The sequence below is a fragment of the uncultured Maribacter sp. genome (assembly GCF_963977385.1).
Taxonomy (GTDB): Bacteria; Bacteroidota; Bacteroidia; order Flavobacteriales; family Flavobacteriaceae; genus Maribacter.
This window is the reverse complement of the sequence record NZ_CAXBOU010000013.1, coordinates 1-57,671: the sequence shown is the minus strand read 5'-3', so window position 1 is coordinate 57,671 and position 57,671 is coordinate 1. Positions and strand designations below refer to the sequence as shown.

Below are 57,671 nucleotides of genomic sequence, written 5' to 3'. Positions count from 1 at the left end.
CAAAGAATATCCCAATTGGAAATTCGAAAAAGATTCTTATGATATGGTACAAATAGGAAATGACAAAGCTAAAAAGCGATATAGAGTGGTGTTAGAGAATCATGGTAAAAAGATTCATGTTCATACAAGTGCAAAAGGTAAAATTTTAAATCATCACAAGAGAGCTTAACGTTAGAATAATACCATTGGTTTATTAGGCGGATGGTATTTTTTAATTGGTTGGTTTTTGATGTAACAGGCAGTGATAGATATGGGTGACATCTATGACTGTCTGTTTTTATTTTAATAAGATTGAAAGACAAAATCGATGAGGTGTGTATAATGTAATTTGACAGATGGATTTATTTTTAATTATTAGTATTCTCATGATAATGGTGCCCATTTTTGCATACCTCAATTCTCGGTTTATAAAATTACAGACTATACCATAGTTGGTGAAAGTCTTTTTAATGATGGAGTAGTAGTGGTTGTTTTTCTAACTTTATTACATTTTGCAAAAGTTTCATAAGATTATATTGTTCCTGTTAATTACCTAGTGGTGACTTTTTCTATTATCGTACAAGGTTTAGCGCTAGAGTTAGTAATTGCTCGTTTAACAATGTAAGAATTACCATAACTTATACAATGTTTGGTGTATATAATAAACAGAAGTCAAATTCTTTGTCAATGCTTTTTTAAACTTCTTAACTTTGACTATGTCCAATAATTTCTATATTTTTTTTCCACTTTTGCTTTTTGTCCTACTTATTGTTTGGCGGATTTGGTTCTATAAGAAAACCATTAATCTGAAGGACTTTAATCCAGAATGGCGAAATATTCTTAATAAAGAAGTATCGTTTTATGCAGATTTATCTCCGACTGATAAGTTACGTTTTGAACAAGAAATTCTATACTTTTTTGACGATGTAACTATTACAGGAGTAGAAATTGAAATTGATGATACCGATCACTTGTTAGTAGGAGCAAGTGCAGTAATACCCCTGTTTGGATTTCCTGAATTACGCTACCGAAATATTAATGAGGTATTGTTATACGAAGGAAGTTTTAATGATGAAAACCAGACTGAAGGGGATGGACGTAATATTTTAGGAAAAGTAGGTTCTGGTAACATGAACCGCTTAATGATTTTGTCTCTTCCAGCCCTACATGCAGGATTTGAAAATGAAAATTCAACCAGCAACGTTGGTATTCATGAATTCGTTCACTTGATAGATAAGGCCGATGGTGCTGTTGATGGTATTCCTGAAAGTCTTATGCAAAAACAATATGTTGCCCCTTGGTTAAAATTGATGCACAAGGAAATTGATGATATTAGAGAAAGTAAATCTGACATTAATCCTTACGGCGCAACTAACGAAGGAGAATTTCTGAGTGTAGCCAGCGAATACTTCTTCAGTAACCCAGAGACATTTCATAAAAAACACCCAGAACTTTATAATTTAATGGTGAAGATGTATCGGCATCACTCCTGATAAAAATTATATTTCTGTACTTTTCTTACTGTTTATTAATACTTAAAAACAGGCAACAGAGGTGATTATTACGTTATATTACCAGCTTTTCTAAAGTTAAATTCAGAGACTATATTGGTTGATGAAGCAATTAATAAACAGCGTACCATTATTCATTAACTACGATGACTGAATAATTTTTTCCTTCCCATTTGTCTATTTCTTTCCAATAAAATGTAAACTCTATTTTAGTAGCATCTTCTTCTTTTGGCTTAATGTCAGTGATAAATACTCCAAAATTCAAATTCTTAGACGCTGTTTTAAACGTTGTTTTCCAATCGTCATCTGTCCAAAGAACGGTGCATTCGGCTAAGGTTTCAATTCGTAATGATTTTCCTTTCGGTAATGTTCTTGAACCATTATCAAAGCGCCATATCGTATTATCTGACTTTTTTTTATTCTTTAGATATCGTTCGTGGGTTTCAATGGGCATATCAAAAACCTTTTTATGTTCTATTGAAATACATAGTTTAATGTATTCTGCATGTGCCCATGTCAGTGGCATTGCGGATCCTGTATGTTCACCATTGCGTAATCCTTTTTCTGGAATATCATCTTCATCCCATATTTGTTCAGGTATTAAACCATGGTTTGCAAAAACCTCCATCGCTTTTAAGCGTTTATTAGCTGACTCTATATTACCTGCCGCTATTTCATAATGACCCCTTTCTCCTGTTAACAATGGCCATGCACGACCTTTGCCGGTGCCATCATAAGGATCGCCATTTTCTTGTTCCCCATAACCATCATTATTGTAGCGGTACCAGCAATCGCCATTTGAGGTTGCAACCTTTAATTCAGCATCTATGATTTTTAGTGTGTTCAGTATTTTAGGATCGTCAGCAGCTCTTAGGCCAAATCTGACCAATGCCAATGCGTCTACACTAATTAGTTCATTTATGTTTGTTTTTCCATGGTCAGAATGATGATTTTTTAAATTTATAGTTCTATTGCCTAATTCAGATGCGGGAATATCTGAAAATGGATTTATACGAATATAATATCCATCTACATCATGTTTTTGGGCTAGGGGAGTTCCGGTAACATATGTACGGTATTCTATAGTATCGTTCCAACTATCAGCAGTATCGCGGCAATATATTGCAAAATCTTTATCACCGTTTATTTCTGCGAGTTCGGCTCCGGCCAAGAGAGCCGCAATTTCTGTTGCCATGGTAAAAGGCGAAAATCCACTTTCTTCTTCCCAACGGTCTTGATCTGTAAAGGGCCCGTTTACCAATAGAAACGTGATAGCTTTTTTTGCTAAGGGCCAATACCTTATCATTCTATTATTACTCATGGTATTACGTAAATAACCTTTTAGAATTTCTAAAATTGGTAAAGCAATTTGATCCATTTGCAGACCGTACCAGTTTGGTTCCCCTTGAAGCCACATATTCTGTGGCCAGCTACCATCTGCATTTTGGGTTGACATGAGATAATTTACAATTCGAGATACATCTGCTTTGGTTTCCAGCGCATTGAATCCGCCCGCAGTTTGTACCAAGTCCCTAGGCCATACAACGTGGTACCCGCTTTTGTCAGCGTCACCTTTTGTACCACCCCAAGGAATGGATAAGCTTGCTATAATACCCCCAGGAAAGTTTTTAGCCTCGTGCATGCGTAATATAGCAGCACTCATCTTAAAATTTTCGGCATGTATATTTGGTAAGGTGTTTTGCCACGTTTGCCATTCTTGAATATATTTTCTTTTTGCGGTATCAAAACCATTTAGAATACTTGCTCTTGCATGATTAGCAGCCTCTAAATGGGTTATGCCAAAACTTATTGCCAGAACAAAATCTTTTTCTGAAAGATCAATTTCTCCGGTAAGGGCTATATTCCCTTTTTCAGCACGATCATATTCCCATTCTAATTTTCCGTGTTGGCGTATGTCCCGCCAACCGTCAGATTTACCTACATACCCTACCGAACGTTTCAACCATTTTGAAGAACACGCCATTGCTAATGCAGTGCTTCCGTTCTTAGCGAAAAGCATTTCTACACCTTTGTATTCGCCTAACCACCCTGTGTTGTTACCGCCTTCATTATTTAAATGCGGGGCAAGTAATGCAAAAAGGCGTAACGGGAGGTTAGGGTCTTTTTGGTCAAAAACTATATGTTGTAGAATAGTGTTCCTAAAAGGGTCGACAATAACCTCTTTTGTAATCTGAAATTTTCCAAATTTATCTGTATTTACTATACGATACGCCGGAATGCCATCTTTAAGTGTTTCTATAAAGTGTTCCGTATCTCTTTTCTCTTCCGAAAAGAATTCATGCCCATCGGTAACTACAAAACCCATATCGCGAATACTGGCAATATCTTCTCGCGGATAGTATGCTTCATTAAGAATACCATGACTTAGAGTAAAAGTAACATCGGATGCGGAATTAAGTGCCTTACCAATTCCCGATTTGGTGCTAGAAGTCCATCTGGCATCTATGCCTGGTGCGCCAGGCGCCTCTAATTTTTGAGACATATTTTTAATTATAATTTCCTAAATCGAGTTTAATCCTTTTTTGATGCTTTTTTATAGCATGTATTTTGATATTATCGACAATCGTTAAAAAGGGGAAAGTTACTTCTTGTGTAGGGGTTGGGATATGACTTGCGTCAGTTGTACCCGTACTTATTTTAATTACTCAGAATTTAGAATATTATGGTGTTTTAAAATCGATTTTTTGTTGTTTCGATAGTGTTTAATTATTGAGTAAATACGATCTATTATCTGATAATTAATCTAGCTTGATCTACAATCTAGTGGACTTTAATTAAATTTTGAGTAATCTGACAACTGGCTACTTTCCAACTTTAATATTATAGACTTCAAGAAATAAAGAGGTCATCTTTCCTAAGAAATAAAGACGATTGATTTTTCAATTCATTGGGGCAAAATAATTTTTCAAAGCTGTTAACCTTTCAGCTTAAAAGAACATTAATCTTTAAAAGATCAAAAATGAAAGAAAAAGCAATCCTCGTTTGTCTATTATTTATTGCCACATTTTCTTTTGCTCAGTCAATAGGGCGTAGTGTAATTAGTAGCGTAGGTGGTATAATGAACAGTAGCGATATTACCGTAAGTTTTACTATCGGCGAGCCTGTTGTTGGTTTGGTAGCAAATAATAATTCTGTTGATCAAGGTTTTTGGGCCGGTAACGGTATTCTGATAATTCCTTTAAATATTGAAGAGGAAGATGATATTATAGTGTACCCCAATCCTGTAATAGAACACGTGGTAGTTGCCGCTCCTAAGAGTAATATATATGGAATAGAACTTTTTGCGGTTAATGGACAAAGGGTGTCTTTACAAATAATTGAAGCTGAAAAAACAGAATACGAGATAGATATGACGTATTTCTCCAATGGGGTCTATGTTTTAAAACTCTACTTAGAAGGGGGCTTAGAAACTCAAGAATATAAATTGATAAAAAAATAGAACTATGAAAAAAAACTACCTATCTATGCTTTTTATAGTAGCTTTTATGTACTGTGGTACATGTATGCTACAGGCACAGCAGAAGAATTATATCAACTACCAAGGTGTGGCGCGTAATTCAGAAAACGATTTAATGGATGAAGAGACCATAGAAATTGGTATTGCCTTAAAATTCGGAAGTTCAGAAGGAGTCGCGCTATACCAAGAAAGTCATTCTATTACTACGGATGCTAACGGAGTTTTTAATATACATATTGGTAATGGAAGCGTTAGTAGTGGTGATTATTCAAGGTTACCTTGGGGAGAGGCTACTTTTGTGGCAGTTTCGTTTAATGACATTGAGGTAGGAACCACCGAACTCATGGCGGTACCTTATGCAATGGCTTCGGGTAATCAACAATGGCTAGCAAATGGTAATGATATTGAAAATAAGAATACAGGTGAGGTCAAGATAAATAGTGACTTTCGGGTGGTAGGCGGATTTAATTTAAACTCAGGAAATCAGGTTGATGAAATATCAGATGATGGTGACCTGTTAGAAAATAGTACTCGTATTTTACCCACGCAAAGAGCGGTTAAGGCCTATGTTGATAACCGACTGATTAGTGGAGGAGATGCACAAATTGCCTCAGAAGTACCGTATGATAATACGGATTCTGGACTTACCTCAGGGAATGTTCAAGACGCTTTAGATGAGCTTGTAGGTTCTGGCGGAGGTGGTGCTGATGCGGACGCAGACCCAACTAATGAAATTCAAGATATAAGTCTTTCGGGAACGGATTTGAGTATTACAGATGGATCAACGATAGATTTATCTGCTATTATTCCACCTGGTGGCACAGATGACCAAAATGCATCCGAGGTTCCATTTGATAATTCAGGAACAAGTCTTGCAGCAGTTGATACCCAATCAGCTATTGAAGAATTAGCTTCTGGTGGATTGGTAGATACAGATGAACAAAATTTATCCCTTTCAGGAACTATGCTTCAAATAACGGATGGTACCGGGGTTGATTTATCCGCTATTATTCCGCCTGGTGGCACAGATGACCAGAATGCATCCGAGGTTCCTTTTGATAATACAGGAACAAGTCTTGCAGCAGTTGATACTCAGACGGCCATAGAGGAATTAGCTTCTGGCGGTTTGGTAGATACAGATGATCAAGGCCTGGTTTTGATTGGTGACATACTCTCTATAGAAGATGGCAGTGGTTCGGTAGATTTGGGAGATTATGTTGATATAACAATGCGTCACGGCCTTTTAGTTGGCGATGATGGTGTTGTAGATGGCTTAGTAGGCACTGTTGACGGGCAAGTGGCTAAATGGGATGCCGGCTTAGGTAATTGGGTAGCAGGTACAGATGAGGTTGGTGTAGGTGGTGGTACTTTATGGAGTGAGGCCATTGACGGTATTAATTACGATGCGGGCAATGTTACTATTGGTGCACTGTTGCCAGGGCATATTCCTAACGCGTCACAGTATTTAACCGTATCTGGTGGAGTAAGTGATGGTGATTTTGGAGCAATTGAAATAAAGGGTCGTCAAAATATTGATAATAGGCCAATTGGAAGGTTTGGCTTTTTATCAATGAGTTCATTTGGGCCAACTTTTGAAATTGCCCGTATAGAGGCTAGAGTATCAGACGGAGCTCAGTTTTATGGAGACTTAGCTTTTTATACAATGAATGGCACTAGCGGGGCTGATGCAGTACTTGAAGAGCAAATGACGATTAAAAGAACTGGAAATGTGGGAATTGGTACAACTAGCCCAACAACTAAACTTGATGTAGAGGGTGGTATTCGTTCAAGTGATTTAATTGGAACAGGGCAGCGTAATATTGTAGCTGATGCAGACGGTAATCTGATGATTGGTTCTGGCAGCGGCGGTAGTACCTTATGGATTGAAATTGGTGATAATATACATTTTGATTTAGGTAGTGTTGGTATTGGTAACGGAAACCCTGGTGTTGAACCGGGCGCTAGTAAATACTTAACGGTTGCTACAGGTACTAGCCCTGCTGATAATAGCTTTGCCTCAATAGAAATTCAGGGTGGTCAAGGTTCGACTAATAGTCCTATAGGAAGATTAGATTTTATTTCTAATTCTTCTCCTGGTAACTCAGCCATTTCAAGAATTGAAACACGTACAGCAGATGGCGCTCAATTTAGGGGGAATATTGCCTTTTATACAAAGGATGGGGCTAATTATGGTGAAAGTATGTTATTTGAGAGGCTTACCATAAAACATGATGGTAATGTTGGTATTGGAACGATTAACCCTTCTGAAAAACTTGAAGTTAACGGTGATATAAAAACCACAGGAGAGATTCATTCGAATTCAACAGGTATGGCAAATATGATTCCTATTGCCTATGGAAGTGTTAATTCAGCTGGATACACGAATTCAGGGAGCGGTAATTTTTCAGTTAGGCAAACTGGTTTTCCCGGTTGGTTTTCAATCAAAATATTCGATGAGAATTACCACCATGCGACATACACTACAGTCTTAACAATTCGAAGTGCCTCACCTGGCTTTATTTCAAGTAGTTCGGGTGGTGGTGAATTGAGTGTAAGAACATTTAACGCTTCTGGATTAGGAGAAGATTTGTCTTTTACATTTGTAGTGTACAAGAATTGATATTATTGGAAGATCATTTATCAAACCAAAAAAAATATTCAGAACAAACTTATGGGTTTAATTATTTATGTTCAACCACTATAAAACTTAGTCTAATTGTCAACCGAAAATAGGGTCAATAAATATACATAATAACAATTGGTGTTAATTTTTTGTATTCGAAATTGTTGGAGTAATTGATTAAGGAGTCTGGCCTTGGGTTCCCCTAAGGTATACTCAGAGCTGGAGTTTTCTAAACAAATAAGTAGAAATAAAAAAACCTCCTAATAGAAGTAACTATTAAAAGGCTTTAAGTGACCTGGCCGGGGCTCGAACTTTCCGCGCTTAGGTCAATCAGAGTCGAGTACTTGCTAGAAATTACTAATCGTGTTGACGATTTGTGAACTCTTATGAAAAGTATATGTCAAAGTAACTTTCGTTTTACGAATATAGATATTTTGAAATCTTTATCATAGACTATGAATTATTCTCTAAACATTTGTCATTACAAAAGATGTTGTTTGTAAATTTTTTATCACGCTGGTCTTAGGTTCCGCTAGTTTGACTTTTAGCTCCTTTACCAAAGAATAATATTGTGGTAGGTAGTTCACATTCTAAACCTCGTGTGTGTCCATGTTGCTTTGTTGAAGGCAGACTACAAATGCTCCAATAAATTTAATTCTCCGATAACCTAATTATTAAAATATAAGACACGTCCAAAAGGACACCTCCCCCTAAGTAGGTGAAATTCCAATGAGAATAAACTCTGAGTTTGATCTTAGTGGGTCCTAAAATCAACTTCTTGGCGTTCCGCAATCATGACGGGGCTATCCCACATAGGAATGTTTTTAAATAATGTATTCTCACCATTAATTTCCCAATCTGATTTAGCAATTTCATAAACCTTTCCCGTGATAATTTCCACATAAACCGGATCTATGAATGTCTCACCCTTAATACTCAGGGTTATTATATCCCATTTCAGTTCATCATCTGGAATTCGATCCTTATACCATGCCAAAAGAACAGATTTATTATCTTTTTTAAAACCCGCCACTGTTAACTTTCGATAACTGTTTGAGTCGTATTGTAATTCGCCGATTGCAATGACAGAATCATCAAAAAAAGAGGCCATGTGTTGAACACCATAATAAGAAGGCCTTTTGTATATAATGTCATTTAAAAGGTTGGCACGTAACAAACCAAAAGATTGCAACATATTAGGATAATGTAAATCAACCATGGTAAAGATTGAACTTGGAATATTTCGAACCCTATCTCCAGCCATACGTCGCATGAACCATTTTGCCTGACTGATTTCAGTCCAAGGATAATTTGCTAGCGCGTGTGTATATTCAAGTTGAGAAGGGCTCCCGTTCTCTCCCTGGAAAAGTTTAATGTTTGGGTTATATGAATGGGCAAGTGTTTCCAATTTTTCAACTGTTTCATAACTATCATCCGGGTTTCTATTGTATGGATGATACGTTAAGTAGTCTACAAGTTCTACCTTGTTATTCTTTTTTAATATTTCAAACACCTCTTCCGTCCATTTTAAGGGTATTCCTGCTAAAGCAAATCCCAGAATTTTGGCATCAGGTTGTACCTTTTTTATAACTTCTGAAGTTTTAATTAGAAGCGCTGCATAAACTTCAGGAGTATTGCTTTTTTGCCCATTTGGCTCATTCCAGACTTCCCATTCTTTGACAACATTTTTATACCGATTTACAGTAGCTTCCACATACCTCAACCATGCTTCCATTGATTTTGAATCAGTAAATATTTGTGTTCCCAAGCGTATATCAGAACCATATATAGAATTTCCATAGGATAAACTTATCCATGGATCTATTTCCTGTTGTGCCAAACCATACACGTGTTCATCCAACCATTTAAAATCATAAACACCCTTCTTTGTCTCACATTTAGCCCATCCACTCTGCAACCTTGCTCTTTTTACACCTAACTCTTCAACATAGTTTTTATATTTATTGAAATCTGCATAATCTCTGTCGAGTGTTTCGCACCCAATGGACCAAAAAGAAGATTTATTTGTTTCTTTGGATGTTTTAGTATTCAGCCATCCGGTCTGTTTTAAACCTGGCCCTGAATGATTATATAACTCCCATGTGCTGTATTTGTTTTGGGAATTTACAAATCCAATTGACATAATTCCGGTTATTACAATTGATATTATTTTTTTCATGATTTTAAAGAATTTTATACTATTTATCGATTCGCTGAATCTCTACTTTAGTATAGTATAGTGTAGTGTAGTGTTAAATATATAACAAATTTTTAATTCACAAAAATTATTTATGTGAATTATAAGTATAGCTGTATGATAAACCCGACAGTTTTTTCATACTAGATATCTGTAGACCGCGTGGAAGCCTTCAGGTCTGTTCTGCGTGGAATGTTGACATCGTCCAACGCATTCGTCCTTTACAAGGAATCAAACTTGCATAGGGCAATCTTGCTTAAAATATGATGTATATGAAGGGAGTTTTACCAAGAGTGGGCGCCGTAAATCATCATAATTAGGTAATGGACAATTTCTTAAGAGCTATTAATCTTTCGCCAGAGTGTCGCATTTCGAATCTTTTATAATAGTCTCTTTAAATACCTTTATAGGGCACGGTTTTGATCATAATACATCCCTGCGCTTTATGTTGTGCCATCTTATTAAATTAACAAAGATTTTGCAGGCCGATGTCGTTACTCACAATAATTGCAATTAGGTAATACGAACGGAAGCACGGAGTATTTAGGTTTATTTCTAGTGCCCTTAGGACCATGCAAATTAAAAAATTCAGATAAACTCAAAAATCTTGGCATTAACTATTTTTATTGAGTTTTGCAAATTCTTGGGATAAAAAATTGATTGCAGGGCATATATTAATTTTCAAGTGCTTAGGAAATCTAAATTGAATTGTCCAGGTACACTGATGGAACTTGGTGAATTGTCAAAATTGGAAGAATCCATACATAGTAAAAGACGCGAGTATGGTGGGATATGCTATTGTTATATTCTAAGACACTTCTTAAGTATGGTGATTAAATTAAAATATTACCAATTGATTAAGGTTAAGGACATTGGAACTAGACTTTAGATAATAATTAAGTCCCACCAATTTTTAATCCATCAATTTTATGTACTGTGTTTAAAAATAAGATAAGGTGAAACTTAATCGGTTTGTAAAAATCTATGTTTAGGCAATTGTTTTAATGAGCTGATATTGTTGTTTCCATTTTCGCCACCGGTACTGTTCCTATCCAACCATATGGCCTTCATTCCTGCATCACGTGCAGCTAAATAATCCAGTGGGTATGAATTGCCAATGTATAGGCAATTTGAAATACACGTATTTAACTCATAAGCTACTTGTTGGAATATTCTTTTGTCCGGTTTTGAAAATCCTACCCTATCAGAAATAAATATGTGTTTAAAGTATTTAATAATATTATTGTTCTTTAACTTGTAGATTTGATCGGCATAACAACCGTTGGATATTATCAATAATTCGAATGTGGATAACAGCTTTAAAGTTTCAATGGTATCCTCAAAATTAAGGCACGAATTTAAAAAATACCGTTGGTACTTCTTATAAATTTTTTTAGCTGATTCCTCATTTAGCTTTGCTCCACAAATTTCCCAAAATTTTTGTATTCTTGCGACTCTTTGTTGTTCGAGGGAAAGCTCACCTCTAAAATATAATTCCAAATAATGGTTAGTAATATTGAGCCAAATACTACTAATATTAATTTTTGGCAGCAAGTTGGGAAAGTGGTCTTTGTAAATAAGGTTTATTGCACTCCTATGGCCTTGTTCACTATCTACCAAAGTGTCATCTAAATCAAATATTATATACATAATTTAATGTGAGTTGTTAAAACAAAATTAGAAGCTATTTCTTTTGATAAGCCGAAAATCACATTTTATTTTTGCGAACGATTTATCTATTACCATTTTAGCAGCAAGTTTGCCCATTTGTTCAAAATCAGTAGAAAGAACTGTTAGTCCGTTTAGAATAATTTTGTTGATCGGTGATTCGTTGTAAGAGATAATCCCAATTTCATTACCGATACTATACCCCTTGGACTTCGCAGCTTCAACAAGTTGAATAAGTTCATTGTCCAATTGGCCATTGAGAATAAGAAAAACTTCGTTTTTATTAATATTGGCAGGATTAACCTCACTGTGGAACTCGTATTGGATATTATAATTTGAACAGAATTTTTTTATTCCATTATGGAGATAGGGAGCATATAAACTTCCTGACATTGAGATGATATTCAATTTTTGAAATTTTTTTAAGGGAATCAGTCCTTGTTCGAGTCCGTCATAAATATCCTGTTCGTAATCTTGATAAACCGAGCCGAAATTCCCAGGTAGTTTAGTCAGGTTGTGGTCAAGCAGAATCAACTTTCTATTTGGTACTTTTTTTAAAGCTTTTAATGCTCGTTTTTGGATATCCTTTAATAGAGGAAAATGAGATGTGATTACGTAATAGTCATAATCGTCTAAACTATCTTCCAGAAAATTTTCAAAAGAGGTAATGTCTTGATTGTGTAATCGTATCGTTATTTGGGCATCGGCACCTAAAGTGTCAGAAAAGGAGTTGAACATAGTTTGCTTATAAGTGCCTAATCTGTCCAATATCAATAATATCTTTATTTGATTATCGTCATCATAGGATATATAGTAACCTTTTCCTTGCGTTGATTCCAGAATATTTTTCTCACGTAAAATTGAATAGGCCTTTTTTACTGTTTCTTTGGAAATTTTTAACTCTAACGATAAATCATTTAAGGATGGGACATAATCTCCCTTTTCGTAAATTCCTACGTCTATTAAATTTTGAATATTTTTTACCAATTGTTTATAAATTGGTTCTTTGGAATTCAAATCAATTTCTATTTCACTTTTCATAAAATTATTGAACAATTAAATTGGTCTTATTAAGGGATTAAAATTTTCAAATCAATTAAGTCTAGGTAATTATTTCGAAGCACATATAAAACACTCCACTACACCACAGATTAAATGTTTTATGCTACTAACTTAATTAGGCAAAGCTCTATTAAAATTTTTAAAGTTATAAAAAAAGTAGGAATTAAGACCTTTTCAAGTGAATTGTATGGCATATATGGGATAGTACTATATTACCTTCCTCTCCCGATAAATATAACAAATGTTCCTGCATATGCTGACAAATCCTAATGATTTGTTGTTAAAGCAAGTAGAGCCGTCCCTTTATTTTATGGAGAATTTTTTGCCGCTTGCAACCTAGTCATGGTTCTTGTAATAGCATGATTGTATCTAACCTTAAAAGTGCTTTCGGGCTATGTTATTATTCCTATTGAGGAAGTTAATAGGAGGATGGGAAAATTGAAGTATAACAGGGGTAAATGGATAATTAGTTAAACATCTATTTATCGAAACCAATACTTATCCGGTTTCAGAATGGCTATAAAATTAGTTGTTATTACCCTATAATATGGGGAAGCTCTAAATGAAACCTGTTTTGTATTTTATGAATTTTACAATTCTAGACGCTTTTTATTGATTATTTCAAAAAAAAAACCTGATTTTTTTGGATAATTGAATTTTATAACTACATTTATCGAAACACTACACTACACAACAGTTGTGTAATCAATTAAACCATCTACCTAATGTTAATGAAAATTTAAATTAATTATGAAAAACAAGAATGAATATAAAGTCCTGAAATGGGTTTTTGGATTGTTACGGAACGCCCTTCCTATTCTGATTTTTACATTTCTATGCTTTAATGTAACTGCCCAGAACACTAAGGTTTCTGGTTCGGTGGCCGATGAAAATGGGTCGCCGTTGCCTGGGGCCAACATTGTGGAAAAGGGAACCACGAATGGTGTGACAGCAGATTTCGACGGTAATTTCTCAATCATGTTGTCCAGCGACAATGCTGCCCTAATCGTTTCTTATATAGGGTTTTCCACTAAAGAAGTAAATGTTAACGATCAATCTTTGTTAAGTATAACATTGTCGGAAAGTGCTTCAAGTTTGGATGAGGTGGTGTTAATTGGGTATGGCACCGTTAAAAAAAGTGATTTAACCGGTTCGGTAGCTTCAGTGCAAGGTGAGGAACTTGACATACCTGGGGGAGGAAACCCTTTGCAGACATTGGCGGGTTTGGCGCCTGGTGTTCAAGTGTCCCAAAACTCTGGTGCACCGGGAGGTAATATAAGTTTGAGAATTAGAGGTGGTAATTCCATCATGGGAAGCAATGAACCATTGTATGTCGTTGACGGATTTCCGATTCAAGGGGAATTAAACAATTTGTCACCCAAGGATATAGAATCCATGGAGGTGTTAAAAGATGCCTCTGCCACAGCAATATATGGTTCTAGGGGAGCTAATGGTGTGGTACTCGTAACTACTAAAAAGGGTAGGGAAGGTAAAACAATCATTGAAATAGATACTTATGTTGGCGTACAGCGGGCAGCGACTAAATTAGATTTTTTAAATGCCACAGAGTTTGCTAACCTGGCGAATTTTAGAGCTAGCAATGATGGTGAAAACCCTTTTTTCACTCAGACTGAAATCAATTCTTTTGGAGAGGGCACCGATTGGCAAGATGAGGTATTCAGGGATGCCATTGTGAAAAATCATTCCATTTCTGTGAGTGGGGGTAACGCCAAAACAACTTTTAGTCTTTCGGGTAATTATTTTGATCAAGAGGGAATCCTTATTAACTCAGATTTCAATCGCTATCAATTAAGGGCCAATTTAACCCATGACATAAGTGATAGACTAAAAGTATCGGCCAATACCATTCTTTCTCGAAGAAAAGCGAATGCTCTGACAAGTGACAATTCCTCTAGGGGAGATGGGGTTTTAAGCGGTGCGCTTGTTGCACCTCCTACACTTACTGTATTTGATGGTGATGGTGAGTATACCAATGTTACACCCTATGCCTTTAGCCCTGATATTGCAGACAATCCTGTTGCCATTGCACTAGAGAACAAAAGACTGAGTACTACAAATAGTGTTTTGGTCAATCTGTTTGCCGAGTATGCTATTCTTGATAACTTGAAGTTTAAATCTTCCATTGGTATTGATTATGAAGTTTCACGTGGGGATAATTATTCCTCTACTTTGCTTAAAGTATCTGCTACAGGGAATGCCTCAATTAGCTATGATGAAGCTTCAAGGGTGCTAAACGAGAATTTATTGTCCTATGACACATCTTTTCAATCGGATAATCACAATCTAAACCTAATCGCAGGATTTACAACGGAAACAAATATCCAACAAGGGGTGGTAACGGGTTCCGCCGGATTTTTGAACAATACACTTGAAAACTTTAATCTCCAGTCCGGAAGTAATCCAATCATACCTGTTTCGTACTATCGGGAATTTTCATTGTTATCGGGACTTGCTCGGGGGGCTTATTCATATAAAGGAAAATATTTGCTTACGGGTAGTATAAGGGCCGATGGTTCCTCTCGTTTTGGCGCTGCCAATAAATGGGGTTATTTTCCTTCTGGCGCAGTATCTTGGAGAATATCGGAGGAAGAATTTTTAAAGGATTCCAAATTAATAAATAACCTAAAAATTAGAGCTTCTTATGGCAAAACTGGCAATACGGCAATAGCCCCTTACCAATCGCTTTCAGTGCTTTCGAATTTATCAGCGGTTTTTGATAACGATTTATTTGTAGGTTTCGCTCCAGGAACTTCCAAACCCAATCCTAATCTCAAATGGGAAACTACCTCACAGACTGATATTGGTTTGGATTTAGGTCTATTTCACAACCGCCTTTCCTTTACCCTTGACTATTACAATAAAGAAACCAATGATCTTTTAGCAAGTGTGCCATTGCCTACGTCAACAGGTTTTTCAAATTCTCTGACAAACATCGGAGCTATTGAAAATAAAGGAATTGACGTGTCCTTGGATGCTAGAATCTTAGAGACGGAAGATTTGAAATGGAGTTTGGGCCTTACTTTTTCCAGAAATAGGAATAAGGTTTTAAGTCTTGCAAATGATGCCGATATTTTTGGTTCTACTTTGAGTCTTCCTATATCAACCAGTGTGAATTTGGTGAGGGTTGGCGAACCGGTAGGTGTTTTTTACGGATTTATCGAAGACGGTTTAACGGAAGAGGGGAACATACAATATGTTGATTTTGATGGTAGTGGTGATATTGATGCCTTGGATAGGACTGTTATTGGCAATCCTAATCCAGATTTTATTTATGGAATCAATTCGACTTTATCTTATAAGGATTTCGACTTCAACTTTTTGATTTCTGGAGTTCAAGGAAACGATCTTTTTAATTTTAACAAAAGCACTGTTTCGGATGTTTTTACTTTTGGGTTGAATCAGACAACGGATGTTCTAGGCAATTTTTGGACAGAAGCCAATCCCGATCCTAATGCACAGTTTCCGCGTGTAAGTAAAAATACAAAGTATTTGGCATCTGACCGTTTTGTGGAGGATGGCTCTTATCTTCGATTGAGAAATATACAATTAGGCTACGATTTTAAAAATGTCGCTGGAAATATTGACTGGTTGAACAGCTTATACCTATATGTTTCGGCACAAAACCTTTTTACAATTACCAATTATTCATGGTATTCTCCAGATGTTAGTACCCGTGGCAATAGTCAAATTTCTCCAGGTATAGATCAATTTGGTTTTCCAGACGCCAGAACTTTTACAGTTGGGTTAAAATTGAAATTATAATAAATTCATTTAAAAATTATAAGTCATGAAAAGATTCTCTTTATTTTTTGTTTTTCTTACGGTTATACTCGTAGGGTGTGAAAGTTATTTGGATGAAGTGCCAAAGGACAGATTGTCTGATGAATTATTTTACCAATCAAAATCAGACGCCCAATCGGCCATAAATGCAATCTATGCGCCGTTATTGGAAGCAGGTTTGTTTGGGGAGACCTACTACGCGGAGCTAGAAAGCATGTCTGATTACGCTACAGGCAGGGGCTCATATATACCAGTTGGACAATATCAGGGCCTTGATCCAACAAATGCAAATCGAACTGCCGGATTTTGGAGCAGATTTTATAGAAGTATAAATTTTTCAAATATAGCACTTGAAAAAATTCCATCAATGGATATCCTCGAAAATGATAAGCAGGAACTGCTTGCAGAGGCCAAGTTTATGCGCGCGTTCTGTTACTATCATTTAGTGGTCAACTTTGGAGATGTGCCCTTGTATTTGGGAAGTGAAGAGGCAACTGAAGATGCGCTTCCCAGAAGTCCTGTTGATAAAGTATACGAGGCTATAATCTCAGATTTACAGGATGCAGAGGCTGTACTTCCCAGTACCGAAGCTCAATTTGGTCATCCTTCTAAATGGTCTGCAAAATCATTGCTTGCGTTGATTTATTTAACCAATGAAAACTGGGCCCTTGCAAAAGCTAAAGCAGGTGAAGTTATTGATTCTGGGATGTATTCACTAGTAGATGTGGAAGTAGCAGATGATTTTAATGCTCTGTATGGCGCTGGTGCGAATGGGTCGTCCGAGGAAATATTTTATATAAAATATAATAATCAAGTAGGTACTGGTTGGCCATTTTTCATGTTGTGGGACAAAACCATTTATGCTCCTTTTGGAGCTTTTGTATTATACTCAACCACTGATTACCCATTTATTTCGGAATGGGACGACAATGACCTTCGAAAACAATTCAATATATTTTCCGAGTATGTGAACCGTAATACGGGTGAGATTGAAACTCTTCCAGCTTCCACTCCTGTACTCTGTTCAAAATATCGAGATCCTGCGGCGCCAGGAAACAGGAGTTTTTCCAATGACCTTCCCTTTATGAAGTATTCCGATATTTTATTACTATATGCAGAGGCAGCTTCCCAAGAATCCAACGGACCTACTTCTACAGCAATTGAATATTTGAACATGATTAAAAGAAGGGCTTATGGATATCCAGCTTCAAGTGTATCCGCGGTAGATTACCCTTCAACAGGTTGGACGGAATCGTCTTTCTTGGATGCCGTGTTAAAGGAGAGGGGCTATGAGCAGTATATGGAGGGAAAAAGATGGTTGGATTTAAAACGATTGGGCATTGTTGAAGAGGTTATTTTAAATGCAAAGGGTTTTAATGTGTTAGATACGCACCTTCTGTGGCCTATTCCGGAACAAGAAATCCAAACGAACCCGTTAATAAACCAAGAAAATCAAAATCCTGGGTATTAAAATTTAAAATAAAATAAGTGTAGAAAACATCGGAAGGCCCATAATAATCATGATAATGTTGAGGTGAATACTATTTGTTGATTTTTTTTGGCCGTCTAAAACCAGTTTTGGTTTGACAAATGCGAATACGATTCAGACGGTGGTTACGAGAAATCAATGTTCAACATAGATGGAATTTACGGCACTAAGAGGGAAAAACTATTCCAATGACCTTATTAAATTATATCGCAAAATGGCATTATACAATAGCATAGAACTTGGAAACCTAGATTTTGAAGTCATATTATTAAAAAGAACGTAAGAGACTCCTTGCATGTGCGTTGAGACATTAAATAAATTATTCATTAGAATTCTATGAAAAGTTATAAAAGTTATAAGTGGGAGGTATTAGGGCTTTTGTGGGTAGCTTTTTTTCTCAATCAGGCAGACCGACAAATTTTTAATGTAGTCTTGCCTCTCATCAAGGCTGATTTGAATTTGACCGATGTGGAAATAGGCACTATCGCGACAATATTTAATCTTGTGTATGCCGCCATGGTGCCCATTGCGGGCTATGTCGGAGATATTTATAGTCGAAAGTGGATCGTAACCATCAGTGTCCTTTTTTGGAGTGTTGCCACTATGTTTACCGGTTTGGCCAGTACGGTTCTCTTGCTGATTATTATGCGGAGTGTGGCCACAGGTGGAGGGGAGGCTTTCTTTGGTCCGGCGAATTATACTTTATTAGCCCAATATCATAAGAAGACCCGATCATTGGCCATGTCTATTCATCAGACTTCCTATTATATAGGTATCATACTAAGTGGTTTTATTGCGGGTTATATAGGAGAACATTATGGTTGGAGAAATGCCTTTTATGTGTTTGGCGCTATCGGTGTAGTCCATGGTATTGTAATGATATTTCGACTCAAGGACAAAAAGGGAAAAAGAGTTACTGCAGACACACATAAAAAGGTGAAATTTCAAGAAGGTTTTAAGGTCTTATTTCGTACTCCAACGGCCTTGATATTGACAGTAGGGTTTAGCGGACTGATTTTTGTCCTAGTCGGTTACCTTACCTGGACGCCCACCTACTTATTCGAAAATTTCAATATGAGCTTATCCCGTGCGGGATTTCATTCTATGTTCTATACGCATTTGTTTGCTTTTATTGGGGTGATCTTGGCCGGAAAGTATACAGATAAATTAGTAACGGGTAATCCGGCAATACGAATGTTGGTGCCAGCAATCGGACTTTTGTTCGCCGCGCCTTTTATTGTTTTGATGGGCTATTCAAGTGACCTAATGTGGGTTTACATCGGATTCGCTGGGTTTGGTTTCGGGAGGGCTCTTTTTGATGCCAATACCTATGCAATACTCTATGATGTAATTCCCGAAGAATACCAATCTTCGGCATCAGGGGTCATGTTAATGATTGGTTTTTCTGTTGGGTCCTTATCACCAATAATTTTGGGCTACCTAAAACCTTTTATCGGACTATCTACAGGAATATCCTTATTATCCATTATTTGGGTACTGTGCGGACTCCTTTTTTTGGTGGGCTATAAATACTATTTCAATACAGATTATAACAAAATTCACTCAAATCAGGTGAAGATATGAAACGTCTTAGAGCATCAAGTTATTTAGGATGGGATGTGTATTTGTTGGAAAACGATTGGATGAAAATCAGTATTGCTCCGCAATTAGGGGGTAGGATTATTCAATTGGAATTGGCAGGGCATGAGTTCCTATATGCGAATAAAGACCTTGCACAAAAGTGGTCGGGTAGTATTGTAGAAGAAAGCGATGGCGTTTGGCGGAATTACGGAGGCGAAAAAATATGGCCCGCCCCACAAGGTTGGGATCATGCCAATCAATGGCCTGGACCACCGGACGAAGTTTTGGATGGAGGCCTCTATTCCATAGAAGAAAGAGTAGATGCGGTGCATGGGTCGGAGGCTTTTTTAGTGAGTCCTGTGGATGATTTTACCGGGTTACAGATTCAACGAGCCATTGGCTTGATACCCGAAAAGTCCGGGGTGCGAATAAAGGCCCAGTTTACTAATTTTTCAGATAGGCCAAAAAAATGGTCCATTTGGCCAGTTTGCCAGCTAAAGACCGAAGATTTTGGAGAAGAAGTTGAATATCAGGTCGTGTGCCCGATTAGTGAGCATACCCAGTACGACCAAGGATTCAAGGTGATGCACGGCTTAGTTAACAACCCCCAATATAGAAGAAATAAAAACCACCTTCTGGTAGATTACAGCTATTTAGTCGGCAAGGTGGGATTGGATACGGATGCCAATTGGGTGGCCTACATCCATAAGAAAACAGGGAAAGTCCTAGTGTATAGGTTTCTGGTCGAAAAAAATGGAACATATCCTGACAATACGTCTGTTCAAATATGGTCACAAGGAAAGGGCCTTATCCATTCAAGAAATAGGATTATCGAATATGGGAATGACAAACGGTCAAATCCCCCATATTTGGAAGTGGAAGTACTGTCTCCTTTAGTTGAATTACAACCAAAAGGGAGTATGACGTTCGAGTATGAAATTTTAACATCGACACTTTCGGAATATTGCGATATAAGCGATGTGAATGAATTTGGAATAATCGAGGACCCAATATGCGTGCAGGAACAAGGAGATGGATTCCAACTAAAAGCCAAATATGGGGTGTTTGGTAAAGGAATCCTTAAAATTCAGCTTGTATCCTCGTCCGAGGATTATGCAGAAAATGCGGAAGCAATATTTCAAGCAGAAGTTTCACCAATTACGGGTGTTTCCATAGATGTTAACCTGGGCATCATAGAGTGGAAGAAAGAAAGAAAGATAGTGGTCGGACTGTTTGATGAAAAAAATAGGTTCATGGGTGTATTGGATGAATTTATTTATAACAATAAGAAAGTATACAACTGTAAAATTTAAAAATGAAGTTTAAAAATAAAGTAATATTAGTTACTGGTGCGACCAAAAATACCGGAGTAGGTATTGCGTCACTATTTATCAAGGAAGGCGCCAAAGTATGCATTAATGGAAGTTCCAAAGAAAATCTAGATAAAGGAGCAGCCCTATTAAATGCCATGGGCCTACATGATTTTGATCAATTTGTAGCCGATATTTCGAATACGAGCGAGGTAGTAGGTATGTTTCAAGCAATTACAAAAAAGTTCGGTCGTCTTGATATCCTAGTAAACAACGCGGCGGATCAAGGGATTGGAATGAGGTTCGATACCATGCATCCCGATGATTTTTTAAGGGTATTAAAGGTAAATTTGATGGGTACCTTTCAGGTTTCCCAGCAGGCTGCGAAAATTATGGTAGGGCAAGAATCCAGAGGGGTCATCATAAATTTAGGTTCCAATGTTTCCACTAGGGCCATCCATGATCGTATCGCCTATGTGACCAGCAAGGGGGGTATAGACGCTCTTACCAAGGCTATGGCCACAGATTTAGCGGACAAGGGTATACGCGTAAATATGGTTGCACCGGGCTATATTTATACGGATCGTTGGGATGAGCTTTCGGCTGAGGTTAAAGAACGAAGAAGAAATAATATTCCCTTGGGGAGCGAAGCGTCTGCGGATGATATTTCCCAAGCCGTGGCTTTCTTGGCATCGGATGCGGCCAAAAATATAACGGGCGAAAGATTGGTGGTAGATGGGGGCTGTTCCGCCCAGCATTTGCCTGAAGATATTGATTTGTAAAAACTAACGTATGGATTCGAATTCTTTATCAATTACTTGGCTGGGACAAGGTAGTTTTTTGTTCGAAGTGAACGGAACAAGACTATTGGTGGATCCATTTTTAAGTGACATAGTGGAGCAACGCGAGGGATTGAAACGACTCATGGCCCCACCTCTTCAAATTAAGGAGCTTCAACCCGATTATATATTTATCACCCATAATCATTTGGATCATTTTGATCCCATTGCCCTTCCCGAAATTCATAAGAAATATCCCACTGTTCCCATATACGGGCCGCAAAGCGTGATGGAAAAAGCCCAAGAAATGGGTTTTGATCGATTAGTTATGCATTCCGTTTCCATAGGGAAAACCTATGTATTGGGATGTTTTTTGTTAGCGATTACTCCGGCTTACCATTCTGACCCTTTTGCAGTAGGCGGTGTCATAAATACAGCACGTACACAGATCTATTTAAGTGCCGATACCACTTTTTCGGACACATTGGTGCAGGAGGTCAAGACTCTTGCCAAGGGTGAGATTGATGTGGTATTGGTCTGTATCAATGGTAGATTGGGCAATATGAATTGGCAGGAAGCAATTTCTTTGGTCGACAGTTTAAAACCTCGTATGGCCATACCCATGCATTACGGCATGTTTGCGGAAAACACGGAAGATCCAATACCTTTTGTGAAGGAATGTAAAAGAAGGGGGACTGATTCGTTTGAATTGGTTCCTGGAATAGAAAAAATCATTTAAAAAATAGAACAATGAAGATTACTGCCATAAAAACGTACATCTGCCATGCGTATCGTACAAATTGGGTATTTATAAAGGTTTTTACCGATGTAGATGGCCTATATGGAGTGGGAGAGGCTACTTTGGAGTACAAGGAGCATACCGTTGCCCAAGCCTGTCATGAACTGGAAAGCTTGTTGATAGGCAAGGACCCACATCGAATTGAGGAATTTTGGCATCTGGCGTACCGCAATGCCTATTGGCGGGGCGGAGCCGTACTTATGAGCGCCCTATCGTCCATAGAAATGGCCCTTTGGGATATCAAGGGAAAAGACTTGGGAGTGCCCGTATATCAGCTTTTAGGGGGGAAGGTACGGGAGGCAGTTCCCTGTTACGCCAACGGTTGGTTTGCCCCTGCCAAGACCCCTCATGAATTTGCGGAGAAGGCGAAAATAGCCGTTAAAAATGGTTTTAAAGCATTAAAATGGGACCCGTTCGGGTCGGCCTATTTACAGATTGGCCGTAAAGAGTTGAACCAGGCCATGGAATGCATTGGGGCTGTTTACGAAGCAGTAAAGGACGAGGCGGACATCATTATAGAGGCCCATGGACGATTTGATATTCCTACGGCCGTTCGAATAGGAAATGCCCTTTCCGATTTTGACATTTTATGGTATGAAGAACCCATCCCTCCGCAGAATCTTGAAGGTTTGGCCGAAGTGAAGCGCAGAATCAAGGTCCCTGTTTCAGCAGGGGAGCGATTGTATAATAGATGGGAGTTTAAAAGTCTTTTCGAACTTCGGGCGGTAGACTATATCCAACCAGATGTAAGTCACGCCGGGGGAATCATGGAATTGAAAAAGATAGCGGCCATGGCCGAAGCCTATCATATTCCGATCTGTCCCCACAATCCCAGTGGTCCCGTGGCCAATGCGGCCACCTTGCAATTGGCGGCCTGTGTACCCAATTTTTATCTATTGGAAACCATGAGCAGCGATGTCCCTTGGCGATCGGAAATTTGCAACGAGGAAATTACTTTTAAAAATGGGCAAATGACCATTCCAGATAAACCAGGTCTAGGCATAGATATCGATGAAAAGGAAATTGAAAAGCATCCTTATGAGGCGAAAGAGCTTAGACATTACCAGGGTACTTTAACGGATATTAGACACAATAATGCAAAATCCTTCTTTAAGGAATAACGATGTGTCAATTGTAAACCATGATCCTTCTAATAATAACCTATAATCGAAAGAAATTTTAAATAATAGAGTATGAAAACAAATATTATTAAGCTAAAGATGATCTTGGTATTCCTATTTATCGTTACCCAGTCATTTAACGGTATTTGCCAGAAAGTGCACACCTTAAAAAATCAAAACTTAGAATTTGCTATTGATGAAACGGGAAATCTCGTTTCATTGAAGAATCTGCGATCCGGAAATAATTATGCTTCTGGCAAGCCTATTTGGCGTATGTATTACGACGATAAAACAACAAAGGGCATTCAGGTTTTAGGAAAGGATAATCTGCCTTCAATTCAACAAGATGGGAGTCAACTGCTACTGACATACAATGGTCTAAATGTTGGGGATGATGAACTAAAGTTTAAGCTTGTTCTTAAAATGATCCTTGAAAATGATCTGGTTCGATTTTCTTCGGAAGTCGTAAACAATGAATCCCATACGATTATTCGTGAACTTCAATATCCTTTGGTTTCTGATTGCCAAGTGCCTTCCGATCATCAACTATTAACGACAGAAATGGGAGGAAGGCTGTATCCTGATCCAATTCAGAAAATTTTGTCGATACCTTTTTCTTACATGGGTCCAGATCAGAATTTCCGCAAGATGGAGGTTATCTATCCTGTGAGAACAGCAGCAAATTGTTTTGCTTTGGTCGGTAAGGACCAAGGGTTATATTTTGGAAGTCATGACCCAACATATCAAGATACCTGGCATGGTTTAAGGGTGTATCCTGATGAGAATAAGAACTTTAAAGAGCTAGAGACAGGTATTTATAAATATCCAAATTGTCTTTCAGGAGAGACATGGAAGAACGATGCCAACGTTATTGCGCCATATTCAGGAAATTGGCATCAAACCTCCAAAATATATAGGAAATGGGCCAATACTTGGTGGAATCATCGGGATGAGCCGTTATGGGTGAAACAAATGAACGGTTTTCAAAGAATTATTATGAAGCACCAGGATGGTGAAACTCTTTTTCCTTATAAAGAATTTGCATCCGACGTAAAAAAGGCAGGGGAAAGTGTAGGGGTAAATGTGGTATTTCCATTTGGTTGGTGGAACAGTGGCATGGATAACGGTTATCCTGATTCATACTTTGTCACTGACCCAAAACAAGGTGGAGATCGAGCCTGGAAAAAGGCGATTGCTGATTTTAAACAAGGAGATGGCAAAGTTATACTCTATTATAATGGTAAACTTATTGATACAGAAAGTGATTATTATCGGAAGGGTGATGGTCGTAAAGTAAGTTATACCAGTAACACGGGGACTGAAATAAATGAAGCCTACCGGTTTTATGGTAACGGAACTTTTACAGGAAAATATGACGCACGAACCTTTGTTGTAGCAAACACCAACGATTCCAGATGGCAAAAGGAACTGATTAAAATGGCGGACCATGCATTGGAACTAGGGGCTAATAGTGTTTTTTACGATCAGTTGGGCTATGCCGAGTCTACTTGGGATTGGGATTTGAGGAAAGAATTCCCAGTACCGAATATACGGGTTATTGCAGATAAGGCCAATGCTTTAAAAATGGTTCATGATTACATTGAAACTAAAGATACAGAGATGGCCATCGGCACAGAATGGATTACAGATGTGACATCACAATATGTCGATTATGTGCATAGTATTTTGGATCCGGAAAGCAGCGATTATTTTATAGACTGGTTCCGCTATACTTTTCCTGAAATTATTTTATCCGATAGGAATATAGACGGTGATGAGCCAAATATAAAATGGCTGGTAAATCAAAACGTCTTATTAGGGTTACGGAATAATTTACAGATTTATCGTCTTCGTAAAACAATCGACAAAACTCCTATTTATCAGGAACATTTAGCCAAGGTGAATCTATTAAAAGATAAGTATAAATCACTTCTCGTAATGGGAACTTATAAGGATACGGAAGGATTTTATATGAACGACCAAGGAGTTATTAAGGGTCGAAGTTTTGTAAACGGTGACCGGATGGCAATTGTCATGGCCCATAAATCTAATGGTTCGGAGTCAACTAGGGTTTCTGTACCTGGTTACCGATATAAAGAATCAGCAGGTGTTGGTGATTTAAAAGTGGATATGGAATCTGATGAGACACCCACAGTTACAATCGGCATGAACAGCCTTGCGGTATTGGTTTATGAAAAGGAACTTTAACTAGCTGTTTAGAATCAAATTAATCCAAGTTGAGTAAGTAGGTTTAATACTACTCCGTAGTAATACGTGTAATAAAAAGATCCTCATTGTGGCCTTCCTGTATCCAATTATAATTAATTTGAAGCAAAAGCAATGATGTGCTCTGGCGATTGGGTCTTTAAATTGAACAAATTACGAGCAGTTTAAGGCATGTAATACCAAACAATAGACAGTCACTGGAAAAAGTACGGAACACTATGGATAACAAAGGAAGTATATACAAAAGAAGTACGGATTTAATTGCTAAGGTTATGTAGATGAAAATAAAAAAGGTTGATTGTTTTGTTAATAACCAATTGAATAATTTCTTTCAAATCCTTCTTTAAGTAATAATGATGAGTCAATTGTAAATCATGAATCGTTCTAATAATGAACTATATTTTAAATAATACAGTATGAAAACAAATTTTTTTAATCTAAAGCTTGTTTTGGCATTTTTATTTATCGTTACCCAGTCGTTTAACGGAATTAGCCAAAAAGTGTATACCATAAAAAACCAGAACGTTGAATTTGCCATTGACGAAACGGGGAACCTGGTTTCATTGAAAAACCTACAATCGGGACATAATTATGCAACTGGTGGACCTATATGGCGTATGCTTTATGACACTAAAAAAACAAAGGATATTGAGGTTTTAGGCAAGGACAATTTGCCCTCAATTCAACAAGAGGGGAATAAGATACAGTTGGTGTATGCTAGTTTAAAGGCTGGAAATAAAGATCTTAATTTCAAGCTGGTTTTGAAAATGATTCTTGAAAATGATTTTGTTAGGTTTTCTTCCGAAGTTAAAAATAATGAATCACATACCATTATTCGTGAACTACAGTATCCATTGGTTTCTGATTGCCAGGTGGCTCCAGATCATCAATTATTAACAACGGAAATGGGAGGAAGGTTGTATCCTGATCCAATTAAGAAAATTTTGTCGATACCTTATTCGTACAAGGGTCCAGATCAGCATTTTCGGCAGATGGAGGTTATCTACCCTGTGAGAACAGCAGCAAATTGTTTTGCTTTGGTCGGAAAGGACCAAGGGCTATATTTTGGCAGTCATGATCCAACATATCAAGATACCTGGCATGGCTTAAGGGTATATCCTGATGAAAATAAGAACTTTAATCGGCTAGAGATGGGTATTTATAAATATCCTAACTGTCTTTCGGGGGAGACTTGGAAGAATGATGCCAATGTTATCGCACCCTATTCAGGAAATTGGCATGAAACTTCCAAAATATATAGGGCTTGGACCAATACTTGGTGGGACCATCGGGATGAACCGTTATGGGTGAAACAAATGAATGGTTTTCAAAGAATTATCATGAGGCACCAGTATGGTGAAACTCTTTTTACCTATGACGAGCTTGCCACTAACGTAAAAAAGGCCGGGGAGAGCGTTGGGATAAACGTAGTATTCCCGTTTGGCTGGTGGGACAGTGGTATGGACAACGGGTATCCTGACTCTTATTTTGTGACCGACCCGGAACAGGGCGGGGATCGCGCTTGGAAAAAGGCAATTGCCGATTTTCAACAGGGAGACGGTAAAGTTATGCTTTATTATAATGGAAAACTTATTGATACAGAAAGCGCTTATTATCGTAAAGGTGTGGGTAGCAAAGTAAGTTTTACCAGTAATACAGGGACCGAAATAAATGAGGCGTACAGGTTTTCTGGTCCCGGAACGTTCACTGGTAAATATAACACACGAACCTTTGTGGTAGCAAATACAAGCGATTCCAGATGGCAGAAGCAATTACTGAAAATGGCGGACCATGCGTTGGAAATGGGTGCGAACAGTGTTTTTTATGATCAATTGGGGTATGCCGAGGATTGGAAAGATTGGGATTTGACGAAAGAATTTCCAGTCCCCAATTTACGCATCATTGCAGATAAGGCCAATGCGTTGAAAATGATCCACGACCATATAGAAACAAAGAATAGGGAGTTGGCCATTGGTATAGAGCATATTACAGATGTAACCTCACAATATGTAGATTATGTGCATAGTATTTTATATCTAGATAGGAACGACTTTTTTATTGACTGGTACCGCTATACTTTTCCTGAAATTATTTTAACAGGCAGGAATATTGACGGAGATGAACCCAACATAAAATGGTTGGTGAATCAAAACGTGTTATTAGGGTTACGTAATAATTTGCAGATTTATCGTCTTCGTGAAACAATCGACAAAACTCCCATTTATCAGGAACACTTGGCCAAGGTAAATCTTTTAAAAGATAAGTATAAATCACTTCTCGTAATGGGAACTTATAAGGATACGGAAGGTTTCTCAATTGATGACAAGGGGGTGATTAAAGGTAGGAGTTTTGTAAACGGTAACCGCATGGCGATTGTCTTGGCCCATACCTCAAATCATTCTGAAGCAACCAAGGTTTCTGTACCAGGGTATTGGTATGTAGAATCCGAAAGTGTTGGTGATATAAAAGTAGATTTGGGGTCTGATGGGGCGCCTACTGTTATAATCGGAGTAAATGGTCTTGTGGCATTGATTTATGAAAAGATTAATTAGAAGATGCATTTTTAAAACTTTGCTATCCATTCTTATAAAGATTCTTACAATACTGATCACGAAAAGGTTACATATAATCAAAGTCTAAGAAATTTTACACTTTTGGATAAATAGAAATAAGATAACCGTTTAGTAAAATTATGAAAAGAAGAAAATTTTTAGAAACTGTACCGACGGCTGGTTTGGGAGTTTGTCTATTATCGTCAACTGCTTGTAATTTGTTTTTAAAGGAGGGGATTAATCGAACAAAACAAATCAATTTAAAAATAGTTTCCTCAAATCTGATTGAAATTCCTCAAGGAAAAAGAGTAGCATTTGGATGGTCGGCAGCAGGAATAAAGCCGAATGATTTTATTATTCTTAAGCCTGAGATAAATCTTCCTGAGATAAATCTTCCTGAGGCAAATCTTTTCTTACGGATCTCTACGGCACAGGAAACCTGGGATAATAAATTAGTGCATGTAAAAATAGCTGGTAAGAACGTTAGCTTGGGAACTATAGATATAAGGAGTTCCGCTGTATTGGTTCCATATGAACTCGAAATTGATAAAAAGCATGTGCAGTCTATCAATAAATATGGTCTGGAACTTTTTCTAGAAGCCTCCGAACCACTATGGATTTTTGATAAACAATCAATAAATAGTGATAACCGTTCGTTATTGCCTCATCTTCTTGCTTCTTCCGAGAAGTATGGTTCTATTGAGGCCTTCAAGGAACGTTTCATGTCGGTCAATTCAATACAGTCGTTTGGCTGGCGTGAAGGTACTGTCCTGGATGGTCTTTGGCAGCTTTATTCACAAAAAGGAGAGCAACGGGCCTTAGAGGTCATCAAAGAACATTTTGATTTGTTTTTCGATGAAAATAAAAATCTGATATATGAAAATGCCCACAGTATTCAAAAGGACAATCAGATTGACGGGATTGAATCAACAATTCCATTTGCAACACTGGCTCGGTTAGATCCAACTCATCCAATACTTAAAACTGTTGTTATGGCTTGGGATTCATATTCCAAGAAAAACGGTATGATAACCGGTGGCATGACGCTTACCGCTGAGGGCTGTTATACAGTGGCATACCCGATGGCTGTTATAGGACGATTGTGGAAACGAAAAGATTTGATGCAGAATGCCTTGGCACAACTCCGACATCGATTTGTATTGGTTGAAGATGGTAATTTTTATTTACGTTATAACGAAGGAGAAAAAACATTTCGGAATTGGGCACGTGGTGCTGCCTGGTTTTTACTGGGATTTGTTAGAACAATTTCTGAATTAAAAGAAGAGATTCAGGATGAAAAAATTATAAAAAAATTTAAAGAAGGAGTTGATGTTGTCATTACTATGCAACAAGAGAATGGTTTGTGGAATTGCTTTATGGACCAAGATGTGGCTCCTGATACCTCGGGGTCTGCAGGTATTTCGGCAGCAATTATGGCCGCAGTAAAAAATGGAATTTTAGATCAATCCTATAGGGTAGCCGCTGAAAAATGTTGGAAGAGTTTGTACGATTATATCACCCCGGATGGTTTCCTTAAAGGAGTGGCTCAAGATAATAGAGGTGGGGTTGAACTACAACAAAGTGACTACCGAGTAATTGCTCAAATGGGAATGGGGATGATGGCGCAATTATATGCATATAGAGAATAAGAAAAGTTAAATTTTAGTAGCTGATTCGTTACAAACCAATTAAAAAAAATACAAAAGACGTAATTGGATTAAAAATATTACAAATTTCTAATAAACATAAATCAGGTTTAACAATTATTATGTGAGATTAGAGAATGTTGGTTGTAAAAAACGGTTAAAGTGAACCACTAAAAATGTTTTCTTTTGTAAACCTTTATAAAATCGTTTAAGACTATGAAATAAAAGGGTTTGCTGAAAGTATTGCTATGCTTGCATTTATAGGACGGGGGTTGTATACTATGCCCGTACTTTCCAAACCGCTCAGCACATTCCCCTGCATTCCGAGAAAAGACCTTCACTACTCAGGTCTTGGACACAATGTCAAAGATTACTATTTCCATTAAGCTAAACCCGCAAAAAAATGCGGGAAACGTTTCATTCCCAATCTGCATCTTAGAAATTAAGTCCGCTTGATATCCTACTTAAAAGAGAAATCGATTTTCATAACCCGTTCAGCACATTCCTCTACATTTCGCGAAAAGCTACATTCCGAGAAAAGACCTTCACTACTCAGGTCTTGGACACAATTCCCAATTTCAGCTTTCCATTCCGTTAACCCTTTCCGCTGCGCCGGAAAGGAACACTTCATTCCAGAGCCAAAATCGTGAATCAAGTCCGCCAAATCGGAATTCCATTATTCATTTGGTGTCGCTTCCTATGGTTTTGTACTTCACATATGCCTTTAGATTCACCTTTCGTACCATCACTGTTATTCCGTTTTTATGCCAGCAAAATACCAACATTTAGAAGTTGAACGCACTCCATAAACCAGGCTCGTACCTCGCTCTTTTTTATAAGTCCTTATCAATTCCAAATATTGAAAAAGTATCGGCAACAAAAAAAGGTAACATCGACGGCCTATGGGAAGTAAATCTAAAATGAAGCTTATGAAACCGTACAAAAACATCAAAAAGGAAGCGACACCAAAAAAAACAAAAAAGGAAAACGCTCTAGATATAATAAGTAAATCACTTCAAAAAACAGAAACAAAAACTATCTGAATGGTTCGGGTAGCATTTTAATTAATCTTTAAATCTATTACTATGAGTACTTTAAAAAATCATGTACAGTTAATTGGAAACGTTGGACAAGAACCAACCATTACGAATCTTGATAGCGGTAAAAAAGTAGCCCGTTTTTCATTGGCAACAAATGAGTATTACAAGGATGTCAAAGGGGAAAAACAAACGGACACCAATTGGCACACCGTAGTAGCTTGGGGCAAGACTGCGGAAATCATCGAAAAATTTGTAGGCAAAGGAAAGGAGATCGGGGTAACCGGGAAACTTAAGACACGAACCTATACCACCGATGAAGGAAATGAACGCTATGTTACGGAAGTCGAAGCAAACGAAATCCTTTTACTTGGAAGTAAAAACGACTAGTACTATTTAAAAAAGCAAAGGGCGTTCCCGAAATTAAACGCCCTTTTTTCAATTCTCATTATTAACCTTTTAAGTAGAAAACAATGAAAGCACAAGTTAACGAAATCAAAGAAGGGTTACAACATTTTCATGGAACGGAAATGTTCTATCAAATACCATTATTAAAAACCCGTTTTACGGACGGGTTAAAATATTTGGCGGAAGCAGCTGAATGTTTTTGGCTTATAACAGACACTTCCGTAATCGCAAAAGGTCTGATGAACCGAAGCGAGTTTATAACGATAGACTTCAAAAGGCTACATAAAGAAAAACCGGATTTTGAAGGATACGAAGCGGAAATAATTTACAGCGACGGTAATGATACTATTTTGGAAAAGCAAAGGTATAGGGTAACCGATTTTCCACTCGATGAACTGCGGTTATTTTTTGTAAATGATACGTTGATGTTACCTAGCGAATATTAAAATCTACAGCTATGGTATATCTCAATTTTACAGACCTGAGCGAAGAGGCGCAAAACCGACTTTTAGAAAATTCTAAAAAAGACGTTGAACGAAAATTTGGCGATAGTCTTCGAAAATATATAAAAGAAAATCACACCTGTTTTGAAACTATGGTTGAGGAAGAAGCAATACGAAATTTATATTCTTACACTTTTATTTTTAACCCTTAAATTTTGAAATAATTAAATTGACACCTCTGAAAATTCAGGGGTGTTTTGCTTTTAATCAAGATCATATCAAGAAAAAAATTGTATCTTTAGTTTGCTGATGTACAGCATTCAATTTTAAGTAGGGTTATCCACTTTTCGACTTTCGCCGATAACCGTACACATCGAAAAATAACATATCGGAAATTCATTTCCTTGAAATGGCAATTGGCTTTTTAGCCAGATTGTATGAAATTTTTGTTCGCCTGTAGCGAACGAAAAGGGGGATTTCCATGTTAAAACCAAGAAAAAATGGCAAAAGTTTCAAGCTATATTTTTGACATAAGGTTGCTGCCTTTTAATGACGGCGCATACCCTATGCACAAGCTTGTTCCTAACGTTGTTAACGATGAGCATTTTATTTTTTCCTTCTTCAACTTTTCTGAGAAAATATGCTCTGATATCGGGATCATGATTGATAGCCGCCAAGGCACTCATATGCAAGTGTTTTTTAAGCGTTCTGTTAGCCATAGGATGTATTCTGGATTTTCTATGGATACTCGACCCAGAGGTATATTCAAAAGGCACTACACCGCTGTAGCAAGCCAGTTGTTTCGGGTTGTCATAGCGCGTAAAGAAGTTTGTGAATACGGTAAGGTGAAGTGCGGTAATCTGACCAATACCAGTTACCGAAGTCACCAAGCCAACCGTTTTGTTAAGTTTGTCGTCAGAAAGAATCAGTTTTTTAATTTCAGCTTCAATACGTTTGATTTCATCCTCAAGGTTTTTGTTGATCCTTTTCAGGTTTTTCCTGGCAAGTTTCCCAATTTCGGGAGAGAAACGCTCAAGTTCATTGGGATATTTATTGATGTCAGCTCTAGTGTTGACGAGCTTTTTTCTAATCTTAAGCAGAATTTTCATTTTTTCAAGAACTTCAGCTATAGGTTTATAAAGTTCCAGTTCTCGGTAATTTTTGGATGCATAAAAGGCTATTCTTTTAGCATCAACTCTATCGTTTTTACCTCGGTGAAGACCAATGCTCTTGGTGATCTTTATAGGCATCTCAACGCAAAAGTGCGCTTGTTTTTCAACGAGCTTGGTAATAATAAGCTTTCCGTACACCCCAGTATGTTCCATGCATATCAGCGTGTTGTCCAAAGAAATTTTCTGATTTTTAAGAAGTCTAATAAAGGCGTTAGTCCCCTTTTTGGTATTTTCAAACACATAAGAGGCAGTCCTGTCATTTTCGATGATAGCGACGTCAAAGAACTTTTTCGATATGTCAATACCGATAAAGTAGCAAAAGTTTTGTCTGTTCATAATAGATAAGATTTTAGATAAATGACCAGTATCCAGATAACCATCGAACCCCTGATAATAGGTCTAAAAACCTGAATTTCCATCTGATGCCGGTCCGGAGATAACTGACAAGGGCTTTTATCAAATAAAGTATAAGCCCGAAGCTTTGAATAGCGTATAATTCGCCCCTATCAGTTTGGTCACAGTTTATTATTATGGGGAGTATTCCCCGATAGAAAGTTAACAATTACAGAAACTCACTAACATATAAATAATCCCTAAATAAAGCGTGTTCGCTAAACTAAGGGGGGAATAGCAAGAGGGTAACACGCTGCGCGATGTTAAGAATTCCTTTTCGTTTTCAAAACGCTGATATTCAGCTACTTGAAAATTATTTAATTTCTTGACCTTCAGCAATTTGCGACAAACGCCTTGTAAACGCCTGTTTTTAGGGAAGAATTTGCGACAAATTGGCGAAATATGGACTCATTTATTGGAATTAGATTTAAGAAGGAGACTGCAAAACGTTTCCAAACATTCTCCCGCACTTACTTTAAATCGCATACCGAGGCAATGGCAACGATGCTCGATTTTTTCTTCTACAACGAAATTTCACCAAAGGAAAAATTAGGTCCTACAGGGCGAACTATTGAAGCTAAACTTTTAAAAAGAATCAACGCTGTTATTGCCATTATGAGGGATGTGGAAAAGACACAAACCAAACCTACGGTAGCAATGATTCAATCACTTTTTGAAACAGAAGAGCCAAGGAAAAAACCGATGTTGATAGAAAAAAAATACACTAAAGAAAACAAAGAAGTACGTTTTGTAGAGAAGCAAAAACGAAGTAATCAACTATAAATTTTTGAGCTATGTACATTACAATTACACCTCAAAAAATAGGTGGTAACTATAGTCAAAGTTCAGGGGATTTTGTAGGCTATTTGGAGAAAGAAAATCAAGGTTTGGAACAACAGGATATGGAACACTTTTTTAATCAATTTGGCGACGAAATTTCTGCGGAGGAAGTGGTTAAAGAAATCGATGGAAACACTGCAAAATTAAAAAAGAAAGAACCTAAATTTTATTCGATCACGGTCAGTCCTTCAAAATATGAATTACGCAAACTTCAAAACAATAGTCAAGATTTGAAACAGTACACTCGTGAATTGATGTAATTATTATGACTAATTCAATTTATATCTTAAATTCATCATGTCTTCACTTACCTTTTTTTCAATTACTCTAGCGTAAATTTGGGTTGTAGCCATTTTGGTATGACCTAATAGCTTAGAAACCGTTTCAATCGGTACACCATTGCTCAATGTAACTGTTGTAGCAAAGGTGTGTCTTGCCATATGAAATGTCAAGTTCTTTTCTATATTACAGAGATCTGCAATCTCTTTTAAATAGCTGTTCATTTTCTGGTTGGATATCGTTGGTAATAGTTTGCCATTAAATTGTGTACGAGGGTGTTTTTGGTATTTATTGATTATTAGTTCAGCATCTGGAAGTATTGGTATTTTAAAAGGACTGCCGGTTTTGTTTCTATTTGCCATTAACCATTGATTGCCATCGATTCCTATAACAACACATTTTTTGGTTAACTCCATAATGTCTCCATAGGATATCCCTGTATAACAGCTAAAGATGAACAAATCTTTAACAAGAGATAGTCTTTCAATTGAAGTCGTTAAGTTTTCTATTTTTTGGAGTTCTATTTCTGTTAAAAATTCCCGTTCTCTTTTTTCTAACTTTGGCTTGAATTTTACGAAGGGATCCCGTTCTATCCATTCCATGTGAAATGCAAGCGTAACCATTCTCCTGAGACGCTGAATGTGTTTCATTACAGCGTTATTGCCTATTTTCCCTTGATAGTGTCTAGGTTGATAAGAACGCAGAAAGCTTTCCAGTCCTAAAACAAATTGGTAGTCAAGATCTTGGAGGAATATATTATCGTTTTTGTATTCAATCGATACGTATTCCAGTATGTATTTCTGACTAGTCTCGTAATGACGTAAAGTTTTAGGTGCAAGTTTGCCGCCCATTTTATCGTTATGGTATTTAAAAATATCCTTCAATGAACGTACTCTTTTATCTTCGCCCAAAAATCTTGCTTTGATCAGTTGGGCCGTTAGTACTTTATCTTCGCGCTCTAAATCTCGATAGCATTGAACAATTCCTGACTTTACATCATCTAAAAGTAAGTTGATGGTCCTTGCTTGATTGCTGTTACCCTTGATCCGTTGTCGTTTCGAATCCCAAGAGGAGATATCTGCTTTTTGGTTAATGCTTAGATTAACCTTCTTTCCGTTTACCGTTATACGGACATAAATGTTTGATAAATTGTTTTTGTCAGCTCTTTGGCTGTAAACCCAAAAGAGCACTGAAAATGTTGTAGAAGATCGCATAGTTGTCGTCTTAATTGTTAAACAATAATTGAGACGAAAGTCAAATCAACAATACAAGTACTTTTTATTTTCTGAGGTCAATATATGAAAGTGTTGACACTTATGTTGACGATTTTAAAAAATGTTGACTAATTGTGAACTTTTAAAACCATATCATATCATATTATATGACATCCCAAAAATAAAAAAACCTTGCTAATCTTATGATTAGCAAGGTTTTGGTCTCGGATGGTCTCCGATTAAGTGACCTGGCCGGGGCTCGAACCCGGGACCCTCTCCTTAAAAGGGAGATGCTCTACCAACTGAGCTACCAGGTCAAAAAGATAAAGAACTTATGCGTACTCTGTTAAAATAAATCAGCTCACATGTTTAAATAAAAAAGCCTCTTTTTTTTGGAAGAGGCAATTATTTATTGGTGACCTGGCCGGGGCTCGAACCCGGGACCCTCTCCTTAAAAGGGAGATGCTCTACCAACTGAGCTACCAGGTCAAAAGCATATTCAGAAATAATTCCCTCAATGCGGGTGCAAATATAAGTCGATTACTTTATTTACCAAACCCTTTTTAAGATAAATTTTTTTTTTTTTGAAATCCCTTAATTTTAGTCCAATTTTGTACAAATGAAAGATGTGAAAATAGTATTGCTTGGTTATATGGGTAGTGGCAAAACTACCGTAGGTAGAATAGTTGCTAACCATTTGAATATTAAATTTTTAGATTTAGATGCGTACATAGAACAAAGAGAGGACATGTCTGTGTCATCAATTTTTAAAGAGAAGGGTGAAATCTATTTTAGAAAAAAAGAAATAGAATATCTAATAGAAATTTTCTTGAATGAAAGCAGTTTTGTGCTTTCACTTGGTGGAGGTACTCCATGTTTTGGAGATAATATGAATGTGATAAATGAAAAAACCGCAAATTCATTTTATTTAAATGTGGGTATTTCTGAGCTTAAGGAGCGTTTAGTAAAAGAAAAAAATCATAGGCCTATGATTTCACATTTGCAGGACAATGAACTAACTGAGTTTATAGGTAAGCATTTATTCGAAAGAAGTTTCTTTTATAATAAAGCACATCAAAAAGTAAAAAGTGATAACAATTCACCAACTGAAATAGCTGAGGTGATTATTAATTCATTAGTCTAAAAAGACTCTATCATTTTTAGTTTCAAAACGTACGTTTACATGTTCTTGTAAAGAAGTGGATAAAGAAATTCCTTTGTAATCAGCTTTTACCGGGTACTTTTTATGATTTCTATTAACTAAGACGGCAGTTTTAAGTTGCTTTAAAGGAGTTTTAAGAAAATGATGAACACCATAGATAAGCGTTGTTCCTGAATTTAAAACATCATCTACAATTACCACCGATTTATTAATGAACTCATCTTCTGGTATAGAGGTTGAAACACCACTTTTTAATGGATTGGTTTTATCCATTGATAATTTACACAAGGTAATTTTTGCACTAGTTATTTTTTTAAGCTTAGCGGCTATTTTTTTTGCAAATTCTAATCCACCACCAACAATACCTGCAATTATTATTTCTTCTTCTGAAACATTTGCCTCATAGATTTGATAGGCTATGCGTTCTATCTTATGCTGAATTTGTACGTGTGAAAGTATGGTCTGTTCCATGTGTTTTTGTTAAACCAATAAAGATAGTTATGTTTTTAAAAGTTTAGCTTATTCCTCTTCTTTAATGTTTTTATTCGTTGATGAGGTGTCTGTTGCTTTATTTTCAGTAGGGGTCTCTAAATAGTCGTCGATATCACGCCTATCTTTTTTGGTAGGCCTGCCAATTCCTTTTTTACGGTAATAATCTTTAGAATATTGTAGAAGTTCGTTATGCTCAAATGCTTCTTTGGGTGTGGTATCTTTTCGATAAATGTCTACTAATTTAGCTCCTACACGATTAGGGGGTATATCAAGAACAGTGAATGTATAATCTATCTGATTTTTACGAAGAATCACTTTATCCATAGGATAAACCTCTCTGCTTGGTTTAACGGTTTGGTCATTAATTTTCGCATGACCTTTTTTGCAAGCGGTAGTAGCTATGTTTCGTGTCTTAAAATAACGTGTGCTCCACAAGAATTTATCTATCCGCATTACGAGTATATTTCTTTGTTAACTTCTAAACAAAAATAGGGGAAAATTGTATCTTGCGCGCTTAAAATAGATTTTTGATGAAATTGAAATATGCCTATTTATTAATAGCTGGACTAATAATTATAAGTTCTTGCAAGAAGGATGATGATTCAATTGGTGAAGTTGTACCTCCGCGGTTATTAAGTGAAGTTGCTGTTGAAGATGATGATGAAATTGTAGAATTTCTAAAAACACATTTTTATAATAAGGATGAGTTTGATGTTCCACCAGTAGATTTTGATTTTAAAATTAGGTTTGATACCATCGCAGGTGATAACAGTGGTAAACAATCAATATTCAATAGTCCGAATTTAATTACTCAAACTATTTCGGTTAATTCTGAAAATTTAGGAAGAGACGATGGTGAGGTTATTGATCATAAACTATATACGTTAGTGGTAAGACAAGGTATTGAAGAGGGAAAACCAACTATTGGTGATTTTTCTCTTTTGAGATATGAAGGGTCGTTATTAGATGGTACTTTGTTTGATGCATCAACCAACCAACCAATACGTTTTAACCTTTCTTCTGTAGTTAGAGGGTTTGGTAATGGAATGACGAATTTTCAAACCGGAATGGGCCCTATTGATAATGGTGATGGTACGGTAAGTTTTGAAGGTTATGGCATTGGGGCTATATTTATGCCTGCAGGTCTAGCATATTTTGATAGTTCACCGAATTCATCTGTTTCTTCATATTCACCTTTAGTATTTAAAGTTGATGCATTTTCATATGAGGCTGATTCAGATTTTGATGGTGATGGTATTCCTTCCATTCTAGAAGATTTGAATGGGAATGGAAACCTGAACGATGATAATTCTGATGATGAAACAGAACCATTCGGAGTGTTTCTTGCAAACTTTAATGATACCGATGATGACAACGATGGTATTTTAACTATTGATGAGATTGAGCTAGATGCTGATGGCAATTTCGTTGGGTTTTTAGATACTGATGGTGACGGTACGCCTGATCATCTTGATAACGATTTATAGATTAGAAATTATAAAGCATAAAAAACCTCTTAATAATTCTTAAGAGGTTTTTTGTTTTGTGAATGTTAGTTTATAGGGCTAATGACAGACTTAAGATAAGTTGGTCTGGCCTTGTGTCAATTCTACTAGGGCCAAGATTTGTAACGTTTGTATTTACAAATGAAGCTTCGTTATCACTAAAGCCTCTTTCATAACGTAAATCGATTCCCAATTTACCAAGACTTACTCCGGCGCCAATATTCATGCCAACAGAAAAATCATTTTCAACATCATCAATGGTAACTCCATCAAACTCCGTATCTAAAATGTACTGAAATGCTGGTCCTGCAAAAACATGTAAAGGTCCTATTACATTAATACCTAATAGTACTGGTACATCTAATTTACTCATATCAAAATCTGCTCCATCGTAGTCAGACTTTGTTTTTGTATAAACTAGCTCTGGTCTCACATATATTTTTGAGACCCCAAATTTTCCAAATACGCCTAAATGGTATCCTACATTACGATCAGGGTTTTTGGCTGCATCACCTGCAGATTCAAAATAATCTCCGTTAGCGTTATAATTCAATCCTCCTTTAACACCAAATCCTGAATCGCTCTGCGCTATACTATACAGCCCTGAGAGTGCCATAAAGGCTACTAAAATTGTTTTCTTCATATCTGTTTTATTTAAAGTAGAACATATAGTAAATAGAATACTACCTGTTTCTTTTCTCGTTATACCATCAAAACGTAGGTGAAGTGCCTTTATTGTTTAAGATAGCATTTGGGTTAATCTTCAGTTTATTGAGCCATAAATAAGATAGATAAGGTTTAAGAACTTCATTAACATCTTTGGTTTTTATTAAGTTTTTCCCACAGGCAGTTCATTATATTTGCAATTAGATTTAGAAAATTTGAAGTTTACATTACACAAAACCGACGCACAATCAAAAGCTAGAGCTGGCACCGTGATTACTGATCACGGAGTTATTGAGACGCCAATTTTTATGCCTGTGGGCACTGTAGCCTCTGTTAAAGGAGTACATCAGAAAGAATTGAAAGAAGAAATTAATCCAGATGTTATTCTTGGTAATACCTATCATTTATTTCTTCGGCCAAAAACCGAGATATTAAGAAAAGCTGGCGGTCTGCATAAATTTATGGGCTGGGACCGAAACATTTTAACTGATAGTGGTGGTTATCAAGTGTATTCTTTATCAGCGAATAGAAAAATAAAAGAGGAAGGGGTAAAATTCAAGTCGCATATTGATGGATCAATGCATTTGTTCACGCCAGAGAATGTAATGGAAATACAGCGCGTAATAGGTGCTGATATTATAATGGCATTTGACGAATGTACACCTTACCCATGTGATTATAATTATGCTAAACGGTCAATGAAAATGACACATAGGTGGCTTGATCGTTGTATTAATCATCTAGAAAAGACTCCTTTTGTATATGATTATGAACAGACTTTTTTTCCTATCGTACAAGGGTCTACCTATAAAGATTTAAGAAGACAATCGGCAGAATATATTGCAAATGCCGGTGCAGAAGGTAATGCCATAGGCGGACTATCAGTTGGTGAACCGGCCGAGGAAATGTATGGTATGACCGAAGTCGTATGTGAGATTTTACCAGAAGACAAACCAAGATATCTAATGGGTGTAGGTACTCCTATTAATATATTAGAAAATATAGCCTTAGGTATTGATATGTTCGATTGTGTAATGCCTACCAGAAACGCAAGAAACGGTATGTTGTTTACGGCGCATGGTACAATCAATATCAAGAACAAGAAGTGGGAAGATGATTTTTCTCAGTTAGATGAAATGGGAACTACTTTTGTAGATCGCGAATATTCTAAAGCGTATTTAAGACATTTGTTTGCTGCCAATGAATATTTGGGTAAACAAATTGCTACAATTCATAACTTAGGGTTTTACATGTGGCTTGTTCGTGAAGCACGAGAACATATTCTTGCTGGCGATTTTAGGCAATGGAAAGATATCATGGTTAAACAAATGGATAAAAGGCTATAATGCTTTCAATAATAGATAAGTACATATTAAAACGGTATCTAGCGACATTTTCGTTAATGCTTTTGTTATTCATACCCATAGGTATTATGGTGAATTTGGCAGAGCAAATCGGTAAGATGATTGATAACGAGGCACCGTTAAATGAAATAGTAATGTATTATGTGAATTTTACGATTTACATTGGCAACCTGTTATTTCCTATTTTTCTATTCTTATCTGTAATATTCTTTACCTCTAAATTGGCCAATAACACCGAGATTGTTGCAATTTTGAGCTCAGGTGTTTCCTACGGACGATTTTTAAGACCTTATATTATCGGAGCAACGTTGATTGCTGTTTTAATGTTTTTCATGACTATGTTTATTGTGCCCAACGCAAGTGTAGGTTTCAATGAATTCAAGTACAAATACTTAAAGAAAGGAAAGCAAGACCGGGTTACTAATAATATTTTCAATCAATTAAATGAAAACGATTTCATTTATGTGAGCAGTTTTGATCCTGCACGACAATTGGGCCATAATTTTACTTTTGAACGGTTCGATGAGAACAATGAATTGGACTTTAAAATGTCTGCAGCAAATATTCGTTGGGTAGAGAAAGATTCTAATTACAGATTAACTTCTTATAAGAAACGAAAGATTATTGGTGATACTGCAATTCTAGAAAGTAAAAGAAGGTTAGATACTATTTTTGCCTTTGATATAGGAGACTTAACACCTGTTTCGTACGTAGCTGAAACAAAGAACCTTTTTGAATTGGATACCTTTATTAAAGACCAGAAAAGAAAAGGAGCTTCTAATATTAACACCTATATTTTAGTAAAATATAAGCGATGGGCGTTGCCATTAACTGCATTTATTTTAACCATTATAGCAGTGTCTGTTTCTTCCGTAAAGCGAAGAGGTGGAATGGGAGCAAACTTGGCCTTTGGTATTTTAATTGCTTTTATATTTATTTTCTTTGATAAGGTATTTGGTGTTTTGGCCGAGCAATCTGGTTTTTCACCATTGCTTGCGGTAATTATACCTAATATCGTTTTTGGATGTTTAGCATTTTATCTACTTCAAAATGCAAAAAGATAGAATACTCAATTTACTGCACTTACATTTTATAGTATTTATTTGGGGCTTTACAGCTATTTTAGGAAAGCTGATTACCATAGATTCACTTCCATTAGTTTGGATTAGAATGGGTTTGGCTACAGTATTCATTTCTCTATATATATACTTTGCGAAATTTAGTTTAAAAGTCTCTAAAAAAACCTTTTTATGGCTTTTGGGCGGTGGTATTGTAGTCGCATTACATTGGGTTACGTTTTTCTTAGCTATTAAGGTGTCAACAGTATCCGTGGCGTTGGCGATGATGTCTACAGGTGCATTCTTTACAGCATTGATGGAACCATTTTGGTATGGTCGCAAAATAATAGGTTATGAAATTCTGTTCGGTTTATTGGTTGTTGCAGGTCTATATTTAATTTTTAAAGTAGAAACCCAATATGTTTTTGGTATGGTCATAGCATTAATATCAGCATTTTTAGCAGCTGTATTTTCTTTGATTAATGGTAAGCTAGTTCAAAACCATAGACCGTCAATTATATCTTTTTATGAATTAGGAGTAGGTGTGATTTTTTTATCGATAGTTTTAATTATAAAAGGTGATTGGAATATGTCTTTGATCACACTGACTAATATGGACTGGGTTTACCTACTCATTCTCGCTGTTATTTGTACAGCCTACGCATTTATTGCATCTGTGAAAATTATGCGTGTATTGACTCCATACACCGTTATGCTTACGACCAATTTAGAACCTGTTTACGGTATACTACTAGCGTGGTTTATATTTGGATCAGAAGAAAAAATGAAACCCATGTTTTATGTGGGAGCCTTGATTATACTTTCTACTGTTATTGCAAACGGTATTTTAAAACAAAGGTCAAATATTAAAAAAAGGGTACCCAAGATTTAGGTATTAAAGTTTTATCTTTGGCCTGCAACTAACGAAACTTTATTGAAATATGGAATATTTGGATTTTGAACTTCCAATCAAAGAATTGGAAGAGCAATTAGACAAGTGCATGATTATTGGTGAGGAAAGTGATGTAGACGTTACGGAAACCTGTAAGCAAATAGAGAAAAAACTTGCTGATACCAGAAAGGATATCTATAAAAATCTTACAGCTTGGCAGCGTGTACAGCTATCAAGACACCCAAATAGACCTTATACCCTAGATTATATAAAAGCTATTTGTGGAGATACTTTCTTAGAACTACATGGTGACCGTACGGTTAAAGATGATAAAGCCATGATTGGTGGTTTGGGTAAGATTAATGATCAGAGTTATATGTTCATTGGTCAGCAAAAAGGATATAATACCAAAACGAGACAGTATCGGAATTTCGGTATGGCTAACCCAGAAGGGTATAGAAAGGCTTTACGATTGATGAAATCAGCTGAAAAATTTCAGGTGCCTGTAGTTTGTTTAATTGATACACCAGGTGCATACCCAGGTATTGAAGCTGAAGAACGTGGACAAGGTGAAGCTATAGCTAGAAACATTTTGGAAATGACTCGTCTTAAAGTGCCGATTATTGTTGTAATAATTGGTGAAGGTGCCTCAGGAGGTGCATTGGGCATAGGTGTAGGTGATAAGGTGCTAATGTTAGAGAATACATGGTACTCCGTTATATCTCCTGAATCTTGTTCATCTATTTTATGGAGAAGCTGGGAGTTTAAAGAAAAAGCTGCTGAGGCTCTTAAATTGACGGCTACGGATATGAAAAAGTTAAAACTTATCGATGAAATCGTTCGTGAGCCCGCAGGAGGCGCTCACGCAAACCGAGAAAAGACTTTTGAAATCGTTAAAAATAAAATTGTATCTCATTTTGAGGATTTGGAAAAGTTATCACCAAAACAATTGGTAAATCAACGTATGGAAAAGTATGCCCAAATGGGTGTTTTCAACGGTTAATCTGCATTTCAGGCAATTTTAAAATATACCGAGGATTTTATTCCTCGGTTTTTTTATGTTATCAACAGAAAATTGTAATTTATTAACAAGTAACTTTAGTCAACTGTGAACATCGTAACCGTTGTTTTTGAGGTTAACTAGTGGTTAATTGTATACTTTAGTACTATGGAGAACACGAAACCTTTTGTCGGTCGAAAGATTGATAAATCTAATATTATAAACCTTGAGAGAGGAAAAATACCACCACAAGCAATTGATTTAGAGGAGGTTGTGTTGGGTGCGATGATGATAGATAAGAAAGGTGTAGATGAGGTAATCGATATTTTACATCCAGATGTTTTTTATAAGGATGCTCATAGGTTTATTTACGAAGCCATTTTTATTCTATTTGAAGAATCGCAACCCGTTGATTTATTAACCGTTTCGTCACAATTAAAGAAAGTTGGTAAATTAGAGGTTAGTGGAGGTGATTTTTATTTAATAAAACTTACCCAAAAAGTAGCTTCATCTGCCCATATTGAGTTTCATGCGCGTATCATATTACAGAAATATATTCAACGTAGTCTAATCAAGATTTCCGGTGAAATTATTGAGGAAGCATATGACGAAGCTACAGATGTATTTGATTTGTTAGATGCTGCTGAAGCTAAATTGTATGATGTAACACAGGGTAATTTAAAACGTTCGGCAGAAACAGCTCAAGATTTGGTAATACAAGCCAAAAAGCGAATTGAAGAAATTGCCGGTAAAGAAGGTATGAGTGGTATACCATCCGGATTTGATAAGGTAGATAAACTTACATCAGGTTGGCAACCAAGTGATTTAATTATTGTTGCTGCTCGTCCAGGTATGGGTAAAACAGCATTAACCTTATCTATGGCCAGAAACATGGCTGTAAATTCGAATATTCCTGTGGCATTCTTCTCATTAGAGATGTCATCAGTTCAATTGATTACAAGACTAATTTCTTCGGAAACAGGATTGTCTTCTGAGAAATTAAGAACTGGTAAACTAGAGAAACATGAATGGGAACAATTGAACGTTAAGGTGAAATCTTTAGAGAAGGCTCCTTTATTCATCGATGATACGCCATCACTTTCTATTTTCGATTTACGTGCAAAAGCAAGACGACTTGCCTCACAACACGGTATTAAAATGATAATGATTGATTATTTGCAGTTAATGACAGCTGGTGGTAGTCAAAAAGGAGGGAATAGGGAACAGGAAATTTCTACAATTTCAAGGAACTTAAAGGCCTTGGCAAAAGAATTAAGTGTGCCCGTAATTGCCTTATCACAACTTTCGCGTGCGGTTGAAACTCGTGGTGGCAGTAAACGACCAATTCTTTCGGATTTGAGGGAATCTGGAGCAATTGAACAAGATGCTGATATTGTATCTTTTATTTATAGACCTGAATATTATAAGATTGAAGAGTGGGATGATGAAGAACGTACACCAACTCAAGGTCAAGCAGAATTTATTGTTGCAAAACATAGAAATGGTGGTTTAGAGAATATACGTTTGAAGTTTATCGGTAATCAAGGTAAGTTCGATAACTTGGACGATTTTGATTCTCCATTCGAATTTCAGTCTAAAATGAACGCCAATGAAGAAAACCCTTTTGCTACTAAGAATTTACCGAGTGCGGATGATGCCTTTGGTAGTAGTATGAATAATAGTCCAGATTTAGAAGAGGATAATGATGTCCCTTTCTAAAGTATAAATTAATGTTATTTCATAAATAGTCTCCTTTTAGGAGACTATTTTGTTTTTATTAAACCCTTACTTGATTGAACACGTTAATCACTTTACAATAGCTTTAACGATGACTAAAATATCTCGACAAAGTTTTTACTATATCTTTGGATTGATGATTTGAAAAATATCATATGTCTAAAATTATAACATTCCTTTTCTTCATTTTAATTTCAATGCAAAATTTTGCATCTTCTATTCTGATTCCAATGGATTCAGACACGCAAAAAAACCATTTAAAAGCGTACGGAATTACATATTGGGTTTTGGCAAAACAACAAAAAGTTCAATGGTTGCTCAATTATCGTGGCGGCTCATTTTTATTACCTGACGGAGAAAGTATTAGAAAAGAATGCCAAATTAGAGGGGTTAGTTTTGAGATTTTATCAGATGCTCAAGCTAATGGAATCTTAGATGAGATTAGTAGCCCGTCTAAAAATCAAGATGCGGTAATTCTTGAGAAAGCACCGAGAATTGCCGTGTATTCTCCAAAAGATAAGCAACCTTGGGATGATGCCGTTACTATGGCACTGACATATGCGGAAATTCCATATACAACGATTTATGATGAAGAGGTCTTGGGAGATAAATTAGCTTTATATGATTGGTTGCATTTACATCATGAGGATTTTACGGGTCAGTATGGTAAATTTTATGGAGCTTATAGAGCAACACCTTGGTATATTGAAGGAAAAAAGAATGCGGAAAAATTAGCCAAAAAATTAGGGTATGATAAAGTATCTGAGGAGAAAAGGGAAGTAGCACTCAAAATCAGGAATTATGTGATTGGTGGAGGATTTATGTTTGCTATGTGTTCAGCAACAGATAGTTTTGATATTGCTTTGGCAGCTGATGGGGTAGATATTGTAGAACCAATGTTCGATGGTGATGCCTCTGACCCAAATTACCAAGCGAGGTTAGATTATGGAAAAACTTTCGCTTTTACAGATTTTGTTTTAGAAAGAAACCCTTTGAAATATGAGTTTTCTTCTATCGATATGACATCTAAAAGAGGAAATGTGGCAAAAGAATCTGATTACTTTTCTTTAATGGATTTTTCTGCTAAATGGGACCCTGTGCCAACCATGCTATGTCAGAATCACACTTCTTTAGTAAAAGGATTCATGGGTCAGACAACTGCTTTTGCAAGGTCGGAAATTAAACCTACGGTGTTGATTTTAGGAGAGAATAAAATAAACGAAGAAGCTCGTTATATACATGGTATAAAAGGAAAAGGATTTTTCACCTTTTATGGTGGTCATGATCCAGAAGATTATCAGCATAGAGTAGGGGACCCAAAAACAGAACTAGAGTTACATCCTACTTCACCAGGTTATCGTTTAATACTAAATAACGTGTTATTTCCTGCAGCTAGAAAAAAGAAACAAAAGACTTAATAGAAAATTTAAAATTCATTTAAATAAAAAAACGTTGTCAAGACTTTAGTCTTGACAACGTTTTTTTTAAAATACTTGCTTCTCTATTAAACAATTTAAGAAGTGCTTTTTAGAGGTTTAAAATACTCCAATAAAGTGACTTCCAGCAACGTTTACTAATTCAGCACCTTTAGTAACTTCACCTGTTTCAGTTTCTACAACGTAAATGTTTCCGTTTTGTCCAACAGCACCTTGAGTAAGGTAAATTTCTGTGCCGTTAACTACAAAACCTTGGTATTGGAATAAGTAGAAATCTGCATCGTAAGGAATAGCGTTAATTTTTACCGCTGTTTTAGCATTTAAATCTGCCAATGCGAAAAAACCTTGAGCTCCTGCTACACCTTCTGCAGAACCATCATGACGATAAGCAATAATAGCTTTTCCGTTTGCAGCTGGTCTCCAAGCTAGAATATATGCACCTTCTATACCTAAAGCATCGTCTAAATTAAAATCGTATGTATCATCATACTCGTTGTCAGCATCAATCTTTAAGATATATGAACCTTCTGGGTCACTTTGATTTGCTTGATAAACACTTCCATTGTATTCGAATGAATTAATACTACGGTATCCGTTTGTATTTCCGTGCCCTAAAGTAGAAGTAATTACAGATGGGTTTAATAAAGAAGGATAGTCTAACACAATTGTTTTAGAACCTAGAATCTCATAATCACTAGCGCTTTCTGCAGTAGCGGGATCAACCTTACTTAGACGTGCACCAATATATAATTTATTTCCAGCAGCATTTAAAGTAGGCATATCTATTCTTGAAATATAATAACCGTTTGCCTCTTCTTCTGCACTTAAAGCAACACTATGCTCTTGAAATTCCTTAATTGAAGAATTCACTAAATCTAAGGTCACTACACCAATAGTAGCTTCTGTACGTGTATAATTATCATTCTCATCAAATTCATTTTCTGTTGATACGTATACCGCAGCACCTGTTTGGTCGCCATCAAATAATTTTATCCATCTTGGAGCGGTACCTACATACGGGGCAATACTTACTTCTGAACCTGATGGTGTAAAAGTTTGTCCGCCTTCAACAGTATATTTTGTGTAGTTACCACCCGTATCTCCTGCGTAGCTAATATTAAAAATAGTGCTGCCATCTTCAGAAGATTGTAGTCTAGCTGTTCTGTTAGAAGGTGCTATAAACCCATTTTCAAAAGGTTCTATAGATACCGTGGGATCTTTAGCATCATTACTAGTAACAGAATAAATTAATGTTCCTCCGTTTCCATCACCAGGGTTATCTCCCATTTTAGCTCCAGCAACGGTAATCCATCTTGGCTCTTCAGTTTCCGGTTCTTCAGTATCTGGCTCTTCTGTATCTGGTTCTGGTGTAACAACTGTATCATCTTCACTGCTACAAGCGGTCATTAGACCTACTGTTAGTATAATTGCAGCAAAAGTTTTAAGATTTAGAAAAATTCGTTTCATTTTTAGTATTATTTAAAAGATTAAAATTTATTAATTGTATAATTCAGTTTTAGGTAAAAGGCTCTTCCTGGTTTTTGTACAGAAAGGTTATCGTATACGGGTTCGTCAAATATATTCTTGATGTCAAAACTCATCACAAACTTATTGTTTGGGAAGGTGTAGCTAAGTCCAAAATCTTGCGATAATTGTTGGGGTACTTCAAAAAACTCATTCCCTACAGTATTTGTTCCTTGTGAGGTTAAGAATGAAAATTCATCAGTGAAATAAACATTGTAGAAAAGGTTTAATTGTGATTTCTTCTGAACCAAATCTTTAAACGAGTAGCGCAAACCGCCATTCATGGTAAAGAATGGTGTATTGGGAACATCTATTTCTATTCCCTGATTTACAATTTTTAAATCGAAACGAGACACATTAAAGTTGAGTCCAAAATTGTTATTGTATGAGTAGTTCAATTGGGCATCTATTCCTTTAGATGTACCACTACCTTGATTTACATATACTATTAATTCATCATCAACATTCAGAGATGTTTCAATAGGTAAACCTATTCTATCTTTAATATTTCTAGTGAAAAGGTTGGTTGAAATGGTAAAATCATGCTTTTTGATGTTGAAACTCCCAAACCTGAACCCTAAATTATAGTTGTTACTGCTTTCCGGATTAATACTTGAATTTGCTACTACGTTATCCCCATCATTACCAAAGACCTCTGTTTCGTTTGGTAATCGTATGGCTTTTTCTGCAGAGGTTAAAAGTGTTATGTTAGGAATAATTGCATAAGATGCGGCAAAGCCATATCCGTTATAGTTTTTATTACTACTAACAACTTCATCGACTATCACGTCGTTACCATTGGTGTCAGACTCTATTGCGGGGTCAACACTTACTGTTTTTTGCTGGTAATGTTTTCCAAATAAACTTGCTTTTAGCTTATCTTCAAAAGCGGTTAATTCATAGGTTACGGCGTATATATTTTTATGCAAATCTCTTGTTCCTTGAAATGTATTTTCCAATACAGATCTTAAAGCATCACTATCTTCCCTGTCAATTCCACTATAAACATGGTTAACTAATACTTTATGATAATCATTTATTTCATAAGAAACTCCGGTTCTAATGGATGCTACTTTTCTTTTTATTTTAGCTAGGGTAGGACCTCCTTCTTGTTGTGATCTCCAAGTATACTGATATTCATTTCCTCTGAAATCAATAGCTCTTTCCCCGTTCCAACTGTATGCCCAAGAAACGGTATCGTTAACAGCACGATTTCTTTTACCATATAAACCGTTTACATTAACATCTAAACCTTTGGTGAAAAGGTCTTTCTTTTGATAGTTTAAGCTTCCCAACAAGGCATCAGATTCTAAGAATCTATCCTTATAAGGGGTAATGGTCATAAAAGCTCCGTGTTGAACCTCTTTATAATCGTCAGAACCAGTAATGCCAATGAAAAATTGATCTGCCCATTTTACATCAGTATAACCAATCTGTGCCATTCCACCTGTAGACCTATAGGCGTCATTAAACCTTCTAGCTGTTACCGGTGTTTGTACTCCTCCTAAACCGGTAACCACAACACTTCTACCAGATACTTTATAGTCATTATCAGAATAGTTATGAAAAAGAGAAGCTTTTACAGTAATGCCAGATTCCTTAAACCGGTACAAGCCATTAATACTGGTTTGTAAAGTGTTGAATGATCCGTAAGAAACCGAGGCATTGAAATTAGTTTTAGCATCTTTATGAAGGACAATGTTTATAGCACCACCTAAAGCATCATCTGCCAAATGCCCTGGTACAACACCTTTGTATACTTCAATTTGTTTGATCATTGAAGGAGGAATGCTGTTTAGATTAAATGAATTACCATATGTAGAGATAGGAATTCCATCAATAAATATGCGTACCGAGTTTCCGGATAACCCATTTAAACTATAACTAACATCAGAACCTAAACCTCCATTCTGTCTAATTTTTACACCAGCTGTAGTGTTTAATAATTCGTTGGTTTGAATATTTCGGAGACTAGCTTCCTCTGTTTTAATGGCATTTACGGCAAAACCAACAGTTTCAAGTTCAGTTTGCTTAGACTTACCATTGACCATTACTTCATCTAGGTTTTCTATGTTTTCTACTAACGCATAGTTAATTTTAATTTCTATGGTGTTTTCGTTGATTTCAACGGTTTTTGAGTGTGTAGCGTAACCAACAAACGAAACCACTACTTTATGTTTTCCTTTAGGAACTTTGTTAATAGTAAAAACCCCATTATCATCTGTAAGTACCCCAAGCTTTAAGCTATCTATCACTACACTTGCAAATGGTAAGGGTTTTCCAGAATTATCATTTACTGCACCCGATATTGTGGTGAAAATCTCTTGTCCTTGAATAGATAAGCATAGTAAAATAAGTGTGGCAGTAAAGATGTTTTTCATTTGATATAAAAAAGCGGCTAATCTTTATTAAGATTTAGTCTAAATAAATTAGTTTTGCAAATCTAAAGCAGGATTGAAAAGCCAAGTACCGAGAAAGGAATTTAAACATACGCAAAAGGAAGTATTGATTTGCGATAGGTAAAGCATATGAATAAGGGGGTATTACGGAAAGAAATACGGGTAAATGAATTGTTTGAAAATGGTTTTATAGATAACTCCGTTCAATTCAATGAAGTAGAAGTAACAACAAAGGATAACAATTCTTTTATAAGAGGAGCAGACTTTTCTAATATCAAGTTAATCCATCAATTTGATTCTGATATTTGTGTAACCAGCGATGAGCATTTAATAAAACTTCATTTTTCTCTTGAAGGAACTTATTGTTATCAGCCACTAAGGCATATAAAATATTTGGTTCAGATTCCAGAAAATCACTGTAATATGTTTTATTACCCAACAACAGAGGGAAAGGATATTTTTTTCAAGGGAAATGCTAAATTATTCGAAATATATGTTAAGCCTATCTTACTAAAAAACCTTTTAGGTGTCGAATTTGAAAACTCTTTTAGGAAATTAAAAGAGGCTATTTCAAACTCTAATTCTTTTGTATTATGGGATAAAAGTAAGTTTATCCCCCCTCATATTCGTAGTAAAATAAATGAGATTATACAGTGCCCATATAAGGGAGAAATAAGAAAAACATATTTAGAAAGTAAATTGACGGTCTTGATGATAGATTTTCTTTTGGGGAGACAAACATCAAAGCTTTCAAAGAGCAATGTAAAATTGCTGAATTCTGATTATTTGGCACTGGTAAAAGTAGAGGCTTATATCAGAACCCATTTAAAGGAACCTCTTAAAATATTAGATTTAGCCGAAATTGCCGGATTTAATGCTACGAAACTAAAAAGAGATTTCAAGAAGGTATATGGCATGCCTGTTTTTAAATACATCACTGCTTTGAGAATGGAGCTTGCTAAAAGTTTAATTATCCAAGATGGGGCATCTATAGCTCAGGCTGCCTTCGAAGTTGGTTATGCAAATCCACAGCATTTTACTACAGCTTTCAAAAGAACAATGGGGTATTTACCAAGTGAATTAAAACCGGCTATTCAGTAAGTGCTATTTCTGATTTAGGAATACTACCTATGTATATTATTTTTTAAACAAAAAGGCTGTGGTTAGTTTTGATGCTATTTGATAAGTAATTTTAAAATGTGTTCTACACCGTTTTCATCATTACTTAACGTGGTATATTTAGCTACTTTTTTTACATTAGGATGCGCATTTTCCATAGCGAAACCAAAATCTGATAATGCCAACATTTCAAGGTCATTATTATAATCACCAAAAACCATTACTTCATCTGATTTAAGGTTATAGGTTGTCATAAGTTTATTTAGAGCATACCCTTTATGTGCATTCATATTTGATATGTCTAACCAATTCTCACCAGATACTTTCACCTTTAAACTGTCTTCAAATTTCTTTACAAAAGGATAGATATATTTCTCGGAGCTTTCAAAATGATAAATGGCAATTTTAATAACCTCGGAATCAAAATCAGATAAGCTTTCTAAAATTTCAAATTCAGTATAGTACTCAGCTAATTTTTCAACAAATTTATCAGACTTGTTGGTTAAGTAAGCTTTATGTTTTCCGCACAGAACTGGATGAATATTTGGAATTTCATTTAGAGTTTTTAGTATTTTCTTTACATGATGCGTTTCAAGAGGTGTAGCCAAAAGTTCAGTTTCCTGTTTCATTGCAAAACCTCCATTCTCTGCAATAACAATGATGTCGTCTTTAATTGGGTATAATTTGTCAATAATACTATTATATTGTCTACCACTTGCTGCAACAAACAGAATGCCTTTATATTTCAAGTCTTCAAATAATTCAAAGAAGTGGTTACTTACTTCATGATTGGAGTTTAATAAAGTTCCATCCATATCCGTTACTACCATTTTAATCTTCGATAAATCCATACAATTTTAATTTATCGGTAAAGATATTTCAATGATGTTTAGTAATGTGAAGAATACGTAAAGTTTTATCTTTATTTAATACTATTCAAAAAATGAAGTTATATCAAAACGAGATTAAGTTGCCATCATATAAAAGAGGGTACCATATTATTACAGAACAAGTTTTAAGCTGTTTACCTAAGATTAAAGAGATAAATATGGGGTTCTTACAAGTGTTTATTAAGCATACCTCTGCTAGTTTAACAATCAATGAGAATGCAGATCCTACTGTGAGGGAAGATTTCGAGTCTCATATTAATATCATGGTTCCAGAAAATGTACCTTACTATAAGCATGACTATGAAGGGTCTGATGACATGCCAGCTCATATTAAAGCATCTTTAATGGGAGCTTCAGTCCAAATACCGATTAGTAACGGTAGATTGAATATGGGTATTTGGCAGGGTATTTACCTTTGTGAACATAGAAATTTTGCTTCAGGTAGAAACTTGGTATTGACTGTATGGGGAATTTGAAATTTATACTTAAATTGAGTTGACAGAAGAATCTAAAACGTATGACGACAGAAGAATCTATTTTAAATAAAATACAAATACTAATTACCAATCATTTTGAGACACCGCAAAAAGCATTTGATTTTTTCGATGAGGACCATAATCAAAAGCTAACAAAATCTGAAATAGTTAAGCTTTTAAAAGAAGCAGAAATTAGTAGGTTTATAAGAGGAATAGTCTCTTCTAAGTTAATAGAAGGGTACGATAAAAATGGTGACGAACTTATTGATTGGGAAGAGTTTAAAATGGCAATAGCAAAAATAAAAAAATCCGATTCATAAGAATCGGATTTCTAACAAGTGAGATTGTTATTGATTTATTTTACCTGATCTACAACTGCCTTAAAGGCATCTGGATGATTCATCGCTAAATCTGCAAGAACTTTTCTGTTAAGTTCTATATTTTCAGCTTTTACTTTACCCATAAATTGTGAGTAGGACATTCCGTGTTGTCTGGCACCTGCATTAATACGGGTAATCCATAAAGAACGGAAAGTTCTTTTCTTGTTTCTACGGTCTCTATAAGCATATAACATTGCTTTTTCAACCGCGTTTTTGGCTACTGTCCAAACGTTTTTACGTCTTCCAAAGTAACCTTTGGCTTGCTTCATCACCTTTTTTCTTCTGGCTCTAGAAGCTACTGCATTTACTGATCTTGGCATTTTTTTCTAATTTTTTGTAGTAGGCGTCCTATTTAAGGAACTTTTTTGGCCTAACTCCATGGTTAATAATTTTACCTTTTAAAGAGTGGGTTACTTTAAACGTAACTGTTCTTTAATACTGTTAACATCCGCTTGATGAACTAAACCATCATGTGTTAACTTAAGCTTACGCTTTTTAGACTTTTTAGTCAAAATATGACTCTTAAAAGCGTGCTTTCTTTTGATTTTACCAGTTCCGGTAAGCTTAAATCGCTTTTTGGCGCTGGATTTTGTTTTCTGTTTAGGCATTTTCCTAATTTATTTAATTATCTCACTTTGCATGCTAAACGCTACCTATAAAAATAGGCAGCGTTTAGTATTTTATATATCGAATCGGTCGCTGAATGAAACTGAAACGTTATTTCCCTTTTGTTTTAGGCGCAATGAACATAGTCATACGTTTTCCTTCTAACTTAGGCATTTGTTCTACTTTTCCTAGTTCTTCCAATTCAGAAGCTAATTTTAATAATAAAATTTCTCCTTGATCTTTATAAACTATTGATCGTCCTTTGAAAAATACATATGCTTTTAATTTCGCTCCTTCTTGAAGGAACTTTTCAGCATGTTTCTTTTTAAAATCATAATCATGATCATCGGTATTAGGCCCAAACCTAATTTCCTTGACTACAACTTTGGAAGCTTTCGCTTTCATAGCCTTGTCCCTTTTCTTCTGCTCGTATAAAAACTTTTTATACTCCATTATTTTACAAACAGGAGGGTCAGCCTTTGGGGAAATTTCCACCAAATCCAAACCTAATTCTTCTGCTTTCTCAAGAGCCTGAGGAAAAGGATATACACCTACTTCTACATTGTCACCTACCAACCTAACATTTGGGGCCGTTATCTTTTCATTGATATTGTGGGGATTCTTATTTTCCCTTCTAGGTTGTGGTCTGAATCTTTTACGTATTGCTATGACTTAATATTTTATGTTAAACTTTATTCTTTGAACGACTTTAAGGTACTATTTATTTCTTTGTTAACCAAGTCTGTAAACATTGTAACGCTTATAGCTCCTAAATCTTCACCTCCATGTTTACGGACAGAAATGGTGTTAGCAACTACATCGCTTTCCCCTACGATTAGCATGAACGGTATTTTGCTCATTTCTGCTTCACGTATTTTTTTACCTATAGTCTCGCTTCTACTATCGATAAGGGCGCGAATTTCGTTATTTTCTAGGGATTTTAAAACTTTTTCAGCATATTTTTCATGTTTCTCACTAACAGGAAGAATTATGGCTTGCTCTGGGGTTAACCATAATGGGAAATTACCACCTGTGTGTTCTAATAATAAGGCTATAAATCGTTCCATGCTTCCAAAAGGAGCACGGTGTATCATTACAGGTCTATGTAGTTCATTATCACTACCTTTATATGTTAAATCAAAGCGTTCAGGTAGGTTATAATCTACTTGTATTGTGCCTAGTTGCCATTGTCTTCCAAGGGCGTCTTTTACCATGAAATCTAACTTAGGGCCATAAAATGCGGCTTCTCCACTTTCTATTACGTAATCTAAACCTTTTTCCTCTGCGGCATTAATGATGGCTTGCTCTGCTTTTTCCCAATTCTCTACACTACCTATATATTTGTCTGGATTCTCTAAATCACGAACAGAAACTTGCGCGGTAAAATTATCGAAACCTAAAGAGCTTAATACATATAGTGAAAGGTCAATTACATTTTTAAATTCCTCGTCCAATTGATCCGGGGTGCAAAATATGTGGGCATCATCTTGTGTGAAACCTCGTACTCTGGTCAATCCATGTAATTCGCCACTTTGCTCATATCGATATACTGTTCCAAATTCTGCAAAGCGCTTAGGTAATTCACGGTAGCTAAATGGTTTTGCGTTATAAATTTCACAGTGATGAGGGCAATTCATAGGCTTTAATAAAAACTCCTCGCCTTCTTTTGGTGTATGTATAGGTTGAAAGCTATCAGCGCCATATTTTTCATAATGTCCAGAAGTCACGTAAAGTTCTTTCTGTCCAATATGAGGGGTTATTACCATTTCATAACCAGCTTTCTTTTGTGCTTTTTTAAGAAATTGTTCTAAGCGTTCTCTAAGGGCTGCTCCTTTAGGTAGCCATAAGGGTAAACCTTGACCAACTTTTTGTGAAAACGTAAAGAGTTCCAATTCCTTACCAAGTTTTCTATGATCGCGTTTTTTTGCTTCTTCTAATAATTCAAGATACTCTGTTAGCTCTTTTTGTTTTGGAAATGAAATACCATAAATACGGGTTAGTTGTGCATTTTTTTCATCGCCTCTCCAGTAAGCACCTGCAACACTAAGTATTTTTATAGCCTTAACGATTCCGGTATTCGGTATATGTCCACCACGGCATAAATCAGTAAAAGTATCATGGTCGCAAAATGTTATGGTGCCATCTTCAAGGTTCTCAATCAATTCTACCTTATATTGATTACCTTGGTCTTTATAAAACTTTAGGGCATCAGCTTTAGATACATCTCTTAACTTATAATCATGTTTGCCTCTGGCGATTTCTATTGCTTTCTTTTCTATCGCTGGAAAATCTTTATCAGAAATTGAGCCATCTGGCAATTCAACATCATAATAGAAACCAGAATCTATTGCAGGACCTATAGTAAGTTTTACACCTGGATAAAGTTCTTCTATAGCCTGGGCTACAATATGAGAAGTAGAGTGCCAAAAAGCTGTTTTGCCTTCTTTGTCATTCCATGTATAAAGAATCAAACTACCATCGGTTTCTAAAGGAGTTACTGTCTCAACAATGGTTTTGTTGAATTTTGCTGAAATTATATTGCGGGCTAGGCCTTCGCTAATGCTTTTCGCAACCTCTATTGGTGTTGTTCCTTTTTCAAATTCTTTAATAGAACCATCGGGTAATGTAATGTTGATCATATTTTGTAAATCTTATCGGGTGACAAAGATACTATGTTGAATTCATGTCCGCAATAGTATAGTGTTATGTTTTGGTCTTTCGTAGTAGGTAGAAAAGTCTTCAGGATTACTATTGGTAATAGTATACAACATAAGGTAGTGGCAACTTATTAAGTTAAACAGTTTTTTAATCCTTATATACGTGGGTAATGAGATTTATATTTCTTTATCATTGGAGGTCATTGAGGTTAAGTGATTATATGGAATTAAGTGGTAACAGTATAATAGTTTGCAGGGGCTTGTTTCTCCCTTTTCAATTCTAAATCTATGAAGTTTGTTTATATTTTTGATAGTGATACATTTATTACTTGCCATATGCATGTTCATGAATTTAGATTGGAGGTTATTTTCAGAAAGACTCATTAATATATAAGGTGTTTTGGTAAAGTAGTGTTCCTTTGATAAGTGTATAGGATGCTTATTTCTTTTCTTAAACGTTCGGTGATATCGGCAAATACCTGAAAATAGGGGTATTACCGTTGTTTCGGTGTTTTAGTAGTGTGTAAGTATTTGATTTTCAATAACATGGTTATTTATTGTATTTTTTCCGATTATTTTCCGGTCGTAAATAAGTGTAAATGAGGGTTGTATGGGATGGGGTATAAAAACTAATGTTTTTTTTAAAAAAAGTCTTGTGGTTTTGGAAATAGGGTGTACATTTGCACCCCGCAAACGAGGA

45 protein-coding genes, 2 tRNA genes and 1 pseudogene (1 of these 48 running past the window's edge) are annotated in these 57,671 nt (G+C 36.1%); 30 read left to right on the top strand and 18 right to left on the bottom strand.

Annotated elements, in window-relative coordinates; all coding sequences use genetic code 11:
• Both AAC084_RS13900 and AAC084_RS13895 read left to right on the top strand, forming a co-directional pair.
• On the top strand, positions 1-169 hold the end of the coding sequence (locus AAC084_RS13900) for a hypothetical protein (protein ID WP_339840813.1). Its footprint begins 365 nt before the window's first position; the window shows 169 of its 534 coding nt (coding positions 366-534); its start codon lies beyond the left edge, outside the window; it ends in the stop codon at positions 167-169.
• Between the two features lie 526 nt (positions 170-695).
• Entirely contained in the window at positions 696-1,472 is a 777-nt protein-coding gene (locus tag AAC084_RS13895; protein WP_339840812.1) for a M90 family metallopeptidase, read from the top strand.
• A 148-nt stretch (positions 1,473-1,620) separates the two neighbouring features.
• Here the strand turns inward: AAC084_RS13895 and AAC084_RS13890 are convergent, their stop codons facing one another.
• On the bottom strand, positions 1,621-3,993 hold the full coding sequence (locus AAC084_RS13890; RefSeq protein ID WP_339840811.1) for a glycoside hydrolase family 15 protein: 2,373 nt from the start codon (positions 3,991-3,993) through the stop codon (positions 1,621-1,623).
• Between the two features lie 477 nt (positions 3,994-4,470).
• Between AAC084_RS13890 and AAC084_RS13885 the strand changes: the two genes are divergently transcribed.
• A complete protein-coding gene (locus tag AAC084_RS13885; protein WP_339840810.1) occupies positions 4,471-4,950 on the top strand; it encodes a T9SS type A sorting domain-containing protein in 480 nt (159 codons plus the stop codon).
• A gap of 4 nt (positions 4,951-4,954) precedes the next feature.
• Positions 4,955-7,588, top strand: a complete 2,634-nt coding sequence (locus AAC084_RS13880; protein ID WP_339840808.1) for a hypothetical protein — start codon at positions 4,955-4,957, stop codon at positions 7,586-7,588.
• 757 nt (positions 7,589-8,345) lie between these two features.
• Here the strand turns inward: AAC084_RS13880 and AAC084_RS13875 are convergent.
• The 3 genes from AAC084_RS13875 to AAC084_RS13865 all read right to left on the bottom strand — a co-directional run bounded on the left by AAC084_RS13875 (position 8,346) and on the right by AAC084_RS13865 (position 12,497).
• The gene (locus AAC084_RS13875) at positions 8,346-9,770 is read right to left on the bottom strand and encodes a hypothetical protein (RefSeq protein ID WP_339840807.1); all 1,425 of its coding nucleotides are present in this window, start codon (positions 9,768-9,770) and stop codon (positions 8,346-8,348) included.
• A 981-nt stretch (positions 9,771-10,751) separates the two neighbouring features.
• The gene (locus tag AAC084_RS13870) at positions 10,752-11,438 is read right to left on the bottom strand and encodes an HAD family hydrolase (RefSeq protein ID WP_339840806.1); all 687 of its coding nucleotides are present in this window, start codon (positions 11,436-11,438) and stop codon (positions 10,752-10,754) included.
• Positions 11,439-11,465: 27 nt separating this feature from the next.
• Positions 11,466-12,497, bottom strand: a complete 1,032-nt coding sequence (locus tag AAC084_RS13865) for a GntR family transcriptional regulator (RefSeq protein WP_339840805.1) — start codon at positions 12,495-12,497, stop codon at positions 11,466-11,468.
• Between the two features lie 771 nt (positions 12,498-13,268).
• Between AAC084_RS13865 and AAC084_RS13860 the strand changes: the two genes are divergently transcribed.
• From AAC084_RS13860 to AAC084_RS13800, 13 genes are all read left to right on the top strand, one after another.
• Positions 13,269-16,301, top strand: coding sequence for a TonB-dependent receptor (locus AAC084_RS13860; RefSeq protein WP_339840804.1), 3,033 nt, complete (start codon positions 13,269-13,271; stop codon positions 16,299-16,301).
• Positions 16,302-16,326: 25 nt separating this feature from the next.
• Positions 16,327-17,790: a RagB/SusD family nutrient uptake outer membrane protein gene (locus AAC084_RS13855; RefSeq protein WP_339840803.1), complete on the top strand. Its 1,464-nt coding sequence runs from the start codon at positions 16,327-16,329 to the stop codon at positions 17,788-17,790.
• Between the two features lie 354 nt (positions 17,791-18,144).
• The gene (locus AAC084_RS13850) at positions 18,145-19,392 is read left to right on the top strand and encodes an MFS transporter (RefSeq protein WP_339840802.1); all 1,248 of its coding nucleotides are present in this window, start codon (positions 18,145-18,147) and stop codon (positions 19,390-19,392) included.
• Positions 19,389-20,702 (top strand): DUF4380 domain-containing protein, encoded by a 1,314-nt coding sequence (locus tag AAC084_RS13845; protein WP_339840801.1) that lies wholly within the window; start codon positions 19,389-19,391, stop codon positions 20,700-20,702. The genes AAC084_RS13850 and AAC084_RS13845 overlap by 4 nt, the downstream gene beginning before the upstream one ends.
• A gap of 2 nt (positions 20,703-20,704) precedes the next feature.
• Entirely contained in the window at positions 20,705-21,481 is a 777-nt protein-coding gene (locus tag AAC084_RS13840) for an SDR family oxidoreductase (RefSeq protein ID WP_339840799.1), read from the top strand.
• A gap of 10 nt (positions 21,482-21,491) precedes the next feature.
• Positions 21,492-22,217 carry an MBL fold metallo-hydrolase gene (locus AAC084_RS13835; RefSeq protein ID WP_339840798.1) on the top strand — a complete coding sequence of 242 codons (726 nt, stop codon included), beginning with the start codon at positions 21,492-21,494 and terminating at the stop codon, positions 22,215-22,217.
• 11 nt (positions 22,218-22,228) lie between these two features.
• The gene (gene dgoD, locus AAC084_RS13830) at positions 22,229-23,398 is read left to right on the top strand and encodes a galactonate dehydratase (RefSeq protein WP_339840797.1); all 1,170 of its coding nucleotides are present in this window, start codon (positions 22,229-22,231) and stop codon (positions 23,396-23,398) included.
• A gap of 72 nt (positions 23,399-23,470) precedes the next feature.
• Entirely contained in the window at positions 23,471-25,606 is a 2,136-nt protein-coding gene (locus AAC084_RS13825) for a DUF6259 domain-containing protein (RefSeq protein ID WP_339840796.1), read from the top strand.
• A 434-nt stretch (positions 25,607-26,040) separates the two neighbouring features.
• Positions 26,041-28,176: a DUF6259 domain-containing protein gene (locus AAC084_RS13820; RefSeq protein ID WP_339840795.1), complete on the top strand. Its 2,136-nt coding sequence runs from the start codon at positions 26,041-26,043 to the stop codon at positions 28,174-28,176.
• A gap of 140 nt (positions 28,177-28,316) precedes the next feature.
• The gene (locus tag AAC084_RS13815; RefSeq protein ID WP_339840794.1) at positions 28,317-29,825 is read left to right on the top strand and encodes a glycoside hydrolase family 88 protein; all 1,509 of its coding nucleotides are present in this window, start codon (positions 28,317-28,319) and stop codon (positions 29,823-29,825) included.
• 1,082 nt (positions 29,826-30,907) lie between these two features.
• Positions 30,908-31,249, top strand: coding sequence for a single-stranded DNA-binding protein (gene ssb / locus AAC084_RS13810; protein WP_339840793.1), 342 nt, complete (start codon positions 30,908-30,910; stop codon positions 31,247-31,249).
• An 83-nt stretch (positions 31,250-31,332) separates the two neighbouring features.
• Positions 31,333-31,713 carry a DUF6876 family protein gene (locus AAC084_RS13805; protein WP_339724704.1) on the top strand — a complete coding sequence of 127 codons (381 nt, stop codon included), beginning with the start codon at positions 31,333-31,335 and terminating at the stop codon, positions 31,711-31,713.
• A gap of 11 nt (positions 31,714-31,724) precedes the next feature.
• Positions 31,725-31,922: a hypothetical protein gene (locus AAC084_RS13800; protein WP_079512720.1), complete on the top strand. Its 198-nt coding sequence runs from the start codon at positions 31,725-31,727 to the stop codon at positions 31,920-31,922.
• Positions 31,923-32,222: 300 nt separating this feature from the next.
• Here the strand turns inward: AAC084_RS13800 and AAC084_RS13795 are convergent, their stop codons facing one another.
• Positions 32,223-33,218 (bottom strand): IS110 family transposase, encoded by a 996-nt coding sequence (locus AAC084_RS13795; RefSeq protein ID WP_219958316.1) that lies wholly within the window; start codon positions 33,216-33,218, stop codon positions 32,223-32,225.
• Between the two features lie 459 nt (positions 33,219-33,677).
• Here AAC084_RS13795 and AAC084_RS13790 point away from each other — a divergent pair, with 459 nt between their 5' ends.
• Positions 33,678-34,058, top strand: a complete 381-nt coding sequence (locus AAC084_RS13790) for a BfmA/BtgA family mobilization protein (RefSeq protein ID WP_339840791.1) — start codon at positions 33,678-33,680, stop codon at positions 34,056-34,058.
• A gap of 11 nt (positions 34,059-34,069) precedes the next feature.
• Positions 34,070-34,372: pseudogene (locus AAC084_RS13785) on the top strand (DUF5712 family protein); the annotation flags it as partial.
• Positions 34,373-34,384: 12 nt separating this feature from the next.
• Here the strand turns inward: AAC084_RS13785 and AAC084_RS13780 are convergent.
• The 3 genes from AAC084_RS13780 to AAC084_RS13770 all read right to left on the bottom strand — a co-directional run bounded on the left by AAC084_RS13780 (position 34,385) and on the right by AAC084_RS13770 (position 36,097).
• A complete protein-coding gene (locus AAC084_RS13780) occupies positions 34,385-35,608 on the bottom strand; it encodes a site-specific integrase (protein ID WP_339840790.1) in 1,224 nt (407 codons plus the stop codon).
• A gap of 244 nt (positions 35,609-35,852) precedes the next feature.
• A tRNA-Lys gene (locus AAC084_RS13775) sits at positions 35,853-35,925 on the bottom strand.
• Positions 35,926-36,021: 96 nt separating this feature from the next.
• Positions 36,022-36,097: transfer RNA gene (locus AAC084_RS13770), tRNA-Lys, on the bottom strand.
• A 130-nt stretch (positions 36,098-36,227) separates the two neighbouring features.
• Here AAC084_RS13770 and AAC084_RS13765 point away from each other — a divergent pair.
• The gene (locus AAC084_RS13765; protein ID WP_339840789.1) at positions 36,228-36,752 is read left to right on the top strand and encodes a shikimate kinase; all 525 of its coding nucleotides are present in this window, start codon (positions 36,228-36,230) and stop codon (positions 36,750-36,752) included.
• On the opposite strand, the gene AAC084_RS13760 is transcribed toward AAC084_RS13765, so the two are convergent.
• Positions 36,744-37,241 carry a phosphoribosyltransferase family protein gene (locus AAC084_RS13760; protein WP_339840788.1) on the bottom strand — a complete coding sequence of 166 codons (498 nt, stop codon included), beginning with the start codon at positions 37,239-37,241 and terminating at the stop codon, positions 36,744-36,746. The genes AAC084_RS13765 and AAC084_RS13760 overlap by 9 nt on opposite strands.
• A 48-nt stretch (positions 37,242-37,289) precedes the next feature.
• Positions 37,290-37,715 carry a S4 domain-containing protein gene (locus AAC084_RS13755; protein WP_339840787.1) on the bottom strand — a complete coding sequence of 142 codons (426 nt, stop codon included), beginning with the start codon at positions 37,713-37,715 and terminating at the stop codon, positions 37,290-37,292.
• A 77-nt stretch (positions 37,716-37,792) separates the two neighbouring features.
• On the opposite strand from AAC084_RS13755, the gene AAC084_RS13750 reads away from it, so the two are divergent.
• Positions 37,793-38,749: an FKBP-type peptidyl-prolyl cis-trans isomerase gene (locus tag AAC084_RS13750; RefSeq protein WP_339840786.1), complete on the top strand. Its 957-nt coding sequence runs from the start codon at positions 37,793-37,795 to the stop codon at positions 38,747-38,749.
• Between the two features lie 70 nt (positions 38,750-38,819).
• Here the strand turns inward: AAC084_RS13750 and AAC084_RS13745 are convergent, their stop codons facing one another.
• On the bottom strand, positions 38,820-39,410 hold the full coding sequence (locus tag AAC084_RS13745; protein WP_339840785.1) for a porin family protein: 591 nt from the start codon (positions 39,408-39,410) through the stop codon (positions 38,820-38,822).
• Between the two features lie 238 nt (positions 39,411-39,648).
• On the opposite strand from AAC084_RS13745, the gene tgt reads away from it, so the two are divergent.
• From tgt to AAC084_RS13715, 6 genes are all read left to right on the top strand, one after another.
• Positions 39,649-40,779, top strand: coding sequence for a tRNA guanosine(34) transglycosylase Tgt (gene tgt, locus AAC084_RS13740; RefSeq protein ID WP_339840784.1), 1,131 nt, complete (start codon positions 39,649-39,651; stop codon positions 40,777-40,779).
• Complete coding sequence (locus tag AAC084_RS13735; RefSeq protein WP_339840783.1) at positions 40,779-41,861, top strand: LptF/LptG family permease; 1,083 nt, start codon at positions 40,779-40,781, stop codon at positions 41,859-41,861. The genes tgt and AAC084_RS13735 overlap by 1 nt, the downstream gene beginning before the upstream one ends.
• Positions 41,848-42,747 (top strand): DMT family transporter, encoded by a 900-nt coding sequence (locus AAC084_RS13730; protein WP_339840782.1) that lies wholly within the window; start codon positions 41,848-41,850, stop codon positions 42,745-42,747. Before AAC084_RS13735 ends, AAC084_RS13730 begins: the two co-directional genes overlap by 14 nt.
• A 49-nt stretch (positions 42,748-42,796) precedes the next feature.
• A complete protein-coding gene (locus AAC084_RS13725) occupies positions 42,797-43,750 on the top strand; it encodes an acetyl-CoA carboxylase carboxyltransferase subunit alpha (RefSeq protein WP_339840781.1) in 954 nt (317 codons plus the stop codon).
• Between the two features lie 165 nt (positions 43,751-43,915).
• The gene (dnaB, locus tag AAC084_RS13720) at positions 43,916-45,466 is read left to right on the top strand and encodes a replicative DNA helicase (protein WP_339840780.1); all 1,551 of its coding nucleotides are present in this window, start codon (positions 43,916-43,918) and stop codon (positions 45,464-45,466) included.
• A 173-nt stretch (positions 45,467-45,639) separates the two neighbouring features.
• Positions 45,640-46,902, top strand: coding sequence for an asparagine synthetase B (locus AAC084_RS13715; protein ID WP_339840779.1), 1,263 nt, complete (start codon positions 45,640-45,642; stop codon positions 46,900-46,902).
• 117 nt (positions 46,903-47,019) lie between these two features.
• Here AAC084_RS13715 and AAC084_RS13710 read toward each other — a convergent pair whose 3' ends face one another.
• Both AAC084_RS13710 and AAC084_RS13705 read right to left on the bottom strand, forming a co-directional pair.
• The gene (locus AAC084_RS13710) at positions 47,020-48,387 is read right to left on the bottom strand and encodes a hypothetical protein (protein WP_339840778.1); all 1,368 of its coding nucleotides are present in this window, start codon (positions 48,385-48,387) and stop codon (positions 47,020-47,022) included.
• Positions 48,388-48,407: 20 nt separating this feature from the next.
• Complete coding sequence (locus AAC084_RS13705; RefSeq protein ID WP_339840777.1) at positions 48,408-50,825, bottom strand: TonB-dependent receptor; 2,418 nt, start codon at positions 50,823-50,825, stop codon at positions 48,408-48,410.
• 189 nt (positions 50,826-51,014) lie between these two features.
• On the opposite strand from AAC084_RS13705, the gene AAC084_RS13700 reads away from it, so the two are divergent.
• A complete protein-coding gene (locus tag AAC084_RS13700; RefSeq protein WP_339840776.1) occupies positions 51,015-51,944 on the top strand; it encodes an AraC family transcriptional regulator in 930 nt (309 codons plus the stop codon).
• A 74-nt stretch (positions 51,945-52,018) separates the two neighbouring features.
• Here AAC084_RS13700 and AAC084_RS13695 read toward each other — a convergent pair whose 3' ends face one another.
• Entirely contained in the window at positions 52,019-52,813 is a 795-nt protein-coding gene (locus AAC084_RS13695) for an HAD family hydrolase (RefSeq protein ID WP_339840775.1), read from the bottom strand.
• 92 nt (positions 52,814-52,905) lie between these two features.
• On the opposite strand from AAC084_RS13695, the gene AAC084_RS13690 reads away from it, so the two are divergent.
• On the top strand, positions 52,906-53,328 hold the full coding sequence (locus tag AAC084_RS13690) for a secondary thiamine-phosphate synthase enzyme YjbQ (RefSeq protein ID WP_339840774.1): 423 nt from the start codon (positions 52,906-52,908) through the stop codon (positions 53,326-53,328).
• 41 nt (positions 53,329-53,369) lie between these two features.
• On the top strand, positions 53,370-53,648 hold the full coding sequence (locus AAC084_RS13685; protein WP_339840773.1) for an EF-hand domain-containing protein: 279 nt from the start codon (positions 53,370-53,372) through the stop codon (positions 53,646-53,648).
• Positions 53,649-53,683: 35 nt separating this feature from the next.
• Here AAC084_RS13685 and rplT read toward each other — a convergent pair whose 3' ends face one another.
• The 4 genes from rplT to thrS all read right to left on the bottom strand — a co-directional run bounded on the left by rplT (position 53,684) and on the right by thrS (position 56,953).
• Positions 53,684-54,028: a 50S ribosomal protein L20 gene (gene rplT / locus AAC084_RS13680; RefSeq protein ID WP_091623188.1), complete on the bottom strand. Its 345-nt coding sequence runs from the start codon at positions 54,026-54,028 to the stop codon at positions 53,684-53,686.
• Between the two features lie 90 nt (positions 54,029-54,118).
• Positions 54,119-54,316 carry a 50S ribosomal protein L35 gene (gene rpmI, locus AAC084_RS13675; protein WP_027064530.1) on the bottom strand — a complete coding sequence of 66 codons (198 nt, stop codon included), beginning with the start codon at positions 54,314-54,316 and terminating at the stop codon, positions 54,119-54,121.
• Positions 54,317-54,425: 109 nt separating this feature from the next.
• Positions 54,426-54,977 carry a translation initiation factor IF-3 gene (gene infC, locus AAC084_RS13670; RefSeq protein WP_262494142.1) on the bottom strand — a complete coding sequence of 184 codons (552 nt, stop codon included), beginning with the start codon at positions 54,975-54,977 and terminating at the stop codon, positions 54,426-54,428.
• 29 nt (positions 54,978-55,006) lie between these two features.
• On the bottom strand, positions 55,007-56,953 hold the full coding sequence (thrS, locus tag AAC084_RS13665; protein ID WP_339840772.1) for a threonine--tRNA ligase: 1,947 nt from the start codon (positions 56,951-56,953) through the stop codon (positions 55,007-55,009).
• Positions 56,954-57,671 lie beyond the last annotated feature (718 nt).

Excerpts from the sequence above, each read along its gene's own strand:
- AAC084_RS13685 (WP_339840773.1), top strand. The coding sequence starts at position 53,370 with ATGACGACAGAAGAATCTATTTTAAATAAAATACAAATACTAATTACC.
- AAC084_RS13815 (WP_339840794.1), top strand. The coding sequence starts at position 28,317 with ATGAAAAGAAGAAAATTTTTAGAAACTGTACCGACGGCTGGTTTGGGA.
- AAC084_RS13710 (WP_339840778.1), bottom strand. The coding sequence starts at position 48,387 with ATGAAACGAATTTTTCTAAATCTTAAAACTTTTGCTGCAATTATACTA.
- AAC084_RS13790 (WP_339840791.1), top strand. The coding sequence starts at position 33,678 with ATGGACTCATTTATTGGAATTAGATTTAAGAAGGAGACTGCAAAACGT.
- AAC084_RS13825 (WP_339840796.1), top strand. The coding sequence starts at position 23,471 with ATGAAAACAAATATTATTAAGCTAAAGATGATCTTGGTATTCCTATTT.
- dnaB (WP_339840780.1), top strand. The coding sequence starts at position 43,916 with ATGGAGAACACGAAACCTTTTGTCGGTCGAAAGATTGATAAATCTAAT.
- AAC084_RS13840 (WP_339840799.1), top strand. The coding sequence starts at position 20,705 with ATGAAGTTTAAAAATAAAGTAATATTAGTTACTGGTGCGACCAAAAAT.
- AAC084_RS13755 (WP_339840787.1), bottom strand. The coding sequence starts at position 37,715 with ATGCGGATAGATAAATTCTTGTGGAGCACACGTTATTTTAAGACACGA.
- AAC084_RS13695 (WP_339840775.1), bottom strand. The coding sequence starts at position 52,813 with ATGGATTTATCGAAGATTAAAATGGTAGTAACGGATATGGATGGAACT.
- AAC084_RS13885 (WP_339840810.1), top strand. The coding sequence starts at position 4,471 with ATGAAAGAAAAAGCAATCCTCGTTTGTCTATTATTTATTGCCACATTT.
- AAC084_RS13765 (WP_339840789.1), top strand. The coding sequence starts at position 36,228 with ATGAAAGATGTGAAAATAGTATTGCTTGGTTATATGGGTAGTGGCAAA.
- AAC084_RS13860 (WP_339840804.1), top strand. The coding sequence starts at position 13,269 with ATGAAAAACAAGAATGAATATAAAGTCCTGAAATGGGTTTTTGGATTG.
- AAC084_RS13715 (WP_339840779.1), top strand. The coding sequence starts at position 45,640 with ATGTCTAAAATTATAACATTCCTTTTCTTCATTTTAATTTCAATGCAA.
- AAC084_RS13875 (WP_339840807.1), bottom strand. The coding sequence starts at position 9,770 with ATGAAAAAAATAATATCAATTGTAATAACCGGAATTATGTCAATTGGA.
- rpmI (WP_027064530.1), bottom strand. The coding sequence starts at position 54,316 with ATGCCTAAACAGAAAACAAAATCCAGCGCCAAAAAGCGATTTAAGCTT.
- AAC084_RS13865 (WP_339840805.1), bottom strand. The coding sequence starts at position 12,497 with ATGAAAAGTGAAATAGAAATTGATTTGAATTCCAAAGAACCAATTTAT.
- AAC084_RS13690 (WP_339840774.1), top strand. The coding sequence starts at position 52,906 with ATGAAGTTATATCAAAACGAGATTAAGTTGCCATCATATAAAAGAGGG.
- ssb (WP_339840793.1), top strand. The coding sequence starts at position 30,908 with ATGAGTACTTTAAAAAATCATGTACAGTTAATTGGAAACGTTGGACAA.
- AAC084_RS13750 (WP_339840786.1), top strand. The coding sequence starts at position 37,793 with ATGAAATTGAAATATGCCTATTTATTAATAGCTGGACTAATAATTATA.
- AAC084_RS13835 (WP_339840798.1), top strand. The coding sequence starts at position 21,492 with ATGGATTCGAATTCTTTATCAATTACTTGGCTGGGACAAGGTAGTTTT.
- AAC084_RS13745 (WP_339840785.1), bottom strand. The coding sequence starts at position 39,410 with ATGAAGAAAACAATTTTAGTAGCCTTTATGGCACTCTCAGGGCTGTAT.
- AAC084_RS13855 (WP_339840803.1), top strand. The coding sequence starts at position 16,327 with ATGAAAAGATTCTCTTTATTTTTTGTTTTTCTTACGGTTATACTCGTA.
- dgoD (WP_339840797.1), top strand. The coding sequence starts at position 22,229 with ATGAAGATTACTGCCATAAAAACGTACATCTGCCATGCGTATCGTACA.
- AAC084_RS13870 (WP_339840806.1), bottom strand. The coding sequence starts at position 11,438 with ATGTATATAATATTTGATTTAGATGACACTTTGGTAGATAGTGAACAA.
- AAC084_RS13730 (WP_339840782.1), top strand. The coding sequence starts at position 41,848 with ATGCAAAAAGATAGAATACTCAATTTACTGCACTTACATTTTATAGTA.
- AAC084_RS13735 (WP_339840783.1), top strand. The coding sequence starts at position 40,779 with ATGCTTTCAATAATAGATAAGTACATATTAAAACGGTATCTAGCGACA.
- AAC084_RS13890 (WP_339840811.1), bottom strand. The coding sequence starts at position 3,993 with ATGTCTCAAAAATTAGAGGCGCCTGGCGCACCAGGCATAGATGCCAGA.
- AAC084_RS13800 (WP_079512720.1), top strand. The coding sequence starts at position 31,725 with ATGGTATATCTCAATTTTACAGACCTGAGCGAAGAGGCGCAAAACCGA.
- AAC084_RS13760 (WP_339840788.1), bottom strand. The coding sequence starts at position 37,241 with ATGGAACAGACCATACTTTCACACGTACAAATTCAGCATAAGATAGAA.
- AAC084_RS13845 (WP_339840801.1), top strand. The coding sequence starts at position 19,389 with ATGAAACGTCTTAGAGCATCAAGTTATTTAGGATGGGATGTGTATTTG.
- AAC084_RS13705 (WP_339840777.1), bottom strand. The coding sequence starts at position 50,825 with ATGAAAAACATCTTTACTGCCACACTTATTTTACTATGCTTATCTATT.
- AAC084_RS13895 (WP_339840812.1), top strand. The coding sequence starts at position 696 with ATGTCCAATAATTTCTATATTTTTTTTCCACTTTTGCTTTTTGTCCTA.
- AAC084_RS13820 (WP_339840795.1), top strand. The coding sequence starts at position 26,041 with ATGAAAACAAATTTTTTTAATCTAAAGCTTGTTTTGGCATTTTTATTT.
- AAC084_RS13880 (WP_339840808.1), top strand. The coding sequence starts at position 4,955 with ATGAAAAAAAACTACCTATCTATGCTTTTTATAGTAGCTTTTATGTAC.
- AAC084_RS13850 (WP_339840802.1), top strand. The coding sequence starts at position 18,145 with ATGAAAAGTTATAAAAGTTATAAGTGGGAGGTATTAGGGCTTTTGTGG.
- AAC084_RS13805 (WP_339724704.1), top strand. The coding sequence starts at position 31,333 with ATGAAAGCACAAGTTAACGAAATCAAAGAAGGGTTACAACATTTTCAT.
- rplT (WP_091623188.1), bottom strand. The coding sequence starts at position 54,028 with ATGCCAAGATCAGTAAATGCAGTAGCTTCTAGAGCCAGAAGAAAAAAG.
- AAC084_RS13780 (WP_339840790.1), bottom strand. The coding sequence starts at position 35,608 with ATGCGATCTTCTACAACATTTTCAGTGCTCTTTTGGGTTTACAGCCAA.
- AAC084_RS13795 (WP_219958316.1), bottom strand. The coding sequence starts at position 33,218 with ATGAACAGACAAAACTTTTGCTACTTTATCGGTATTGACATATCGAAA.
- AAC084_RS13725 (WP_339840781.1), top strand. The coding sequence starts at position 42,797 with ATGGAATATTTGGATTTTGAACTTCCAATCAAAGAATTGGAAGAGCAA.
- thrS (WP_339840772.1), bottom strand. The coding sequence starts at position 56,953 with ATGATCAACATTACATTACCCGATGGTTCTATTAAAGAATTTGAAAAA.